This window comes from Streptomyces sp. NPDC028314 (assembly GCF_055565795.1).
Genome location: NZ_JBVHTP010000022.1, coordinates 1 through 56343 on the forward strand (window position 1 = coordinate 1; position 56343 = coordinate 56343).

General features: G+C 72.7%; 54 protein-coding genes. 38 read left to right on the top strand and 16 right to left on the bottom strand.

Features of this window, described 5'->3' with window-relative positions:
* Positions 1 to 220: 220 nt before the first annotated feature.
* Positions 221 to 2353 (top strand): primosomal protein N', encoded by a 2133-nt coding sequence (locus tag ACZ4TG_RS35285; RefSeq protein ID WP_468171491.1) that lies wholly within the window; start codon positions 221 to 223, stop codon positions 2351 to 2353.
* A gap of 150 nt (positions 2354 to 2503) precedes the next feature.
* Here ACZ4TG_RS35285 and ACZ4TG_RS35290 read toward each other — a convergent pair whose 3' ends face one another.
* On the bottom strand, positions 2504 to 3034 hold the full coding sequence (locus tag ACZ4TG_RS35290) for a hypothetical protein (RefSeq protein WP_468171494.1): 531 nt from the start codon (positions 3032 to 3034) through the stop codon (positions 2504 to 2506).
* A gap of 250 nt (positions 3035 to 3284) precedes the next feature.
* Between ACZ4TG_RS35290 and fmt the strand changes: the two genes are divergently transcribed.
* Together fmt and ACZ4TG_RS35300 are read left to right on the top strand one after the other, a co-directional pair.
* Entirely contained in the window at positions 3285 to 4229 is a 945-nt protein-coding gene (gene fmt / locus ACZ4TG_RS35295; protein ID WP_468171497.1) for a methionyl-tRNA formyltransferase, read from the top strand.
* A gap of 61 nt (positions 4230 to 4290) precedes the next feature.
* Complete coding sequence (locus ACZ4TG_RS35300; RefSeq protein ID WP_468171500.1) at positions 4291 to 5799, top strand: RsmB/NOP family class I SAM-dependent RNA methyltransferase; 1509 nt, start codon at positions 4291 to 4293, stop codon at positions 5797 to 5799.
* A gap of 42 nt (positions 5800 to 5841) precedes the next feature.
* On the opposite strand, the gene ACZ4TG_RS35305 is transcribed toward ACZ4TG_RS35300, so the two are convergent.
* Positions 5842 to 7071 carry an MFS transporter gene (locus tag ACZ4TG_RS35305; RefSeq protein WP_468171842.1) on the bottom strand — a complete coding sequence of 410 codons (1230 nt, stop codon included), beginning with the start codon at positions 7069 to 7071 and terminating at the stop codon, positions 5842 to 5844.
* Positions 7072 to 7266: 195 nt separating this feature from the next.
* Between ACZ4TG_RS35305 and rpe the strand changes: the two genes are divergently transcribed.
* The 5 genes from rpe to ACZ4TG_RS35330 all read left to right on the top strand — a co-directional run bounded on the left by rpe (position 7267) and on the right by ACZ4TG_RS35330 (position 10361).
* Complete coding sequence (rpe, locus tag ACZ4TG_RS35310; RefSeq protein ID WP_468171504.1) at positions 7267 to 7953, top strand: ribulose-phosphate 3-epimerase; 687 nt, start codon at positions 7267 to 7269, stop codon at positions 7951 to 7953.
* Between the two features lie 138 nt (positions 7954 to 8091).
* Entirely contained in the window at positions 8092 to 9105 is a 1014-nt protein-coding gene (locus ACZ4TG_RS35315) for a sugar-binding transcriptional regulator (RefSeq protein WP_411106652.1), read from the top strand.
* Positions 9106 to 9212: 107 nt separating this feature from the next.
* Positions 9213 to 9434 (top strand): CarD family transcriptional regulator, encoded by a 222-nt coding sequence (locus tag ACZ4TG_RS35320; protein ID WP_267797429.1) that lies wholly within the window; start codon positions 9213 to 9215, stop codon positions 9432 to 9434.
* Between the two features lie 49 nt (positions 9435 to 9483).
* Positions 9484 to 9936 (top strand): guanyl-specific ribonuclease, encoded by a 453-nt coding sequence (locus ACZ4TG_RS35325; RefSeq protein ID WP_468171508.1) that lies wholly within the window; start codon positions 9484 to 9486, stop codon positions 9934 to 9936.
* Positions 9933 to 10361, top strand: coding sequence for a barstar family protein (locus ACZ4TG_RS35330; RefSeq protein ID WP_468171511.1), 429 nt, complete (start codon positions 9933 to 9935; stop codon positions 10359 to 10361). Before ACZ4TG_RS35325 ends, ACZ4TG_RS35330 begins: the two co-directional genes overlap by 4 nt.
* A gap of 139 nt (positions 10362 to 10500) precedes the next feature.
* Here the strand turns inward: ACZ4TG_RS35330 and ACZ4TG_RS35335 are convergent, their stop codons facing one another.
* From ACZ4TG_RS35335 to ACZ4TG_RS35355, 5 genes are all read right to left on the bottom strand, one after another.
* Positions 10501 to 10992, bottom strand: coding sequence for a group II truncated hemoglobin (locus tag ACZ4TG_RS35335; RefSeq protein WP_468171514.1), 492 nt, complete (start codon positions 10990 to 10992; stop codon positions 10501 to 10503).
* Positions 10989 to 11318 (bottom strand): antibiotic biosynthesis monooxygenase family protein, encoded by a 330-nt coding sequence (locus ACZ4TG_RS35340; RefSeq protein WP_468171517.1) that lies wholly within the window; start codon positions 11316 to 11318, stop codon positions 10989 to 10991. The genes ACZ4TG_RS35335 and ACZ4TG_RS35340 overlap by 4 nt, the downstream gene beginning before the upstream one ends.
* 77 nt (positions 11319 to 11395) lie before the next feature.
* Positions 11396 to 11911: a hypothetical protein gene (locus ACZ4TG_RS35345; RefSeq protein ID WP_468171520.1), complete on the bottom strand. Its 516-nt coding sequence runs from the start codon at positions 11909 to 11911 to the stop codon at positions 11396 to 11398.
* A 60-nt stretch (positions 11912 to 11971) separates the two neighbouring features.
* Positions 11972 to 13708 (bottom strand): FAD-dependent oxidoreductase, encoded by a 1737-nt coding sequence (locus ACZ4TG_RS35350; protein WP_468171523.1) that lies wholly within the window; start codon positions 13706 to 13708, stop codon positions 11972 to 11974.
* Entirely contained in the window at positions 13705 to 13977 is a 273-nt protein-coding gene (locus ACZ4TG_RS35355; protein ID WP_468171526.1) for a UBP-type zinc finger domain-containing protein, read from the bottom strand. The genes ACZ4TG_RS35350 and ACZ4TG_RS35355 overlap by 4 nt, the downstream gene beginning before the upstream one ends.
* Before the next feature lie 285 nt (positions 13978 to 14262).
* On the opposite strand from ACZ4TG_RS35355, the gene ACZ4TG_RS35360 reads away from it, so the two are divergent.
* From ACZ4TG_RS35360 to ACZ4TG_RS35505, 30 genes are all read left to right on the top strand, one after another.
* On the top strand, positions 14263 to 15087 hold the full coding sequence (locus ACZ4TG_RS35360; RefSeq protein ID WP_468171529.1) for a type 1 glutamine amidotransferase domain-containing protein: 825 nt from the start codon (positions 14263 to 14265) through the stop codon (positions 15085 to 15087).
* Between the two features lie 9 nt (positions 15088 to 15096).
* Positions 15097 to 16737, top strand: coding sequence for a thiamine pyrophosphate-binding protein (locus ACZ4TG_RS35365; protein ID WP_468171532.1), 1641 nt, complete (start codon positions 15097 to 15099; stop codon positions 16735 to 16737).
* A gap of 94 nt (positions 16738 to 16831) precedes the next feature.
* Entirely contained in the window at positions 16832 to 17263 is a 432-nt protein-coding gene (locus tag ACZ4TG_RS35370) for a nuclear transport factor 2 family protein (RefSeq protein ID WP_468171535.1), read from the top strand.
* A gap of 29 nt (positions 17264 to 17292) precedes the next feature.
* On the top strand, positions 17293 to 17748 hold the full coding sequence (locus tag ACZ4TG_RS35375; RefSeq protein ID WP_468171538.1) for a nuclear transport factor 2 family protein: 456 nt from the start codon (positions 17293 to 17295) through the stop codon (positions 17746 to 17748).
* A gap of 14 nt (positions 17749 to 17762) precedes the next feature.
* A complete protein-coding gene (locus tag ACZ4TG_RS35380) occupies positions 17763 to 18143 on the top strand; it encodes a nuclear transport factor 2 family protein (RefSeq protein ID WP_468171541.1) in 381 nt (126 codons plus the stop codon).
* 11 nt (positions 18144 to 18154) lie between these two features.
* Positions 18155 to 19762: a GMC family oxidoreductase gene (locus ACZ4TG_RS35385; protein ID WP_468171544.1), complete on the top strand. Its 1608-nt coding sequence runs from the start codon at positions 18155 to 18157 to the stop codon at positions 19760 to 19762.
* Positions 19755 to 20369, top strand: a complete 615-nt coding sequence (locus ACZ4TG_RS35390; protein ID WP_468171547.1) for a DJ-1/PfpI family protein — start codon at positions 19755 to 19757, stop codon at positions 20367 to 20369. Before ACZ4TG_RS35385 ends, ACZ4TG_RS35390 begins: the two co-directional genes overlap by 8 nt.
* On the top strand, positions 20369 to 20797 hold the full coding sequence (locus ACZ4TG_RS35395; protein WP_468171550.1) for a VOC family protein: 429 nt from the start codon (positions 20369 to 20371) through the stop codon (positions 20795 to 20797). Before ACZ4TG_RS35390 ends, ACZ4TG_RS35395 begins: the two co-directional genes overlap by 1 nt.
* Position 20798: 1 nt before the next feature.
* Positions 20799 to 22628: an AGE family epimerase/isomerase gene (locus ACZ4TG_RS35400; protein WP_468171553.1), complete on the top strand. Its 1830-nt coding sequence runs from the start codon at positions 20799 to 20801 to the stop codon at positions 22626 to 22628.
* Between the two features lie 37 nt (positions 22629 to 22665).
* The gene (locus ACZ4TG_RS35405) at positions 22666 to 23016 is read left to right on the top strand and encodes an STAS domain-containing protein (protein WP_468171556.1); all 351 of its coding nucleotides are present in this window, start codon (positions 22666 to 22668) and stop codon (positions 23014 to 23016) included.
* The gene (gene glgX / locus ACZ4TG_RS35410; protein WP_468171559.1) at positions 23013 to 25160 is read left to right on the top strand and encodes a glycogen debranching protein GlgX; all 2148 of its coding nucleotides are present in this window, start codon (positions 23013 to 23015) and stop codon (positions 25158 to 25160) included. Before ACZ4TG_RS35405 ends, glgX begins: the two co-directional genes overlap by 4 nt.
* Before the next feature lie 16 nt (positions 25161 to 25176).
* Positions 25177 to 25488: an STAS domain-containing protein gene (locus ACZ4TG_RS35415; RefSeq protein WP_366453570.1), complete on the top strand. Its 312-nt coding sequence runs from the start codon at positions 25177 to 25179 to the stop codon at positions 25486 to 25488.
* Between the two features lie 41 nt (positions 25489 to 25529).
* Entirely contained in the window at positions 25530 to 25958 is a 429-nt protein-coding gene (locus tag ACZ4TG_RS35420; RefSeq protein WP_468171563.1) for an ATP-binding protein, read from the top strand.
* The gene (locus tag ACZ4TG_RS35425) at positions 25940 to 27199 is read left to right on the top strand and encodes a PP2C family protein-serine/threonine phosphatase (RefSeq protein ID WP_468171566.1); all 1260 of its coding nucleotides are present in this window, start codon (positions 25940 to 25942) and stop codon (positions 27197 to 27199) included. The genes ACZ4TG_RS35420 and ACZ4TG_RS35425 overlap by 19 nt, the downstream gene beginning before the upstream one ends.
* Entirely contained in the window at positions 27200 to 27946 is a 747-nt protein-coding gene (locus tag ACZ4TG_RS35430) for a MinD/ParA family ATP-binding protein (protein ID WP_468171569.1), read from the top strand. It begins immediately after the preceding gene.
* 69 nt (positions 27947 to 28015) lie between these two features.
* Entirely contained in the window at positions 28016 to 28756 is a 741-nt protein-coding gene (locus tag ACZ4TG_RS35435; protein WP_468171572.1) for a type 1 glutamine amidotransferase domain-containing protein, read from the top strand.
* 33 nt (positions 28757 to 28789) lie between these two features.
* Entirely contained in the window at positions 28790 to 30274 is a 1485-nt protein-coding gene (locus tag ACZ4TG_RS35440) for an aldehyde dehydrogenase family protein (RefSeq protein WP_468171575.1), read from the top strand.
* A gap of 49 nt (positions 30275 to 30323) precedes the next feature.
* Entirely contained in the window at positions 30324 to 30932 is a 609-nt protein-coding gene (locus tag ACZ4TG_RS35445; protein WP_468171578.1) for an NADPH-dependent F420 reductase, read from the top strand.
* Positions 30923 to 31471: a (2Fe-2S)-binding protein gene (locus ACZ4TG_RS35450; protein WP_468171581.1), complete on the top strand. Its 549-nt coding sequence runs from the start codon at positions 30923 to 30925 to the stop codon at positions 31469 to 31471. The genes ACZ4TG_RS35445 and ACZ4TG_RS35450 overlap by 10 nt, the downstream gene beginning before the upstream one ends.
* 5 nt (positions 31472 to 31476) lie before the next feature.
* Complete coding sequence (locus ACZ4TG_RS35455) at positions 31477 to 33882, top strand: xanthine dehydrogenase family protein molybdopterin-binding subunit (RefSeq protein ID WP_468171584.1); 2406 nt, start codon at positions 31477 to 31479, stop codon at positions 33880 to 33882.
* Positions 33879 to 34700 (top strand): FAD binding domain-containing protein, encoded by an 822-nt coding sequence (locus tag ACZ4TG_RS35460; protein WP_468171587.1) that lies wholly within the window; start codon positions 33879 to 33881, stop codon positions 34698 to 34700. The genes ACZ4TG_RS35455 and ACZ4TG_RS35460 overlap by 4 nt, the downstream gene beginning before the upstream one ends.
* 29 nt (positions 34701 to 34729) lie before the next feature.
* Positions 34730 to 35986 carry an MFS transporter gene (locus ACZ4TG_RS35465; RefSeq protein WP_468171590.1) on the top strand — a complete coding sequence of 419 codons (1257 nt, stop codon included), beginning with the start codon at positions 34730 to 34732 and terminating at the stop codon, positions 35984 to 35986.
* Positions 35983 to 37488 carry an ATP-binding protein gene (locus ACZ4TG_RS35470; protein ID WP_468171592.1) on the top strand — a complete coding sequence of 502 codons (1506 nt, stop codon included), beginning with the start codon at positions 35983 to 35985 and terminating at the stop codon, positions 37486 to 37488. The genes ACZ4TG_RS35465 and ACZ4TG_RS35470 overlap by 4 nt, the downstream gene beginning before the upstream one ends.
* 16 nt (positions 37489 to 37504) lie before the next feature.
* A complete protein-coding gene (locus ACZ4TG_RS35475) occupies positions 37505 to 37846 on the top strand; it encodes a nuclear transport factor 2 family protein (RefSeq protein ID WP_468171595.1) in 342 nt (113 codons plus the stop codon).
* A gap of 84 nt (positions 37847 to 37930) precedes the next feature.
* Positions 37931 to 38578: a TMEM175 family protein gene (locus ACZ4TG_RS35480; RefSeq protein WP_468171598.1), complete on the top strand. Its 648-nt coding sequence runs from the start codon at positions 37931 to 37933 to the stop codon at positions 38576 to 38578.
* 72 nt (positions 38579 to 38650) lie between these two features.
* Positions 38651 to 39943: an IS701 family transposase gene (locus tag ACZ4TG_RS35485; protein ID WP_468171601.1), complete on the top strand. Its 1293-nt coding sequence runs from the start codon at positions 38651 to 38653 to the stop codon at positions 39941 to 39943.
* Positions 39943 to 41127, top strand: coding sequence for an XdhC family protein (locus tag ACZ4TG_RS35490; RefSeq protein ID WP_468171604.1), 1185 nt, complete (start codon positions 39943 to 39945; stop codon positions 41125 to 41127). The genes ACZ4TG_RS35485 and ACZ4TG_RS35490 overlap by 1 nt, the downstream gene beginning before the upstream one ends.
* A gap of 148 nt (positions 41128 to 41275) precedes the next feature.
* Entirely contained in the window at positions 41276 to 42718 is a 1443-nt protein-coding gene (locus ACZ4TG_RS35495) for a GuaB1 family IMP dehydrogenase-related protein (protein ID WP_468171607.1), read from the top strand.
* 203 nt (positions 42719 to 42921) lie between these two features.
* A complete protein-coding gene (hemC, locus tag ACZ4TG_RS35500; protein WP_468171610.1) occupies positions 42922 to 43851 on the top strand; it encodes a hydroxymethylbilane synthase in 930 nt (309 codons plus the stop codon).
* A gap of 232 nt (positions 43852 to 44083) precedes the next feature.
* Positions 44084 to 44581, top strand: coding sequence for a sigma-70 family RNA polymerase sigma factor (locus ACZ4TG_RS35505; protein ID WP_468171845.1), 498 nt, complete (start codon positions 44084 to 44086; stop codon positions 44579 to 44581).
* Here the strand turns inward: ACZ4TG_RS35505 and ACZ4TG_RS35510 are convergent.
* The 9 genes from ACZ4TG_RS35510 to ACZ4TG_RS35550 form a co-directional block, all read right to left on the bottom strand.
* Positions 44560 to 47382 (bottom strand): ATP-binding protein, encoded by a 2823-nt coding sequence (locus ACZ4TG_RS35510; RefSeq protein WP_468171613.1) that lies wholly within the window; start codon positions 47380 to 47382, stop codon positions 44560 to 44562. The two genes, ACZ4TG_RS35505 and ACZ4TG_RS35510, sit on opposite strands and share 22 nt — an antisense overlap.
* A gap of 36 nt (positions 47383 to 47418) precedes the next feature.
* On the bottom strand, positions 47419 to 48654 hold the full coding sequence (locus ACZ4TG_RS35515; protein WP_468171848.1) for a histidine kinase: 1236 nt from the start codon (positions 48652 to 48654) through the stop codon (positions 47419 to 47421).
* Complete coding sequence (locus ACZ4TG_RS35520; protein WP_468171616.1) at positions 48651 to 50393, bottom strand: sodium/solute symporter; 1743 nt, start codon at positions 50391 to 50393, stop codon at positions 48651 to 48653. The genes ACZ4TG_RS35515 and ACZ4TG_RS35520 overlap by 4 nt, the downstream gene beginning before the upstream one ends.
* Before the next feature lie 181 nt (positions 50394 to 50574).
* Positions 50575 to 50850, bottom strand: coding sequence for a hypothetical protein (locus tag ACZ4TG_RS35525; protein ID WP_468171619.1), 276 nt, complete (start codon positions 50848 to 50850; stop codon positions 50575 to 50577).
* 156 nt (positions 50851 to 51006) lie between these two features.
* Entirely contained in the window at positions 51007 to 51858 is an 852-nt protein-coding gene (locus tag ACZ4TG_RS35530) for a LytR/AlgR family response regulator transcription factor (protein ID WP_468171622.1), read from the bottom strand.
* Between the two features lie 131 nt (positions 51859 to 51989).
* Positions 51990 to 52943 carry an SCO0930 family lipoprotein gene (locus ACZ4TG_RS35535; RefSeq protein ID WP_468171851.1) on the bottom strand — a complete coding sequence of 318 codons (954 nt, stop codon included), beginning with the start codon at positions 52941 to 52943 and terminating at the stop codon, positions 51990 to 51992.
* A gap of 116 nt (positions 52944 to 53059) precedes the next feature.
* Entirely contained in the window at positions 53060 to 54082 is a 1023-nt protein-coding gene (locus ACZ4TG_RS35540) for a GDSL-type esterase/lipase family protein (protein ID WP_468171625.1), read from the bottom strand.
* Entirely contained in the window at positions 54079 to 55068 is a 990-nt protein-coding gene (locus tag ACZ4TG_RS35545) for an SDR family NAD(P)-dependent oxidoreductase (protein WP_468171628.1), read from the bottom strand. Before ACZ4TG_RS35545 ends, ACZ4TG_RS35540 begins: the two co-directional genes overlap by 4 nt.
* Positions 55065 to 56189 carry an LLM class flavin-dependent oxidoreductase gene (locus ACZ4TG_RS35550; RefSeq protein WP_468171631.1) on the bottom strand — a complete coding sequence of 375 codons (1125 nt, stop codon included), beginning with the start codon at positions 56187 to 56189 and terminating at the stop codon, positions 55065 to 55067. Before ACZ4TG_RS35550 ends, ACZ4TG_RS35545 begins: the two co-directional genes overlap by 4 nt.
* Positions 56190 to 56343 lie beyond the last annotated feature (154 nt).

The following is a 56343-nucleotide window of genomic DNA, read 5'->3' on the forward strand; positions in this document are numbered from 1 at the left end:
TACGCGCAGACCGCCGCCTACGGCCACTTCGGCCGCGAGCTGCCGGACTTCACCTGGGAGCGCACCGACCGCGTGGACGCCCTGCGCGCCGCAGCGGGTCTCTGAGCGGTACCGCTCGTGACGGAAGGCCCCGGACCCTGCGGTCCGGGGCCTTCCCCGTGCCGTCCTCCCGGGCCTTCGCATGCCGCGGCTGTCGGTGGCGTTTGGTAAGAATGCGGGTGTGAGCAGCGCGAACGAGTCCGAGCAGCGGGGCGGGGACGGGAGTTCCGGCGGCCCGCCGGAACAGCTCGCGCTGATCCGGGAGATGGTCGCCGAGGCGAAGGCCAAGGCGCCCAAGGCCAAGCCCCGGACCTGGCGCGGCGCCGCGCTGGCCGAGGAACTGCCGGTCGCCCGGATCCTCGTCAACAAGGGCGTCCTGCATCTCGACCAGCTCTGGGACTACGCCGTACCCGCCGAGCTCGCCGAGGCCGCGCAGCCCGGCGTCCGGGTCCGGGTCCGCTTCGGGGCCGGCTCCCACCAGGTGCACGGCGGCCGCCGCGAAGGCGGCGGGCTCATCGACGGCTTCATCGTCGAGCGGCGGGCCGAGTCCGACTACAACGGCGCGCTGGCCGCGCTGGCCCACGTGGTCTCGCCCGAGGTGGTGCTGAGCCCCCGCATGCTCGCCCTCGCCCGCGCCGTGGCCGACCGGTACGCCGGCAGCCTGGCCGACGTCCTCCAGCTCGCCCTGCCCCCGCGCAACGCCCGCGCGGAGTCCAAGCCCTCACCGGAGCCGCTGCCGGCGCCCCCCGCCCCCGAACCGGCCGGCTGGGCGCGGTACGGCGCCGGCCCCGCCTTCCTGCGGGCGCTCGCCACCGGCGGTACCCCGCGCGCCGTCTGGACCGCCCTGCCCGGACCGGGCTGGGCCGACGAGCTCGCCCGCGCCATGGCCGCCACCCTCGCCTCCGGGCGCGGCGCCCTGGCCGTGCTGCCCGACGGGCGCACCGCGGGCCGGGTGGACGCCGCGCTCACCGCCCTGCTGGGCGAGGGGCGGCACGCGCTGCTGACCGCCGAGTCCGGCCCCGAGAAGCGCTACCGGCAGTGGCTCGCCGTCAGCCGGGGTTCGGTGCGGGCCGTCGTCGGGACCCGGGCCGCCATGTTCGCGCCCGTACGGGACCTCGGGCTGGTCGCGATCTGGGACGACGGGGACTCCAGCCACAGCGACGACCACGCCCCCTTCCCGCACGTCCGGGAGGTGCTGGAACTGCGCGCGGTCAGCGACGGCTGCGCCTTCCTGGCCGGGAGCACCAGCTGCACCGTGGAGGCCGCCCAGCTCGTCGAGTCGGGCTGGGCCCGGCCGCTGGTTGCCGACCGCGAGACCGTACGGGCCTGCGCGCCCCGGATCCGGACCGTGGGGGACGAGCTGCTGGCCCGGGACGAGGCCGCCCGGGCCGCGCGGCTGCCGAGCCTGGCCTGGGAGACCGTGCGGGAGGGGCTGAAGACCGGGCCCGTACTGGTGCAGGTGCCGCGGCGGGGCTACGTGCCCCGGCTGGCGTGCGAGCGCTGCCGGGCCCCGGCCCGGTGCCGGGTCTGCGCGGGGCCGCTGGAGGCTCCCGACGAGCGGGACCTGCAGTGCGGGTGGTGCGGGCGCGCCGAGCCGTCCTGGCACTGCGAGGAGTGCGGGTCGGTGCGGCTGCGGGCCCGGGTGGTGGGCGCGCGGCGGACCGCCGAGGAGCTGGGGCGGGCCTTCCCGGCCGTGCCCGTGCGCACCTCCGGGCGCGATCACGTACTGGACGAGGTGCCGGACCGGCCCGCGCTGGTGGTGTGCACCCCGGGGGCCGAGCCCGTCGCCGCCGGAGCCGGGTACGCGGCGGCCCTGCTGCTGGACGGCTGGGCGATGCTGACCCGGCCCGACCTGCGGGCGGGCGAGGACGCGCTGCGGCGCTGGATCGCCGCCGCCTCGCTGGTCCGGGGGGACGGGCAGGTCGTCGTGGTGGCCGAGCCGACGCTGCGGCCGGTGCAGGCCCTGGTGCGCTGGGACCCGGTCGGCCACGCCGTGCGGGAACTCTCGGAGCGGGCCCAGCTGGGCTTCCCGCCCGTGTCCCGGATGGCTGCCGTCGCCGGACGGGGCGAGGCGGTGGAGGCCTTCCTGGCCGCCGCCGAGCTGCCCCGGGACGCCGAGATCCTGGGGCCGGTGCCACTGCCGGCGCGGCGCGGGGAGCCCTCGGCGGGGGAGCGGGCGCTGGTCAGGGTCCGGCCCGGCAGCGGGGCGGCCCTGGCGGCCGCGCTGAAGTCGGCGCAGGCAGCCCGGATGGCGCGGGGCGTGCCGGCGTCGGAGTCGGTCCGGGTCCGGATCGACCCGCCGGACATCGGCTGACCGGGCGGGCGCCGCTGCGCGGGACGCCGAAAGCCCCCGGCGGAGCGACCCTTCGGGTACTCCGCCGGGGGCGGATGCCGCGGCGCTGCGGTCGGACCGCGCCGGCCGTCGGGGGTCGGCGTCCCGGCGGCGGGCCGTGGTCGGGCACGTTCAGCCGTTGCGCGGGCCCGGGAAGGCCGGCGAGCGGGGGGCCGCCCCGGCCGGGGCCCCGGCCTGCGACTCCTCGCGTACGGGCTGCGGAGGTACCGAGCGGGCGGCCGGGACGGTGGGGAGCGGGCCCAGGGTCCGGGTGGTCGTCCCCTCGGCCGGTGCCTCGACCGACTCGGCGGCCTGCGCGCGCCGGGCCCCGTAGCGGCGGTGCACGGCCTGCTTGGTGACCCCGAGCGCCGAGCCGACCGCGTCCCACGAGAAACCGAGCGAGCGGTCGAAGTCGACCGCGGCGGTCACCAGCGTCTCGACGCTGTCCCGCAGCTCCTGCGCGAGGCGGACGGTGGGCGCGGGCGCCCGGCCGTAGACGACGAAGCCCGTGGAGGGACCGGAGCGGCGCGGGCGGTACACGTTGCCGAGCTGGGCGGTGAGCGTACGCAGGGCATCCACCTGCCGGCGAACCCGCTCGATGTCCCGCACCAGCAGGTGCAGGCTGGCCCGGGCTTGGGCGTCGTGGGTGGCGTGGTCGGCCATGAAGAAGCCTCTCGAACCGGTGCTGAAGGGCGGATCGGGCCGCAGACACAGGTCACACGCGGCCCGTTTTGGTCAATCTCTCTTGACCAACGCGCCACCGGGCGCCCAGGTCACGCTGTGGGGGCGTGTCGGCATATGCGAGAGGCGCGCGGGTGTGCGTACGCCCCCTCAGGACCGCAGGTGGGCCGCCCTGCGCGCACCCCCATAGACTGGTGCGCTGCTGACAGCCGAGATAGCGAGGTAGGAACCGGTGAAGCTCGTCTTCGCAGGCACCCCCGAGGTAGCCGTGCCCGCCCTGGACGCCCTGATCGCCTCCGGGCGGCACGAGGTCGCGGCCGTCGTCACCCGGCCCGACGCACCGGCCGGCCGCGGCCGCCGGCTCGTCGCGAGCCCCGTCGCCGAACGGGCCGAGGAGGCCGGGATCGAGGTCCTCAAGCCCGTCCGGCCGCGCGACCCCGACTTCCAGGCCCGGCTGCGCGAGATCGCCCCGGACTGCTGCCCGGTCGTCGCGTACGGCGCGCTGCTCCCCAAGAGCGCCCTGGAGATCCCCCGCCACGGCTGGGTCAACCTGCACTTCTCCCTGCTGCCGGCCTGGCGCGGGGCCGCGCCCGTCCAGCAGTCGATCATTGCGGGCGACCAGGTCACCGGCGCGTCCACCTTCCGGATCGAGGAGGGGCTGGACACCGGTCCGGTGTACGGGATCCTGACCGAGGGGATCAAGCCCACCGACACCAGCGGCGACCTGCTGACCCGGCTCGCCTTCGCGGGAGCCGGACTGCTGGCCGCCACCATGGACGGCATCGAGGACGGGACCCTGCGCGCCGTCGAGCAGCCCGCCGACGGGATCTCGCTCGCGCCGAAGATCACCGTCGAGGACGCCCGGATCGACTGGACCGCCCCGGCGATGCGCGTCGACCGCGTGGTGCGCGGCTGCACGCCGGCGCCCGGTGCCTGGACCGTCTTCCGCGGAGAGCGGCTCAAGCTGATCTCCGTCGGCCTGGTCACCGACCGCACGGACCTGGCGCCCGGCGAGCTCGCCCCCGCCAAGAACAACGTCTACGCGGGCACCGGCTCGCACGCCGTGGAGCTGCTCTGGGTGCAGCCCCAGGGCAAGAAGCCGATGAAGGGCGCCGACTGGGCGCGCGGGGTGCGGATCGCGCCCGGCGAGCGCCTGGGCGGGGCCGACGTAGGCTGATCCCACCCGATTCCCGTCACCGCACACCCGTGGCACCTCGTACATCCGGAGCACCTTTCACGTGAGCGAACAGCCTCGTCAGCCTCGTCGTCGACCCGCCGCGGGCGGGGGTGGCAAGCCGTCCGGGAACCAGGACGGCGCCCCGGGCGGCAAGCAGGGCAAGCCCTACCGCCGGCCGAAGAAGGACCCCGTCCGGATGCTGGCCTTCGAGGCGCTGCGCGCGGTGGGCGAGCGCGACGCGTACGCCAACCTCGTGCTGCCGCCGCTGCTGCGCAAGGCCCGCCAGGACGAGAGCTTCCAGGCGCGGGACGCGGCGCTGGCGACCGAGCTGGTGTACGGGACGCTGCGCCGCCAGGGGACGTACGACGCGGTCATCAAGGCCTGCATCGACCGGCCGCTGCGGGAGGTGGACCCGCCGGTCCTCGACGTGCTCTCGCTCGGCGCGCACCAGCTGCTGGGGACCCGGATCCCGACCCACGCGGCGGTCTCCGCCAGCGTCGAGCTGGCCCGGGTGGTGCTCGGCGACGGGCGCGCCAAGTTCGTGAACGCCGTCCTGCGCAAGATCGCCGCGCACGACCTGGACGGCTGGCTGGAGCGGGTCGCCCCGCCGTACGAGGACGACGCCGAGGAACACCTGGCGGTGTACCACTCCCACCCGCGCTGGGTCGTCAGCGCGCTGTGGGACTCCCTGGGCGGCGGCCGCGCGGGCATCGAGGACCTGCTGGAGGCCGACAACGAGCGGCCCGAGGTCACCCTCGTGGCGCGGCCCGGGCGGTCCACCCCGCAGGAGCTGCTGGAGGCGGTCGGCGAGGACTCGGCGCTGCCCGGGCGCTGGTCCCCGTACGCCGTCCGGATGGCCGAGGGCGGCGAGCCGGGGGCGCTGGAGGCGGTGCGCGAGGGGCGCGCCGGAGTGCAGGACGAGGGCAGTCAGCTGGTGGCGATGGCCCTGGCGGCGGCCCCGGTCGAGGGCCGCGACGCGCGCTGGCTGGACGGCTGCGCCGGCCCGGGCGGCAAGGCCGCGCTGCTCGCCGCGCTGGCCGCGCAGCGGGGGGCGTTCCTGCTGGCCTCCGAGAAGCAGCCGCACCGGGCGCGCCTGGTGGAGAAGTCGCTGGCCGGCAATCCCGGCCCGTACCAGGTGATCACGGCGGACGGCACCCGCCCGCCGTGGCAGCCGGGCTCCTTCGACCGGGTCCTGATGGACGTACCGTGCTCCGGGCTGGGCGCGCTGCGCCGCCGCCCCGAGGCGCGCTGGCGCCGCCGTCCGGAGGACCTGGAGGGCTTCGCGCCGCTCCAGCGCGCTCTGCTGCGCGAGGCGCTGTCGGCGGTCCGGGTCGGCGGCGTCGTCGGCTACGCGACCTGCTCCCCGCACCTGGCGGAGACCCGGGTGGTCGTGGACGACGTCCTGAAGGGCCGGGGCGCGGGCGCGTCGCCGGTGTCGGCCGAACTGATCGACGCCAGGCCGTACATGGCGGGCGTACCGGCGCTGGGCGACGGCCCCGACGTCCAGCTGTGGCCGCACCTGCACGGGACGGACGCGATGTACCTGGCCCTGCTCCGCCGCACCGCGTAGCCGTAGCCGTAGCCGTTGGGCCCGGGCCGCCGCCGGGGCTCCTCAGACTCCGCCCCGCCTCCCGCGGACCGGGGAGAGGAGCACCGGGGTGCCGGCCAGGGCCAGGACGGCGGCTCCCGTCCAGAGGGCGGTGTGGAGCGTGGTGAGTTCCGCGAGGAGGCCCGAGAGCGCGGCGCCGAGGGCGACGGCGCCGGTGAGCATGAACCGGAAGGTGGCGTTCATGCGGCCCAGCAGGGGGTCCGGGGTCAGGTGCTGGCGCAGGCTGACGCCGAGGACGTTGTTGGAGCCGATCGTCGTCATGGCCAGCAGCCACCCGGCGCCGGCGGTCCAGAGCCACGGGCCGTGGTCCAGCAGCGGTACGAGGAGCGCCGCCGGGGTCAGGCTCAATGCGAGGGCGCGGCCGTAGCCGAGCCGGGCGGCGAGGGGCCGGGCCAGCCGGGCGCCCAGCAGCAGGCCCAGCCCGCCGGCCGCCCAGAACAGCCCGAGCGCGGCGGCCGACAGGCCCAGTTCCCGGACGAACAGCACCGGCAGCATGGTGTTGAGGATCGAGATGCCCAGGTTGTTCAGGGCGGCGGTCATCGCCAGGGCCCGTAATTCGGGGTGGCCGAGGACGTGCCGCAGGCCCTCCTTGATCTGGGCGCGGAGCGAGGCGCGCACGACGGCGGGCGGCGCCGGGGCGGGCCGGATCCGGATCAGGTGGAGCGCGGAGCCGAGGTAGGCCGCCGCCGACCAGGCGAGGGCGATCGGTGCGGTCAGGGCGGCGACCAGGGCCCCGCCCGCGCCGCGGCCGGCGATGTTCGCGGCGGCCATGAGGGTGACGAGGGCGGCGTTCGCCCGGACCAGGCCCTCGCGGCCGATCAGGCGGGGCAGCACGCTCTGGGCCCCGACGTCGGAGAAGACCGTGGCGCAGCCGCCCAGGAGGACGACGGCGTAGAGCTGGCCCAGGCTGAGCCGGCCGAGCCCCCAGGCGAGCGGGAGCGAGGCGAAGAGGGCGGCGCGGGCGAGGTCGGCGGTGATCAGGACCCGGCGGGTGCGGAGGCGGTCCACCCAGGCGCCGGCCGGCAGGCCTATGAGGAGGAACGCGAGGGTCGAGAGCGCGGCGAGGGTGCCGATCTGGCCCGGGGCGGCGTCGAGGGCGGTGAGGGCGAGGAGGGGGATCGCGACGTGGCCGGTGTTGGTGGCGAGCTGGTTGAGCGTGGCGGCCGTGAACAGGGTGCGGAAGTCCTGGTTGCGCCAGGGCGAGGCGGGTTCGGCGGCCGCGGTGGCCGGGATCGTGGCGGGGGTCGGGGCCGGTTCGGCGGGGGCGTCCGGGGGCGGGGTGGGGGCGGAAGGCACGGTCAGAACGGTGGCCGAACGGATGCCGAAGGACAAGTGATATGTACTCCATGATCATTTAAGCATCGCTAAGCGCACGGGGACTTGCGGGGTAGTGGCCGGAACCGGGTGGGGGCATGGCAACCTTGGGGCATGGCCGTTCAGATCAATCCCAGCATCCTGTCCGCCGACTTCGCCCGGCTCGCCGACGAGGCGAGGGCCGTGGAGGGGGCCGACTGGCTGCATGTCGACGTCATGGACAACCATTTCGTCCCGAACCTCACCCTCGGCGTACCGATCGTGGAATCCCTGAGCCGGGCCACGGACATTCCGCTCGACCTGCACCTCATGATCGAGAACCCCGACCGCTGGGCGCCGCAGTACGTGGAGGCCGGTGCCGGTTCGGTCACCTTCCACGCCGAGGCCGCCGCCGCGCCGGTCCGCCTCGCGCGGGAGATCCGTGCCATGGGGGCGCGGGCGGCCATGGCCCTCAAGCCGGCCACCCCCATCGAGCAGTACGAGGACCTGCTGCCCGAGCTGGACATGGTGCTGATCATGACGGTGGAGCCCGGCTTCGGCGGGCAGGCCTTCCTCGACATCATGCTGCCCAAGATCCGCCGTACCCGGGAGCTGATCGCCAAGCACGGGCTGGACCTCTGGCTCCAGGTCGACGGAGGGGTCTCGGCCTCGACGATCGAGCGCGTCGCGGAGGCCGGCGCGGACGTGTTCGTCGCCGGGAGCGCGGTCTACGGGGCGGTCGACCCGGCCGCCGCGGTGCGGACGCTGCGTGACCAGGCGGGTGCGGCCATCGCGGCGGCGCCCTGGGCTTGCGACCACTGAGACAAGGCTTGGTGAACAGCTCGGTGAACGGAGGCTGTCCAGGCTGATCAACGGCCGTCGGATCTGACAGGATGAACGGCGAGTCGAGAGTGTGAACACGAGAGTGTGAACAGCAGTGAGGAGAACGCGGTGTCTGCAATGTCGGCGGGACGGTCAGCCCTGCGGATGGGACCCGCGGAGCTGGTTCAGGCGGCGGCCATGGCGCGCCGCTTCTACCTGGAGGGGAAGTCCAAGATCCAGATCGCCGAGGAGTTCGGCGTGAGCCGCTTCAAGGTGGCCCGGGTCCTGGAGACGGCGCTGGAGCGCGACCTCGTACGCATCGAGATCCGCGTTCCCGCCGAACTCGACGCCGAGCGGTCCGACGCGCTCCGCGCCCGGTACGGGCTGCGGCACGCGGTCGTGGTCGAATCGCCGGCCGACGCGACCGAGGACGCGCCCGATCCGGAGAACCTCGGCGCCGTCGCCGCCGATCTGCTGGGCGAGCTGGTCAACGAGGGCGACGTGCTGGGCCTCGCGTGGGGCCGGTCGACCATCCACATGGCCGCCTCCCTGCACCGGCTGCCGCCGTGCACCGTGGTCCAGCTCACCGGCGTGTACGACGCCGGAACCGCCGAGCGCGGCTCCGTGGAGGCCGTACGGAGGGCCGCACAGGTCTCCGGCGGCGACGCGCACCCGATCTACGCGCCGATGCTGCTGCCCGATCCCGCCACCGCGGCCGCGCTGCGGAGCCAGACGGGCATCGCGCGGGCCTTCGAGTACTTCGACAAGGTCACGGTCGCGGCCGTGTCGATCGGCTCCTGGGAGCCGGGGATCTCCACCGTCCACGACATGCTCACGGACGAGGAGCGGGCCCACTACGCCTCGCTCGGGGTCGCCGCCGAGATGTCCGCCCACCTGTTCGACTCCGAGGGCCGTCGGGTCGGGCGGGATCTGGGCGAGCGGTGCATCACCGTCGAGGCCGACCGGCTGCGCCGGATCCCCGAGGTCGTGGCGATCGCCGGCGGGCTGCGCAAGGCCTCCGCGATCGGGGCGGTGCTCCGCTCGGGGCTGGTGACCAGCCTCGTCACGGACACGGCGGTGGCCGACTACCTGCTGACCGAGTCGGCCCCCGGGCTGCGGCCGGCGCTGGAGCGGGCCGACCCGGACGACTGACCGGGGCCCGGCCGGGGCCCGGCCGCGGCACGGTGGTGCGGATGGTGCCGGAATTGAGATCCGAACGGCGGACCGTAGGGCGGCCTGTGGGGCGCATACTGGTTTCAATGACAAAGTCAGCAGTACCTCGCCGCCATTTGCCGTCCAGCCCGTTCAAGGCCCCCGTGGAAGCGCCCCTGCGGCACTTCAGCGTCGGCGACCGGGTTACTCACGACGAACACGGCCTCGGTCGTGTCGTCGGAATCGAGGAGGGGATCGCTGTTCTCGTCGACTTCGGGTCGGTCCAGAAACGAATCCTGAGTCCCTACACCAAGATGGCCGCTCTCTGAAGCCACTGGGCGATTCGCGAGCGAATCGGATATTTGGCACGATCGGTGCATGATCTTTCGGAACGTGCCCCGATCGTTGCTGCGTGTGCTGGGGGCTCTGTTCCTCTGTGCCGCGCTGGTCGGTGCGGCGGGCTGCGGCGGGACGAAACCCGCGCCTGCCGCCGCCAGCACCCCGGCCTCCGCCTCCGTCGGGGGTGACGCCGCCGCGCCCGGGTGGGCGAAGGGGATGGCGACCGTACGGGCGGACGCGCTGCCGCAGCAGGCGCGCGACGTGCTGGTGCTGATCGACAGGGGCGGGCCGTACCCCTACCGGCAGGACGGGACCGTCTTCGGGAACTTCGAGAAGGCCCTCCCCCGGCAGAAGCGCGGCTACTACCACGAGTTCACCGTGAAGACATCGGGCGAACGGGACCGCGGCGCGCGGCGGATCGTCGTGGGCGAGGGCGGGGAGTTCTTCTACACGGACGACCACTACGAGACCTTCAAGGCGGTTCTCCGATGACCCTCGAAGCGCAGCCGCTCGGGCCGGCCCTCGCCGCCGCGGAGGAGGCGGGGTGGACGACCCTCCTGCTGGACCTGGACGGCGTACGGAGCAAGGCCGAGCTGATGCGGCGCTGCGGGCACGTGCTGCGGGTGCCGGAGTGGTTCGGCGGCAACTGGGACGCGCTGGCGGACGCGCTGATCGACCTGTCGTGGCTGCCGCGGGCGCCGGGGCGGCTGATCGCGGTGACCTCCTGGCGGGAGTACGCGCAGGCCCGCCCGCGGGACTGGGAGACGCTGCGGGAGATCCTGGAGGAGGCCGTGGAGTTCTGGCGCGGGGCACGGGATCCGGACGGGCCGGACGGGGCGGCGCCGTTGACGGTGCTGCTCGCCGACCGGGCCGAGGGGCCGGGCCGGACAGCGGGTCCGGGACGCCGCCGGAGCTGAGCCGGGACGGCTTCCCGGGGAGTACGGGGAGCGCCGGGAGAGCGCGGGAATGCGCGGAGCCCTGGAGTGCCGGTAGAGCCGGGAATGCCGGAAGCGCCGGGACTGCCGGGGAGGTGGGGGCCCGGGGCCCCCACCCGGGCTACGGGGTCTTCGGGGGCTTGGGAACCCAGGGCGGGGTCTGGCCCCAGGACCAGACCGGGATCTTGGCCGCGTCGACCGGCGGGGGGTTGGGGCCCGAGTAGATCAGGGCCATGCGGGTGCCCCACTCGATGTAGTACACGAACACCGCCCGGAACTCCGGGTCCGTCGGCAGTCCGACCTCGTCGGCGGTGTCCAGGAGCAGGTCCACCCAGCGGCGGCGCTGCTCCTCGGTGATGGCGCGGCCCAGGTGCTTGGTGGCCATGTGCTGGTGGCCGCCGTGGTGGGCGGAGTAGTCCGACGGGCCGCCGAAGACCTCCGACAGCCAGACGGCGACGTGCTGCGGGTGCTCCGAGTCCATGCCGGCGAAGACCGGGGCCAGGATCTCGTCGCGCAGGGCGTGCGCGTAGAAGGCGTCGGTGAGGCGGTTCATCGCCTCCGCGCCGCCCATCCACTCGTAGATCGTGGGGGTGGTGTCGGGCGAGGTGCTCATGACCGGCCGGCGGCCTTCCCCGGGCCGACCACGTCGGTCACCCGGTAGTGCTTCATCTCCTCGATGTTGCTCACGTACGGGCGGATCGCCGTGAAGAACGCCGGGAACTGGTCGCCCTTGCGGAAGCCCTGGAGGTGGTCCTCGACCGAGGTCCAGCGGATGCGGAGGATGTAGCGCTCTTCCTCCTCCTCGCTGTGGGCCAGCTCGTAGTCGATGCACTCGGGCGAGGCGGCCAGCGACTCGGCGGCCCGGCCGTACGCCGCCTCGAACTCCGGCTGGTCGCCCGGGGCGATCCGGTAGCGGATGTATTCGACGGTGGTGGTCATGGTGTGCGTGCCTCTCCCTGGGTTCAGGTGTTCCCGGCTACCCTTCCGGGATCTTGCGTGCCCGGCGACGGTTTCCGCTATTCGGACCCGGACTTCTTGATGTCCGCCTCGGCGTCCGGCTCGATGTCGGGGCCCTGGGAGCGGACCTGGCGGACCTTGTCGAGGGAGTCGCGCAGTTCGCCGAGCCACTCGTCGGTGTTGCGGCCGACGAGCCGCACGCACCAGGCGAGCGCGTCGGCCCGGCTGCGCGCCACGCCCCCCGCGACCAGGGTGTCGAGGACCTGGCGTTCGGACTGGCGCAGCCGGGTCATCACCGGGACCGCGAGGTGGGTGAAGAGGGTGGTCTCGTCGCCGGACCGGACGGCCCAGGCGACCTTGCGGCGGTAGAGCTCCTCCGCCTCGCGGGCGACCTCGATGCGCTGCTCGCGGGTGCGTTCGCGGAACTCCTTGACCGACTCGGTCGCCGGGATGGTCCCGACGACCGTGATCTCCTCGCGGTCGACGGTGACCGACACCAGGGACTCGTAGACGTCCACCGGCAGGCGGTCCGAGAACCAGGTACGGAGCTGTGTCTGCTGCTCGGGTGTAATCATGTAATCAACGTTGCATTCGTTGCAGCCTTGATCGCAAGGTTCCCGGGCCCGTGTTCGCTCTCAGCCCATCGAGCGGTAGCGGTGGATCAGGGAGACCGCCATCGCCCCCTCGCCCACCCCCGAGGCGACCCGCTTGACGGAGTGGGCCCGTACGTCGCCCGCCGCGAAGACCCCGGGGACGCTGGTCTCCAGCGGGTACGGGGCGCGCTCCAGGCTCCATTCCGCCGGGAGTTCGCCGCCGTTGGAGATCAGGTCGGAGCCGGTCAGGACGAACCCGTACTCGTCGCGCTCCACGACCCCGGCCAGCCAGTCGGTGTGCGGGCGGGCGCCGATGAAGGTGAACATGAAGCGGGCCGGGACCTCGGTGTCCTCGCCCGTGTCCGCGTTGTGCAGGGTCAGGCGTTCGAGGTGCTCGTCGCCGTCCAGCGAGACCACCGTCGTGCGCACCCTGACCTCGATGTTGGGGGTGCGCTCGATCTCGTCGATCAGGTAGCGGGACATGCTGTCGTCGAGGGAGGCCGCCCGGACGAGGATCGTCACCCGGGCCGCGTACTTGGCGAAGTGCACCGCCGCCTGGCCGGCCGAGTTCGCGCCGCCCACGATGAACACGTGCTGCGAGATGCAGGCCGAGCTCTCCGTGGTCGCCGCGCCGTAGTAGAGCCCGGCGCCCTCGAAGCGGTCCGCGCCGGGTGCGTCCAGTCGGTTGTACGAGACTCCGGTCGCCAGCAGCACCGTCTCGGCGCTGATCTCCGTCCCGTCCGCCAGCGTGAGGATCTTCGCCGGGTCGTCCCGGGTCAGGGAGACCACCTCGACCGGGTGCAGGATCTCGGCGCCGAACCGGGAGGCCTGGATGGTGGCCCGGCGGGTCAGGTCGCCGCCCGAGAGGCCCGACGGGAAGCCCAGGTAGTTCTCGATCAGGCTGGAGGTGCCCGCCTGGCCGCCCGGGGCGCGGGAGTCCAGCATCAGGGTGGACAGGCCCTCGGAGGCGGAGTACACCCCGGCCGCCAGGCCCGCCGGGCCCGCGCCGACGATGACGCACTCGTAGTGCGGGCGGGAGGCGGTGGTGGCCAGGCCCAGGCGCTGGGCGAGCTGGGTGTCGGTGGGGGCGGAGAGCACCGTCCCGTCCGGGAAGCGGACCAGCGGGAGCGCCGCGTCGGCGTGGGCGGCGGCGATCACGGTGAGCGCCTCGGGGTCCCGCTCGACGTTCAGGAAGCGGAACGGCTGCCCGTTGCGGGTGAAGAAGTCCCGGACGGCGTGGGTGCCGGGGGAGACCAGGTGGCCGGCGACGATGATGCCGTCGTACGCGGGACGGTAGTTGGCCAGCCAGTCCGAGAGCAGGTCGTCCAGGACGGGGAAGAGCCGCTCGTGCGGCGGGTCCCACGGTTTGAGCAGGTAGTAGTCCAGCCGGACCCGGTTGATCGCGGTGATCGCCGCGTCCGTCTCCGCGTACGCCGTCAGCAGCACCCGGCGGGCGTCGGGGAAGCGGCTGACCGCTTCGAGCAGGAACTCCACGCCCGTGACGTCGGGCATCCGCTGGTCGACGAGGAACAGGGCCGGGTCGTGGCCGCGTTCGTCGAGGGAGTCCAGGATCTTCAGGGCGTCGGCGGCCGAGGAGGCGCCCAGTACGCGGTACCGGTCGCCGTAGGCGCTGCGCAGGTCCCGGCGGACGGCGCGCAGGACCTGGGGGTCGTCGTCCACGGCCAGGATGACGGGCTTGCGGTTCTCCGACCGTTCGGCGGCGGCCGCGGCCGTGGCGGCGGTCTTGGTGGCCGGAGCGTTCTCCGGGGCCGCGCTCACGCCGGGTCCAGCATCAGCTGGTCGGCGTAGCACCAGGCCCAGTCCTCACCGGGCTCGTGCGAGGCCGCGATGGGGTGCTCGGTGGTGCGGTAGTGCCGGGTGGCGTGACGGTTCTTCGAGGAGTCGCAGCAGCCGACGTGCCCGCAGCTGAGGCACAACCGCAGGTGCACCCAGCCGTCGCCCATCGCCAGGCACTCCTCGCAGCCCTCGGTGCCGGGCTTCACCGGACGTATCTGGTCGATGTGTGTGCACAACAGGTCCATCGTCATCGTCCCCGTCCCTCTCCTCGCGCGTTCGTGCCGGTCCTGCCGCCGTCGCGCCGGTGAATCACGGCGCGTCCAGACCATAAGACGGGGCTCCGGGAATGGTTCATCGATTCGGCCGAGGTCATGAAGTACCGCGCCTACTTCATGACCTCGGGAGATGACTACATGAGGTGTCCGGGCGACCTGCCCTCCTACCTCACGAAGTCGCATACGGGCGCTTTGACGCAGGCCCCGCGCACAAGCAGTGTGGGGGACGCCAACGACAACAGGCGGCGCCTGGAGGAATCTGTGAGCAGAAAGATTCTGGTCATTGTCTCCGAACACGGTTACTGGGCCGAGGAACTGATAGGCCCCGTATCGAAGTTCGACGAGCGGGGCTATGAAGTCGTATTCGCCACCCCGACCGGAAAGCGTGCCCACGCTCTCCCGCCGAGCCTCGACGCGAACTACATCGACCCTCCGCTGGGCCGCTCGGTGACCACCGAGGAGAACGCCCGGCTGGGCCGGGAGTTCGAGCAGTCGAGCCGGCTCGACTCGCCCCTCGACATCGAGGCGTGGGCGCCCGAGCGCCCGTACACGAGCGACGAGGGCTACCTGCGCAAGCTGGAGCAGTACCACCGCGATCTGGACAAGCTGGAGGAGGAGATCGCGGGCTTCGACGCGATCCTCATCGTCGGCGGCAGCGGCCCGATCGCCGACCTCGCGAACAACGAGCGGGTCCACGCCCTGATCCTGGCCTTCAAGAAGGCCGGCAAGGTCGTGGCGGCCGAGTGCTACGGAGTGGCCTGCCTGGCCTTCGCCCGCGACTGGGGCGACCGCAGGAGCATCATCTGGGGCAAGCACGTGACCGGCCACTGCAAGGAGTACGACTACAAGGACGGCACCGGATTCCTCGGTACCGACTTCAACATGGGGCCGCCGCCGTATCCGCTGGAGTACATCCTGCGCGATGCCACGGGCCCGCGCGGCGCGTACCACGGGAATTTCGGCCACCCGCTGTCGGTGATTGTCGACTACCCGTTCGTGACCGGTCGTTCCACCCCGGATTCCTATTTGACGGGGCAGAAGATCGTTGAAGTGCTGGAGGACGGTCTCACCCGTTACGGGTGGTAGGGGGAATTCATGGAAGCCACTCCCGGACGGGAAAGGCTGATCGAGCAGTTCAAGGCCGACGGTCTGCATGTGATGTTCGGAAATCCGGGGACGGTGGAACAGGGATTCCTCGACGCGGTGGACGCGGCGGCGGACTTCCAGTACGTCCTCGCCCTCCAGGAGACGGTGGCCGCCGGCATCGCCGACGGCTACGCCCGGGCCACCGGGGGTGCGGCCCTGCTCCAGCTGCACTCCGGGGTGGGGCTGGGCAACGGCATCGGGATGCTGTACCAGTCGCTGCGCGGCCACACCCCGCTCGTCGTGGTCGCCGGTGACGCCGGGGTCCGCTACGACGCCATGGACGCGCAGATGGCGTCCGACCTGGTGGCGATGGCCAAGCCGGTGACCAAGTACGCGACCCGGGTCACCGACCGGCACTCCGTGCTCCGCACCATCCGGCGGGCCGTGAAGATCGCGCTCACCCCGCCCCGCGGGCCGGTGTTCGTGGCGCTGCCGATGGACGTGCTGGACGAGCTCAACTCCGAGCCCGTACTGCCCGCCACCGTGCCGCTCACGGACGTGGCGCCCTCGCCGGCCTCGGTGGGGCGGGCGGCCGAACTGCTGGCCTCCGCCGAGCGGCCGGTCCTCCTCGTCGGGGACGGGGTCTCGCTCTCCGGAGCGCAGGCCGAACTGGTCGCCGTCGCCGAGCTGCTGGGCGCCGACGTGTACGAGGTCGACTCCTCCGAGGTGAACATCGCGGCCTCGCACCCGCTGCGCCGCGGCCAGACGGGCCACATGTTCGGCCCGCACAGCAAGGAGCTGATCGGGGACGCGGACGGGGTGCTGATCGTCGGCACCTATGTCTTCCCGGAGGTGTTCCCCGAGCTGGAGAGCCCCTTCCGGGCGGGCGCCAAGGTCGTGCACATCGACCTCAACGCGTACGAGATCGCCAAGAACCATCCGGTGGACCTCGGCCTCGCCGCCGATCCCAAGCAGGCGCTGCGCGCGCTGGCCGGCGTACTGGAACACCGGCTGACCACCCGGCAGCGGGCCGCCGCGGCCGCCCGGCTGGACCGGCGGACCAGGGAACGGGCCCGTGCGGCCCTGGCCGCCGACGACACGGACGACACGCCGATGGCCGTCTTCCTGCGCACGCTGGCCGAGCGGACGGGGGGCGACCTCATCGTCTTCGACGAGGCGCTGACCACCTCGCCGCTGGTCACCAAGTACCTGCCGGCGGAGCGGCCGGGCGACTACCACCTCACCCGGGGCGGTTCGCTGGGCGTGGGCTTCCCGGGCGCGGTCGGGGCCAAGCTGGCCCGTCCGGACCGCCTCGTCGTCGGCTTCGCGGGCGACGGCGGGTCGATGTACACGTACCAGGCGCTGTGGACCGCCGTCCGGCACGGCATCAACGCCAAGTTCGTGGTCTGCAACAACCGCAAGTACCGGCTGCTCGACGACAACATCGCCCAGTACTGGCGGGAGCGGGACATCGCCGAGCACGGCTTCCCGGGCTCCTTCGACCTCTCCCACCCCGAGATCGACTTCGCCGGGCTGGCCCGGGCCCTCGGCGCGGACGGGACGCGGGTGGAGAAGCCCGACGAGGCGGTCGCGGCCGTCGGCCGGATGCTGGCCCACCCCGGTCCGTACCTCGTCGACATCCAGATCTGACCCGCACGGGGCCCGGCCCCGCACCGCACGAGCACGGACGTGGCACCGCACCGCCGCGCAACGACACCAGTACGGACGGACAGGAGGAGACCGCATGCCCGCCGAGCGGCTGACCGAGGACGCGATCCGCAGTTTCACCGAGAACTGGTACGTGGCACTGGACCAGCACCTTCCGCTGGACCGGGTGCTCGCCCTCATCACCGAGGACCTGGAGTTCAAGGTCCCCGAGGACACCTTCCTCGGACACCAGGGCTTCGGCCGCTGGTACGCAGCCGTCACCAACCGGTTCTTCGACGAGGTCCACACCGTCACGAAGGTCGAGCCCGTCATCGAGGGGGACCGGGCGATCGTCCGGGTCCTCGTCAACTGGCAGGCCAAGATCTGGGACCCGCCGGCCGCCCGCAGCCAGTGGCTCGGCTTCGACGCCGACCAGACCTGGGTCGTGGTGGCGGGTCCGGACGGACCGCTGATCAAGCAGTACACCGTCAACGAACTGGCGCCGATGCCCGGTTCCGGCTCCCTCTGACCGCCGGCGATGGCGAAGGAGAAGCGGCGATGACCGAAGTGACGCGCGAGCGGGTCGAGGCGGCGTACCGCGCCCTCGGCTCAGGGGACCGGGCCCGCATCCTGGAGTACTACTCCGAGGACCTGCGCTGGCTGGTACCGGGCAACCATCCGCTGGCCGGCTGGTACGAGAGCCTCGACGCCTTCCTGGAGCTGATGGGGCAGACCCACAAGCTCACGGGCGGCACCTTCCGGATGGACATCCAGGCGGTCCTCGTGGGTGAGGACTGCAGCGCCGACGTGTGCCGCAACGTCGCCCTGCGGGACGGCGCGGACCAGGCGAGCCTGTCCCCGTACGAGCGGATGGACTACCCCGTCTTCCACTTCATGCGGTGGCGGGACGGCCGGATCGTCGAGGGCCGCGACGGGCTCTTCGGGGACTCGGTGTCCGCCTTCAGCCAGTTCTGGGCGCCGTTCGCGCCCGACGGAACCCGCAGGGACCGATAGGGGAGGGGAGCACGATGAGCGTGTTGGACGCACGAACGATCCTGACCAGGTACTACCAGTACGCCAATGCCGGCGACTGGGACAGCTGGTGCGACCTGTTCGCCGACGACCAGGTCATGGACGAGCAGCTCGCGGGCCACATCGAGGGCCTGGAGACCCTGCGCTCGATGATGAAGGGCATGGGCACGATGTACCGGGTCTTCCGGAACGAGCCCGTGCACTTCCTCGTCGACGGGGAGAAGGCCGCGGCGGTCTCCCACCTCACCGCGGTGAGCGCGGACGGCCAGGCCATCGAGGCCGAGGTCATGAACTTCTTCCGGATCGTGGACGGAAAGATCGCCTACATGGCGAACTACCACGACACGGTTCCCTTCCAGGTGCTGGGCCAGGGCTGAGGGGGCGGGTCATGGCCGTAGACGAGTACGACTACGTCGTCGTGGGCTCCGGCACAGCCGGCAGCGTCCTCGCCGGCCGCCTCTCCGAGGACCCGGACGTCTCCGTCCTGGTCCTGGAGGCCGGCGGCTCCCGCATCCCGCCCGAGGTGGACGACCCGTCCTCCTGGTACAAGCTCCTCGGCGGGCCCGTCGACTGGGGGTACACCAGCGTCCCGCAGCCGGGGCTCGACGGCCGCCGTACGTACGAACCGCGCGGCAAGGCCCCCGGCGGCAGCAGCAACCTGTACATCATGATGCACATCCGGGGCCACGCCTCGGACTTCGACAACTGGGCCTACCAGGGCGCGGCCGGCTGGGCGTACGAGGACGTACTGCCCTACTTCGCCCTCCTGGAGGGCCAGGAGGACGCCACCGCCGCCACCACCGGCACCCGCGGCCCGCAGCGCATCACCCACGCCGGCCGCCACGACCCCAACCCGGCCTCCCGCGCCTTCATCGACGCGGCCGTGGAACTCGGCCACGAGGAGATCGCGGACTTCAACACCGACGGCCCCCGGCGCGGGCTCTTCGGCACCGGCTGGCACCACATCGACGTGGCCGACGGGCGCCGCCAGGGAGCCCTGGCCGCGTACCTGGAGCCGGCGCTCGGCCGCCCCAACCTGACCCTGCGCACCAGTGCGCAGAGCACCCGGCTGCTGTTCGACGGGGACACCTGCACGGGCGTCGAGTACGTCCAGCTCGCGCCGCCCGCCGAGTTCCCGGGCCGGACGGTCCGCGACGGGCACAGCCCGGCCGCCGCCGAGCCCGGCACGCACACCGTACGGGCCCGCCGCGAGGTGATCGTGGCCGCGGGGGCGATCGAGTCCCCGAAGCTGCTGCTGCTCTCCGGGGTCGGACATCCCGAGCAGCTGCGCGAGCACGGCATCGCGGTCACCGCGGCGCTGCCCGGGGTCGGCGAGAACTTCCACAACCACGTGCTGACCGGGCTGATGGCCGAGGTCACCCAGGAACTCCCGGCGCCGACGCAGAACCTTTCGGAGAGCGCTCTGTTCCTGTCCTCCCGACCCGGGCTTCCGGCTCCTGACCTGCAGATGGCCTTCGTCCACGTACCGTTCGACGTCATCGTCGGCCAGGACCACCCGAACACGGTCAGCATCCTGCCCGGTGTCGTACGCCCCGTCTCTCGGGGCTGGATCAGGCTGGCGGGCGCCGACCCCCTGGCCCACCCGCTGATCAACCCGAACTACCTGGGCGACCGGTGGGACCTGGAGCGGATGGTGCAGGGCGTCAAGCTCGCCCGGGAGATCTTCGCGACCTCCGCCTTCTCGCCCTGGTACAAGCAGGAGCTCCAGCCCGGCCCCGGCTACGTCGGCGACGACGACCTGCGGAACTTCGTGAAGCAGAAGTCGGAGAGCTACCACCACCAGGCCGGCTCCTGCCGCATGGGCATCGACGACCTCTCCGTCGTCGACCCCGAGCTGCGGGTGCACGGCGTACGCAACCTGCGCGTCGTCGACGCCAGCGTGATGCCCGCCGTCCCGTCGGGCAACTGCCACACCGCCATCGCGATGATCGCCGAGCGCGCGGCGGACTTCCTGAAGGGGGCCTCCCGTGCCTGACGTGGTCCTGCGCGAGGGCGCGCTGTCCGGGACCCGGATCGCGGTCCTGGTCGAGAGCGACTTCTACGAGCCGGAGATCTTCTACTACCAGCACCGGTTCGCGGAGGAGGGTGCCGAGGTCGAGTTCCTGACCCGGCTGTGGGGCAACGACTCCATCACCTTCTCCGGGCACGAGTACCGGGCGCCCTTCACCGCCGACCGGTCCCTGGAGGGGCTGAGCGACGAGGAGCTGCGCCGGTACGCGGCGATCATCGTGCCCTCGGGCATGGTGGCCGACCGGCTGCGCTACACCGAGGACGTGGACCAGCTGGCCCCGGCGACGGAGCTGCTGCGCCGGGCGTTCGAGGAGCCGACGGTCCTGAAGGGGATCATCTGCCACGGCATGTGGCTGGCCTCCTCCATCCCGGGCAAGGTCCGGGGCCGCAAGGTCGTCTGCCACAACAACCTCATCGGTGACGTCCGCAACATGGGCGCCGAGTACGTGGACGAGGACGTGGTGGTGGACGGGGACCTGGTCACCGGCCGCACCGGCGCGCACCACCACCTGTTCGCCCGCCGGATCATCGAGCTGATCGCGGCGGGGCGGGGCACGCGGGGGTCCGGCTGATGATCTGGTCGCACGTGGGCCTGAACTGCACGGACCAGAAGACCACCGAGGAGTTCTACACCCGGTACTTCGGCTTCACCCGGGCCCGGGTGGTCGACCTCGGGGAGGCCCGGATCGTGTTCCTGCGCAAGGGGGACGCGTACCTGGAGCTCTTCGCGGCCGACGCCGAACCGGCTCGGGCGGCGCACGACGACGGGCCGCAGGCGCCCGGCCGGATGCGCCACCTGGCCTTCCAGACCGACAGCGTCGACGCGTTCCTCGCGGAACTGGGCGACGCGGCCGAAGTGACCCTGGGGCCGCTGGACTTCGACGACTTCATCTGCGGGTGGCGGACCGTGTGGGTCCGCGATCCCGACGGGGTGATCGTCGAGGTCAGCCAGGGATTCGAGGACGACCGCACACCTTCAGAGAATAAGGACGGTGCATGACATGGCGGGCTCGTTGGGCTTCTCCTTCTCCGACACGATCGCGGGCTACGTCGTCCGCTTCGACTCCGGCACCCGGCTGCTGCGGCTGAAGACCTCGGACGGCCGCGAGTTCGACGTCTCGCTGGCCGGCGACCCGAGCGCCGAGCTGGTCCGCAACCTGGACGAGCCGTACATCGACGCCTCCGGGCACATCGACGAGATGCTCTCGCCCGGCCGGTTCCTCTTCGTCTACGGCGTCCACTACCCGGAGCAGGCGGGCCGCTACGACGCGAAGCGCCTGGTGTTCCTGGGCCGCGGCGCCGAGGACTACCGCTTCGAGGAGCCCAGCTGGTGGGTCAAGCAGATCGAATCGCTGGCCGACTTCTACAAGCGGGCGCAGTTCGGCGACGGGCCGGTGGACTTCACCGAGTACCGCACCGAGATCCGGCTCGGCGGTGACAAGACCGCCAGCCACGTCCAGGAGACCGACACGATCTCCCGCCTGGTCTACGGCATGGCCTCGGCCTACCTGCTGACCGGCAAGGACGAGTACCTGGAGGTCGCCGAGCGCGGTACCGAGTACCTGCGCAAGCACATGCGGGTCGTGGACAGCGAGGAGGACGTGGTCTTCTGGTACCACGGCATCAGCGTCGACGGGGACAGCGAACGCAAGCTGTTCACCTCGGAGTTCTCCGACGACTACGACGCGATCCCGATGTACGAGCAGATCTACGCGCTGGCCGGCCCCATCCAGACGTACCGCGTGACCGGTGACATCCGGATCAAGAACGACGCGGACGCCACCATCCGGCTGTTCGACAAGTTCTTCCACGACCCGGAGCAGGGCGGCTACTACTCCCACATCGACCCGATCCTCTTCAGCGCCGACCACGAGTCGCTGGGCGAGAACGCGGAGCGCAAGAACTGGAACTCGGTCGGAGACCACGCGCCCGCGTACCTGATCAACCTGTACCTGGCGACCGGCGAGCAGAAGTACGCCGACTTCCTGGAGTACACCTTCGACACCATCGCGGACCGCTTCCCGGACTACAAGAACAGCCCGTTCGTCCAGGAGCGCTTCTACCGCGACTGGTCGGCCGACACCTCGCACAGCTGGCAGCAGAACCGTGCCGTGGTCGGCCACAACCTCAAGATCGCCTGGAACCTGATGCGGATGAACTCGCTGAAGGCCAAGCCCGCGTACGAGGAGCTCGCCCGCAAGATCGGCGAGATCATGCCGGCCGTCGGCAGTGACGTCCAGCGCGGCGGCTGGTACGACGTGGTGGAGCGGGTGAAGGCCGCCGACGCCGACCAGGAGACGTATCGTTTCGCCTGGCACGACCGCAAGGCGTGGTGGCAGCAGGAGCAGGCGATCCTCGCCTACCTCATCCTGAACGGCACCGTCGGCGGCGAGGCGAACCTGCGCGAGGCCCGGCAGGCGCAGGCCTTCTACAACACCTTCTTCCTCGACCACGACGAGGGCGCCGTCTACTTCAACGTCCTCGCGAGCGGTACTCCGTACCTGCTCGGCACCGAGCGGCTCAAGGGCAGCCACTCGATGTCCATGTACCACTCGGCGGAGCTGTGCTACCTCTCCGCCGTCTACAACAACCTGCTCATCAACGGTCGGGAGATGGACTTCCACTTCCAGCCCGACCCCACGAACCTGCCGGACCGCGTGCTGCGCGTCTCGCCCGACCTGCTGCCCGCGGGTTCGGTGGCGGTCGCGTCCGTCGAGATCGACGAGAAGCCGTGGACGGATTTCGACGCGGACGGCCTGACGGTCCGGCTGCCCGACGTCCAGGGACGGGTCAAGGTCAAGGTACGGCTGCGGCCCGTCGCCCAGAAGTAGCGCTCAACGGGGGGCGCCCCAACATGAGGGGAATTCAATGACACTCAGCGTGAAGGAACGCCGGAACAAGGCGGGCACCGTGCTCGTCGCCACCGGCGAGATCAACAGCGAGACCTCGGGCTCGCTGCTCCAGGCACTGCTGCCGCTGGTCCGCGAGGGCCGGCCGCTGCGCATCGACCTCACCGCCGTCACCTACGTCTCCAGCGCGGGCCTGCGCACCCTGCTCGTGGTGTACCGCGAGGCCCAGCACGCCGGCGTCGCGGTCACCCTGTACGGGGTGAGCGAGGAAGTCCGGTTCGTCATGTCGGCCACCGGCTTCCTCGACTTCTTCTCGGCCGGCGAGGCCGCGGCGGCCGAGGCCAAGGTCCAGGCACGGGCCGCGCGATGACCGAGGCCCAGTCCGAGCAGGTGCTGCGCGTCGACGCGTACCCGACCCACGAGGTGGGCGGGTACCGCGTCCGCGCGGGCAAGCCGTTCCCCTTCGGGGCCAACGTGGTCCCCGGCGGGGTCAGTTTCTCCGTCTTCTCCGACCAGGCGACCTCCATGACCCTGGTCATCTTCAAGCGCGGAGAGCCCGAGCCGATGGCCGAGCTGGAATTCCCGGAGGAGTTCCGCACCGGCAGCGTCTTCGCCATGACGGTCTTCGGCCTCGACCACGAGAACATCGAGTACGGGTACCGGGCCGACGGCCCCTACGACCCGGTCACCGGCCACCGCTTCGACGCCCGGCAGATCCTCTCCGACCCCTACGCGCGGCTGATCGCCGGCCGCGACGTGTGGGGCGTGGAGCCGGACCGCAGCCGCGGCTACCAGTACCGCTCGCGGGTCTGCCTCCAGGACTTCGACTGGGCGGACGACACCCCGCTGCGGATCCCCGCCGAGGACCTCGTCGTCTACGAGGCCCACGTGCGCGGCTTCACCCGGCACCCGTCCTCGGGGGTCACCGCCCCCGGCACCTTCGCGGGGCTGCGCGAGAAGATCCCGTACCTCAAGGAGCTCGGGGTCAACTGCATCGAGCTGCTGCCGGTGTTCGAGTTCGACGAGAGCGACAACCCGCGGTCCAACCCGGAGACGGGCGAGAAGCTCTACGACTACTGGGGCTACAACACCGTCTCGTTCTTCGCGCCCAAGGCCGGCTACGCGGCCACCGGACGCTACGGGATGCAGGGCGACGAGTTCCGCACCCTGATCAAGGACCTGCACGCGGCCGGCATCGAGGTCATCCTCGACGTCGTCTTCAACCACACCGCCGAGGGCAACGAGCACGGCCCGACGATCTCCTTCAAGGGGCTCGACAACGCCACGTACTACATGCTCACGCCCGAGGGGTACTACTTCAACTTCAGCGGCACCGGCAACACCGTCAACTGCAACCACCCCGTCGTGCGCAACTACGTGCTCGACTGCCTGCGCCACTGGGTCGCCGACTACCACATCGACGGCTTCCGCTTCGACCTGGCGGCCATCCTCGGCCGGTCCCTGGACGGCACCCCGCTGCCCAACCCGCCGCTGCTGGAACTGCTCGCCTACGACCCGGTCCTGCGGCACACCAAGCTCATCGCCGAGGCCTGGGACGCGGGCGGTCTCTACGAGGTCGGCAACTTCCCGGCGTACGGCCGCTGGGCGGAGTGGAACGGCAAGTACCGCGACACCGTCCGCAGCTTCCTCAAGGGCGACCCCGGGGTCACCGGGGAGCTCGCCACCCGGATCGCCGGCTCGCCCGACCTCTACTCCACCCGCGGGACCTCCGCGTCGGTCAACTTCCTGACCGCGCACGACGGTTTCACCCTGGCCGACCTGGTCTCGTACAACGACAAGCACAACGAGGCCAACGGCGAGGGCAACAACGACGGCGGCAACGACAACGCCAGCTGGAACTGCGGGGCCGAGGGGCCGACCGACGACCCCGAGGTCAACCGGCTGCGCACCCGCCAGATGAAGAACGCCCTCGCCATCCTCTTCACCAGCCAGGGCATCCCGATGCTGCTGTCCGGTGACGAGGTGGCGCGCACCCAGCAGGGCAACAACAACACGTACTGCCAGGACAACGAGCTGTCCTGGTTCGACTGGGACCAGGTCGACGAGAACGCCGAACTGCTCCGGTTCACCCGCGAGATGATCGCCTTCCGCAAGCACCACCGCGAGCTGCGCTCCACCGCCCATCCCACCGGACAGCTCCGGGACTCCCTGGGGCTGCCTGACATCAGCTGGCACGGGGAGCAGGCCTGGCAGCCCGACTGGTCGGCCGAGAGCCGGCTGCTGGCGGTGGCCCGCTGCGGCACCGGGGACGACGACGTGGTGTACGTGGCCATGAACGCGCACTGGGAGTCGCACGACCTGGAACTGCCCGCCCTGCCGGGCGGCCGGACCTGGCACCTGTTCGCCGACACCGGGAACGAGGCACCGCACGACATCCGCACCCCCGGTGCGGAGCAGGAGCTGGACAACGCCGGCAAGTACCTGATCGGCCCCCGCTCGGTCGTGATCCTGGTGGGCCGCACGAACGATCCCGAGACGACCGGGACCCTCTGACCGAAGGAGACCTGACATGCCGCTTTCCGTGTCCCTGAGCATCGAGGGCGACACCACCGTGATCGAACTGACGGGCGAGCTGGACGCCAAGACCGCGCCGGAGTTCCACCAGACCATCGAGAAGGCCGCCGGCCACGGCACGAGCACCGTGGAGATCCGGATGGCCGGCGTCGGCTACATGGCCAGCGCCGGGCTGCGCTCCCTGGTCTTCGCCCAGCAGAAGGTGGCCGACCACGTCACGATCAAGGTGGTCGGCGCCATCGAGCCCGTCTCCCGGACCATCCGGACGGCCGGACTGGACCGGAGCATCCTGCTCTCCGACGACTGACGGACGTGGGTGACATGGTCGAAACGGCGAGGAAGCCCTGCGTGCTGGAGGTGCCCGCGACGATGGGGGCACTGGGCGAGATCGCCGCGTTCGTCCTGCGGCTGGCCGACCGGGCCGGGCTGGACAAACGAGCCACGTACCGGATCCGGCTGGCCGTGGACGAGCTGGCCACGAACATCGTGATGCACGGGTACCGGGGCGGCGACGGACGGATCACCGTCCGCGGCTGTCCCGGGCCCGGCCGGGTGCGGATCGTCATCGAGGACACCGCACCCGCCTTCGACCCCGTCGAGGGACGCCTGCCCCCCGCCACCGGGATCCCCCTGGAACGGCGGCGGGTCGGCGGCCTCGGCATCCACCTGGCACTCACCAGCGTGGACGAGTACGGCTACGCACGCATGGACGGCCGCAACATCAGCACGCTGACTGTAAAGGCTGAGGGGACGGACCCATGCCCTCCACGACCGTGATCATCCTCGACGAGTACCCGCCGCCGCCGGCCGAACTGCGCGACGCACTGCGGCTGATGGACGCGGAACTCGTCTCCCGCACGCTGACGGAACTGCTGTGCGGACGCCTGGAGGCGCTGCCCGTCGCGGACGTGCTGCTCGCTCCCGCCGAAGCCGACGGGGAGTCCGTACGGGCGGCCGTACGCAGGCTGCGCCGCTGGGCCGGAGCCCCCATCGTGGTCGTCTGGACCGTGGCGGAGTTCGCCGCACTGGAGCAGCACGTACGCCTCGGGCACGACTACCTCGTACCGCCCTTCCTGCCCGCTCTGGTCGGGGCCCGGCTGCACAGCTGCTCCGAGCGCGCGGGCCTCGGCCGGACCCTGCGCGAGGCCGACGCCCGCGCGGAACTCATGGGATACGAGAAGGAGTTGGAGATCGGTCGGGAGATCCAGGCGGGCTTCCTGCCCGAATCGCTGCCCGTCCCGGCGGGCTGGGAGATCGACGTGCGGTTCCGGCCCGCCCGGCAGGTGGCGGGGGACTTCTACGACGTCTTCGAGATCTCCCGCGGCCGGCGCCTGGCGGTGGTCGTCGCGGACGTCTGCGACAAGGGCGTCGGCGCGGCCCTGTTCATGGCGCTCATCCGCTCGCTGCTGCGGCACACCGCGGAGAACAGCGGCCTCCAGCACCTGATGGCGGCGGGCCGGACCGGCGGCAGCCGCCGCATCCCGGTCGTGGGCGCCACCCCGCTGCTCAACGCGGTCACCGCGACCAACGGCTACCTCACCCGCAACCACCTGCGGCAGGGCTACTTCGCCACCCTGTTCTTCGGCGTGCTCGACCCGGTCACCGGCAGCCTCGTCTACATCAACGGCGGCCACAACCCGCCGCTGCTGCTGTCCGGCTCGGGTGAGGTGCCTCTGCCGCTGGACGTCACCGGACCGGCCGTCGGAGTCCTGCCCGACTGCGTCTACACCCTCGGCTACGCCCAGCTCGACCCCGGCGACACCCTCTTCGTGTTCACCGACGGCGTGCCCGAGGCGCGCTGCCCCGAAGGCGGTTTCCTCGGGGACGAGCGGATGCTGGAACTGCTCGGCGGCCCCCCGTCGAGCGGCAAGGACGTGGTCGACCGGATGGACCGGGCGGTGCGCGAGCACACCGGCACCGCCGAACAGCACGACGACGTCACCATGCTGGCCCTGCACCGGCCACGCGCGGCGCGGGGGCCGCACGCGGGCGGCGCCGGCCGCAAGGTGGTGGCCTAGATGGCCCGGACCATCGTGGCGCACTCGCACCGCGGTGGCACCGGGAAGTCCTCGGCACTGGCCAACCTCGCGCTGCTCATCGCGGCCGGGGGACGCCGGGTGGGGGTGGTCGACACCGACATCCAGTCGCCCACCCTGGACCTGCTGTTCCGGCTCGCACCCGGGGCGGGCTCGCTCGCCGACTACCTGCTCGGCCGCTGCGAGATCGAGGCCGCGGCCCAGCAGACCCGCAGGCCCGGGCTGTACGTCGTACCCGCCCGGACCGGGACCGCGGCGCTGCGGGAGCTGATGTCCACCGGGTACGACGTCGGGCTGCTTCCGGAGGGCTTCGACCGGCTGTCCGAGCACTTCGCGCTGGACGTACTGCTGCTCGACACCCACGCCGGGCTCAACAACGAGTCGGTGACCGCGATGGCCAGCGCGGACGTCGTGATGATCATGGCGCGGGCGGACCGGATCGACCTCTCGGGGGTGGAGGAGACCATCGCCCTCGCCGGACGGCTGGCCTGCCGGCGGGTCCTGGTGCTGAGCATGGCACCCGAGGGCACCGACCGGGGAGCGGCCGGGCTGCGGGCCGAGGAGGTCTACGGCGCGCCACTGGCCGGAATCCTTCCGTACGTGCCGGAAATGGCGGCGCTCTACGGAGAATGCATATTTGCAGAAGCCCATCCCGACCACCCCCTGGTCGGTGAATTCCGCTCGATCCTGACGGCGTTGGACGCACGTGACGAAGTATCACGTGCCTGACGTCGCCCCCTTACGCCCCTAGCAGGGGGCGTGTTGAATCGGCAGCGAATCCAGAACAAGGAGAGAGTCATGAAGATTCTCGTCGTCATGACGGCAAAGGCCACGCTCCATCTGCTGGACGGGGAGCAGCACCCCTCGGGATTCTGGGCCGAGGAATTCGTCGTTCCCTATACGCTCTTCCGCGCGGCCGGCCACGCCGTGGACGTGGCGACGATAGGAGGCCGGGCGCCGACGGTCGACCAGACCAGCGTCGACCCCCAGTTCCTCCGGTGGGTCCGCCCCGAGGGCTCGCCGGACGAGGACGCGGCCAACGCCGCCGAGTACGTCCGGGTCATCGGGGAGACCGAGCAGCTCACGCACCCCCTCGCGCTGGAGTCCCTCGGCGAGAAGGACATCGCCGGGTACGACGGCATCTACGTGAGCGGCGGCCACGGAGCCATCGGCGACCTGCCCAAGTCCGACGAGCTCGCGCAGATCCTGCGCTGGGCCATCGCCCAGGACAAGCCGCTCGCCACCGTCTGCCACGGCCACACCTCGCTCCTCGCGCTGCGCGACGGCGAGGGCCGCTGGCCGTTCGAGGGCTACCGGATGACCGCCTTCTCGCACAGCGAGGAACTGGTCACCAACATGGCCGGCCGGCTCCCGCTGATCCTGGAGGCCGAGCTCACCAGACTCGGCGCCCGCTACGAAAAGGCCGAAGCGATCTGGGACTCGCACGTCGTCGTGGACCGCAAGCTGACCACCGGCCAGAACCCGTACTCCTCCAAGGCCCTCGCCGAGACCTTCTTGGCACAACTGGCGAAGGGCTAGCACGCCCCCCGCATCCGACACCGGAAGGCAGCCATGACCAAGCGCGAGCTGAGCGGCCAGCCCCTGGCCAACCCCGGGAAGCTGTTCATCGGCGGCAAATGGGTTCCGGCCCAGGACGGCCGCACCGAGCCGGACATCAGCCCCGTGGACGGACAGGAGATCGTGCCGGTGGCCCAGGCCACCGCCGCCGACGCGGACGCGGCCGTGGCGGCCGCCCGCACGGCGTACGAGGAGGGTCCGTGGAGCAGACTGTCCGCCCAGGAGCGCGCACTGCGGCTGAACCGGGTCGGTGAGCTCATCGAGCGCGACCTGGAGGAGATCGCGCTGCTGGAGACGGTGGACATGGGGAAACCGTTCGCCTTCTCCAGCACCGTCGACGCCCCCATGGCGGCCCAGCTCATGCACTACTACGCGGGGGCGGTGACCCGGGTGGACGGCTCCTCCCGGGCGCCGGCCGGCGGGCAGCTCGCGTACACCCTGCGCGAACCGCTGGGGGTGGTGTGCGCCATCACCCCCTTCAACTTCCCGCTGCTGCTGTCGATGACGAAGATCGCCCCCGCCCTCGCGGCCGGGAACACGGTGGTCCACAAGCCCTCCCCGGCCACTCCGCTGACCGCGCTGAAGATCGCGGAGCTCTTCCAGGAGGCGGAGATCCCGGACGGGGTGCTGAACGTCATCACCGGTCCCGGCGTGGAACTGGGCGAGACCCTCACCGACCACCCCGACATCGACAAGATCGCCTTCACCGGCTCGACCGTCGTCGGCCAGGCCATCATCCGCAAGTCGGCCGGCACCCTGAAGAAGGTGACGATGGAACTCGGCGGCAAGTCCGCCAACATCGTCTTCGCCGACGCCGACCTCGACGCCGCCGAGGAGCTCGCCTTCTTCGGCATCTACTACAACAAGGGCGAGATCTGCACCGCCGGCTCCCGGCTGCTGCTCCACCGTCCCATCCACGACGAGATGGTCGAGCGCCTGGTCCGCCGGGCCTCCGCCCTCAAGCCCGGCGACCCCCGCGACCCGGCCACGCTGTTCGGGCCGCTCGCCCACCGCGGCCAGTTCGACAAGGTCAGCTCGTACATCGAGGTCGGCGAGAAGGAAGGCGCCGTCCTGCGCACCGGCGGCACCGGCTGGACCCCCGAGGGCGCCTCCAGCCAGGGGCTCTACTTCCTGCCGACGGTCTTCACCGGCGTGGACAACGGGATGCGGATCGCCCAGGAGGAGATCTTCGGACCGGTCCTGTCGATCATCCCCTTCGACACGGAGGAGGACGCCGTGCGCATCGCCAACGACAGCGCGTACGGCCTCGCCGCCGGGGTGCACACCAAGGACCTCAGGCGCGCCCACCGGGTGGCCTCGCAGATCAAGGCCGGCACGGTCTGGGTGAACTGCTACAACCAGTACGACCCCTCCGTGCCCTACGGCGGCTACAAGGCCTCGGGCTACGGCCGCGAGTGCGGGCCCGAATCCCTCGAGAGCTACACCCAGACCAAGTCGGTCTGGATCGGCATGGACTGACCGGCCGGAATACCGGAAGCACCGCGTCACCGTTCACGGAGGAGTGTCAATGCGGACAGGCATCATCGGCACCGGGCGGATCGGCTCGACCCTGGCCAGGATTCTGGTGGCCGCCGGCCACGAGGTCCTACTCGCCAACGCACGCGGACCGCGGTCCCTCGGCCCGCTGCTGGCCGAACTCGGCACGGCGGCCTCGGCGGCGCACCCCGCCGAGGTGGCCGAAAGGGCCGAGGTCCTGGTGCTGATGGTGCCCTTCGACACGGTACGGGGACTGCTGCCCCAGGAGGCCGTACGGGACACCGTGCTGGTGGACGCCACCAATGCCTTCGACGGCCCCGGCGCACCCCGTGACCTGGGCGGCCGCGGCTCCAGCGAACTGGTCGCCGACTGGTATCCCGGCGCCCGGATCGTGAAATCCCTGAACACCATGCACTTCGAAACCCTCGCCGTCGCCGGCACCGCGGGAGGCGAGCGTCTGGCCCATTTCACCGCGGGCGACGACGAAAAGGCCAAGGAAATCGTCGCGGGAATCATCACGGATCTCGGATTCGTACCCGTGGACACCGGACCGCTGCATTCCGGAGGAATTCTCCAGCAGCCAGGCGGACCCCTCTTCAACAAGCCGCTCACGGAAGCGCAGGCGCTCGCATGGATCTGACACTGAATGTGAACGGAAGACCGAGGAAATTCGCGGCCGAGCCGAACGAACTCCTCGTGGAACGGCTGCGCGACGGCCTCGGGCTGACCGGCACCAAGGTCGGCTGCGACACCGGGCAGTGCGGCACCTGCGTGGTCCGGATCGACGGCAGGTCCGCCAAGAGCTGCCTGGTCCTCACCGCGGCCGCGGCCGGCTCCGAGGTCACCACCATCGAGGGCGTCAGCACCCCCGGCGGCGAGCTGACCGGACTCCAGGAGGCCCTGCGCCAGGAGCACGGCACCCAGTGCGGGTTCTGCACCCCCGGCATGGTCATGGCCCTCGGCGAGCTCGTGGAGAACACCGCCGACGGCGAAGCCCCCACCGAGCCCGAGATCCGCGAGTGGCTCACCGGCAACCTGTGCCGCTGCACCGGCTACCACAGCGTCGTCCGGGGGGTGCAGCGCGCCTGCGCCACCGCCCGGGAAGTGGCCCCCGAGGCCGACGCGGTCTCCGACGCGATGGCCGACGCCGTGACCGTGGCGTCCGGACAGGAGGTGTGAGGGAGATGACCGCAGTGACGGGGGAGACCGCTCTCAAGGAGCAGGGCGTACTCGGCAAGCCGCTGGACAGCCGCGAGGATCCGCAGCTGCTGCGCGGCGAGGCGAAGTACGTGGGCGACATCGACCTGCCGGGCACCGCCCACATGGCCATCCTCGGCAGCCCGGTGGCCCACGCGAAGATCCTCTCCATCGAGACCAAGGCGGCCGAGCAGCTGCCCGGCGTACTGAAGGTGGCCACCGCGGCCGACTTCACCGACGTGATGCCGCTGCCCTGCATCTGGATACCCGGCGGGGTCGAGAGCCACTTCCCGCCCCACCCCTACGGACTTCCCGGCGCCCGCCCGGTGCTCACCGGCGACACCGTCCGGCACGTCGGCGACCCGATCGCCGTGGTCGTCGCCGAGACCCCGCGCCAGGCCACCGCCGCGCTGGCCGCCATCGCCGTCGAGTACGAGCCGCTGCCCGTGGTCACCCGGGCCGACGAGGCCCTCAAGGAGGGCGCGCCCCAGCTGCACGAGGCCGTCCCCGGCAACCTGAACGCGTACTGGACCTGCGGCGACAAGGACCGCACCGACGCGGCCATCGCCGAGGCCGAGGTCACCGTGGAGCTCGACCTGGTCAACCAGCGCACCATCAACAGCCCCATCGAGCCCCGGGGCGCGGTCGGCGACTACAACGCCGCCACCGGCGAGTACACCCTCTACGCCTCCACCCAGGGCCCGCACAACCACCGCTTCCTGCTCTCCGCGCTGGTCCTCGGCATCCCGTTCAACAAGCTCCGGGTGATCGCCCCGACCGTCGGCGGCAGCTTCGGCACCAAGGGCTACCTCTACCCCGACATGGCGCTGGTGCTGCTGCTCTCCAAGGCGCTCGGCCGCCCCGTCAAGTGGGTCGACACCCGCACCGGGCTGATGAACTCCACCGTCCAGGGCCGCGACCACCGCCAGCACGTCACCCTGGCCGGCACCCGCGACGGCCGGATCACCGCCGTCCGGGCCACCAGCTACGCCAACCTCGGCGCCTACCCCTCCACCATCGGCCCCGGTGTCGCCACCGCCCTGATGGGCCGCTCCATCAGCGGCATGTACGACATCGACGCGGCCTTCTGCGAGGTCTACGCCGCCTTCACCAACACCGTCTCGCTCGGCGCCCAGCGCGGCAGCGGCCGCGCCGAGGCCGCCTTCCTGATGGAACGCCTCGTCGACCGGTACGCCTCCGAGATCGGCATGGACCCGGCGGCCGTCCGCCGCAAGAACCTGGTGCCGAAGGAGAAGTTCCCGTACGACAACGGCCTCGGCTGGACCTACGACTCCGGGGACTACCAGCTGAACTTCGACCGGGCCATCGAGCTGTCGGGCTACGCCGACATGCCCGCCCGCAAGACGGAGGCCCGCGCCCGCGGCAAGCGGCTCGGCGTCGGCATCGCCTCCTACGTCGCCATCTGCGGCGTCGGCCCCTCCACCCGGATGTCCAAGGAGGGCATGCTCGGCGGCACCTGGGAGAGCGCGAACATCCGCGTCCACCCGACCGGCGAGGTCACCGTCACCGTCGGCTCCGCCTCCACGGGCCAGAGCCACGGCACCGTCTTCGCCCAGGTCGCCGCCGACGAGCTCGGCATCGACCCGGACACCGTGCAGGTCTACGAGGGCGACACGCTCAAGGCCCCGTACGGCCAGGGAACCTACGGCTCGCGCTCCTACAGCATGGCCGCGCCCGCCATCGCGCTCACCGCGCGGAAGATCAAGAGCAAGCTGGTCAAGGCCGGCGCGGTCTTCCTCGGCGTCCCGGAGGAGAAGGTCGTCTACGAGGGGGGCAAGGTCTACGAAGAGGGCAACGAGGAGAACACCAAGACCTTCGCCGAACTGGCGATGGCCATGTGGTACGGCTGGGGCCTGCCCCCGGAGATCGAGCCCGCCCTCGACGAGACCACGCACTTCGACCCGCCGGACTTCAACTACCCCTTCGGAACGCACGTCGCGGTCGTCGAGATCGACGAACTCACCGGCGAGACCGAGGTGGTGGCCTACACCGCCGTCGACGACGCCGGGAACATCGGCAACCCGAAGGTGGTCCTCGGCCAGATCGAGGGCAGCATCGTGCACGGCCTCGGCCAGGCCCTGATGGAGGCCGCCGTGTACGACGAGAACGGACTGCTCGTCAGCTCCGACCTGGGCCACTACGCCCTGCCGCGCGCCGTCGACGCCCCGTTCTTCGCCCTGGACAAGACCACCACCCCCTCCCCGCACAACCCGCTCGGCGCCAAGGGGGCCGGCGAGATCGCCACCGTCCCGCCCGCGGCCGCCGTGGTCAACGCCGTCGTCGACGCCCTGTCCGACCTGGGCGTCCAGCACATCGACATGCCCGTCACCCCCGAGAAGGTCTGGCGCCGCCTGAGAGGGGAAGCCCAGTGATCCTCACCGAATTCGACTACGTACGGCCCGTCGGGCTCGACGAGGCACTGACCCTGCTCGGCGGCGCCCCGGGCGCCCGGGTGCTGGCCGGCGGCCAGACCCTGCTGCCCGACCTGCGCACCGGCGCGGACCGGGCCCGGCTGCTGGTCGACGTACGGCACCTGGAGGAACTCCGGGGCGTCGGGCGCACCGCCGACGGGCTGCGGATCGGGGCCCTGACCACGCTCGCCGAACTGGCCGCGCACCCGCTGGTGCTGGCCGAGGCCCCGGAGATCGCCGCCGCGGCCCGCGCCAACGGCGACCCCCAGGTCCGCAACCTCGGCACCGCCGGAGGCAACCTCGCCGCCACGGGCCGCGCCACCGACCTGCCGGTCGCGGCCATCGCCGCCGGGGCGGTGGCCGAACTGGCCGGCCCCGGCGGGCGGTCCACCGTACCGGCCGAGGAGCTCGCCGCCTCCGGGGTGCCCGGCGGGGCGGTGATCACCGCCCTGCTGGTGCCTCCGGGAGGGCCGGCCGCCGCCTTCGAGAAGACCGCCGACCGGGCCACCCGCTACCCGCTGTGCGCCACGGCCGTACGGATCACCCCGGACGGGCCGCGGATCGCGGTCACCGGTGCCACCGCCCGCGCCCTGCGCCTGCGCGGGGTCGAGGACCGGCTGCGCACGGCCCCGTACACCACGGACACCGTGCTCGCCGCCTTCCGCGCCGAACCCCGGGAGCTGTTCATCCCGGGGCGCGGCACCTCGGCCGAGTACCTCGGCCACCTCGCGGGGGTGCTGACCGCCCGCGCGCTGGCGAGGGCCCAGGCCCTCGCCTGATCACCGCCCACCACGGGGGAGTTGACGCAGTGGCCGAACCGACCAAGACGACCACGGGGGACATCGTGCACCCGACCGGCCCGCCGGCCAGTGCGCCCAGATCATCCGGCTTCTGGGTGGTGGGCGCGGTGCTCGTCCTGCTGATGCTCTCCTCGTCCGTCCCCTCCGCCCTCTACGTGCTCTACCAGCAGAAGTGGGACCTGTCCTCCGGCACCGTCACGGTGGTCTTCGCGCTCTACGCCGTGACCGTGCTCGCCGGTCTGCTGCTCTTCGGGTCGCTGTCCGACACCCTCGGGCGGCGGCCCGTGCTCGGCGCCGGCCTGGTCCTCGCGATCGTCTCCATGGGCCTGTTCGCCGCCGCCCAGGGGCTCGGGCTGCTGCTCGCCGCCCGCGCCGTACAGGGGCTGGCGGTGGGCCTGGCCACCGGGGCGATGGGCGCGGCCCTGCTGGAACTCTCCCCGCGCTCGCGGCCCGCGCTCGGCGCGCAGGTCAACAGCGCGGGTCCGACCGTGGGCATCGGGCTCGGCGGGCTCGGGGCGGGACTGCTCGTCCAGTACGCGCCCGCCCCGACCGTGCTGAGCTACCTGCTGCTGGTCGCGGCCTTCGCGGCCACCCTGGTGGGGGTTTTCCGCATGCGAGAGAGCGCTCCCGGCGCCGGGGGACGGTTCAGGGTGGTCCCGCACCGGATCCGGGTGCCGGCCGCCGCACGCGGCCGGTTCGCCGTCCTCGTACTGACCATCGTCGCCGTCTGGTCGGTCGGCGGGTTCTACCTCTCGCTCGGCCCGCACCTCGCGCTCTCCCTGCTCAAGAGCACCAACTACCTGGTCGGCGGGGCCACCGTGGCGCTCCTCGCGGGCGCCGCCACGGTCGCGCAGCTGCTGCTCGGCCGCACCGAGGCGCTGCGCACCGCCGTACTCGGACTGCTCGGGCTGCTCGCGGGACTCGCCCTGGTACTGCTCGCGCTGGGCCTCGGCTCGGCCCCCGTGTTCCTCGTCGCCACGGCCGTCCTCGGCAGTGGCTGGGGCGCCGCCTTCCTCGGCTCCTTCCGGGCGCTGAGCGCACTCGCCGACCCGGCGCACCGCGGCGAACTCACCGCGGCCGTCTACGTCTTCGCGTACCTCGCCATGAGCGTCCCGGCGGTGCTCGCCGGAATGCTGACCAACATCCACGGACTGCACCGCACCTCGGTCGGCTTCATGGCCGCCGTCGCCGGGGTGTGCGCGCTGGCCCTGATCGCGACCCTGCGGCTGTCCGCCCGCGTCAGGGCCGAGGGGAGCACGCCATGAACGCCGGCACGCCGGACGCCGCGGAACTGCGGCCGGCCCTGCACGGGCTGGAGATCTTCGAAGGACTCACCGAGGAACAGCTGGACTGGCTGGTCTCGGTGTCCGAACCCCGGGTCCTCGGCGACGGGGAGGTGCTCTTCCGGGACGGAGACCAGGCCACCTGCTTCCACGTCCTGCTCGCCGGCGGGCTCGTCGTCACCAAGGTGGTGGACGGCCGGGAGGAGGTGCTCACCCGGCACTCCACCGAGGAGGAGAGCGCGGCCGCCGAGGAGCACGACGGCAAGCCGTCCGCCGCACACCGCTTCACCGGGGAGCTGCCGCTGCTCACGGACGGCTCGTACGTGGCCACCGCGGCCGCGAGCGGGCCGGCGACCACCGTCGTGGGCTACCCGAAAGCGGTGTTCTTCGAGATGCTGACCCGCTGCCACGGGGTGGCGGCGGTACTCATCCCCGTGCTGGCCTGGCGGATCAAGTCCTCCGAGGTGCAGGCCCGCAAGAGGGCCACCGTGGAGGCGCTCGGCACCCTCGCGGCGGGGCTCGCGCACGAGCTGAACAACCCGGCCGCCGCCGTGGCCCGGGCCGCGCAGGAGCTGGCGCCCGCCCTGGAGCGGCTGACCCTGACCGCCCACACCTGGGGCGCGGCCGCCTCGGGCGGGGAGCGCGCCGTCCTGGACCGGCTGGCCGAGGAGCTCGACAAGCTGCCGCCGCCCGGGACCAGCGACCCGCTGGCCCAGGCGGACGCCGAGGAGGAGATCGCCGACTGGGCCGAGGAGGCCGGCGCCGAACGGTCCGGGCTGCTCGGCTCGGGGGTCTCGGACCTGGGACTGGAGCTGGGCTGGCTGCTGGAGCGCCTGGAGGGGGTGGGGGAGTCCGCCCTGCCCGCGGCCCTGGACCACCTCGCGGCGCTGCTGGAGATCCGGTCGCTGGCCGCCGAGCTGCGGGCGGCAGGCCCGCGCATCTCCCAACTGGTCGCCGCCACCCGGGATTACGCCAATCTCGACCGGGCCCCCGAGCAGCGCTTCCCGGTGACCGGCGGACTGGAGAACACGCTGGTCGTGCTGCGGTCCAAGCTCACCGGTATCACCATCGTGCGTGCGTACGACGACGACCTGCCCGAACTGACGGGCTATCCGGGGGAGTTGAACCAGGTGTGGACCAACCTGGTGGACAACGCCGCCGAGGCCATGGAGGGCGCCGGCACGCTCACGCTGCGCGCCCGGGCCGAGGGCGTCTGCATGGTCGTGGAGATCACCGACACCGGCCGGGGCATCCCCGAGGACGTCCTGCCGAGGATCTTCGAACCGTTCTACACCACCAAGGACGTGGGCAAGGGCACCGGTCTGGGGCTGCACCTCAGCTACCGGATCGTGACCCAGCGCCACCACGGGTCCATCACGGCCCGCTCCCGTCCCGGCGAGACCCGGATGGTCGTCCGGCTCCCGCTCGCCGTACCGCCGGCCCCCGTTGCCGGACCCAACTCCACGAGTCCCGCCACCAGTTGAGAGAATGGAGTCGAACATGGCCAAGTACGACATCGCCAAGCTGCACCCGGTCTTCGTCCGCCAGATGGACGCGCTGGCCGCCCTGGACATCGAGGCTGTGATGAAGAACTACACCGACGACGCGGTGCTGCTGCGGTTCGAGGGGGCCTCGGTGGGCATCGAGGCCGTTCGCGAGACGTTCACCGGCTATCTCACCGTGAAGCCCACCCTGGTCGAGCTCCAGGAGTACATCGAGACCGACGACACCATCTTCTACCGGGCGATCATGAACCTCAACGGTGAACCGGAGCACGCGTTCGGGACACTTGTGGTCCGCGATGGCCGAATCTGGCGCCAGACCGCTGGATTCGGCGGCTGAGCCCCGATATCTGGGTAGCGTGTGCGGGGAGGGCGCGGGCAGCGCCCTCTCCGCGTGTTCGACAGGAATGGCAAAGGGGAGGTCATGGAACGCGAAACCGGGCGGGTCGAGGCATTCAGTGACGGCGTATTCGCCATCGTCATCACGATTCTGGTTCTGGAACTAAAGGTTCCGGAAGAAACCGGCTCGGACTTCTGGCACGGCGTCTGGGAACAGTGGCCGCATTACGCCGCCTATGTCGTGAGCTTCCTCATCATCGGCGTCATGTGGGTGAACCACCACACGATCTTCAGTCACCTCAAGAGGGTCGACCGACCCCTGTTGTTCCTGAATCTCCTGGTGCTGATGGTGGTATCGGTGATTCCCTACACCACCACCGTTCTGGCGGAGCATCTGGTGGAGGAGGGGGGCTCGGCGAACGCGGCCGCGATCCTCTACAGTTCGGTCACCGTCGCCTACGCCCTCGCATTCCTGGCCTTCTGGTGGTACGTCACCCGGGTCGGCCACCTCTTCCACGAACAGGTGGACAGGGACGGCGCGCGGGCGACCCGGATGCGCTTCGGCCTGGGTGCGATCGCCTACCCCCTGACCGTACTCCTGTCCTTTTACTCCGCACCGCTCACTCTCGTAGCGCACTTCCTGATCGCGCTCTACTATGCGGCGAACCAGATCCCCATCCCGCTCGTGGTAGAGGAAGAGCGGCTCGAATCTGCCAGCGACCTCAGGAAGTAGCCGCCTTGGCCTACGGCCGTTCTTCGCGGTCAAGTAGGGTATTGGATCTAGCTGGTCGCGGGGGAGGCCCAGATGGCTCGCGTAGTCCTGCCGGAGGATTCCAAGAAGGAAATCTCCGATTTGATCGATGTCCTGATCTCGCTCTTCTTCGAGTCATTACCCCGGCGGGACCAGCGAAACTGGGCCCGCGTTTATCTGAACGGACTGGTGCGGACCTCCGGGAAGAAAACAATCCGTAACATCGCCGGAACAGGTGCCAGTTCCGTCGAACAGAGCCTCCAGCAGTTCATCAGCAAATCCCCCTGGGACTGGACCCCCGTACGCCGGTCCCTCGCCCAGCACCTCGAACGCACCGCCCAGCGCCCGCTGGCCTGGGTGGTGCAGCCGATGGTCATAGAGAAGGCCGGCGACCGCTCCGTGGGCGTCGGCCGGCAGTTCGTCCCACAGCTCGGCCGCACCGCCAACTGCCAGCAGGCCAGCGGGATCTGGCTCGCCTCCAGCGAGGCCAGCTTCCCGGTCGAATGGACCCTCACCCTCCCCGGGCCCTGGACCAGTGAACTGCTGCGCCGCCGGCGGGCCGGCATCCCGGACACGGCGCGCTCGCTCACCCCCGCGCAGGACGCCGTACACGCCGTCCAGCGGATGGCCGCCACCTGGCAACTCCAGCGGCGCCCCGTGGTGATGGAGGTCTCGAACTCCGAACTCCCTTACTGCGTCGAGTCCTTCGCGCTCCAGGACATCCCGTTCGTCTTCAAGGTGGACGGCTCGCTGCCGGTCTCCTTCGGCGGCGCCGGCCGCCACAAGCCCGGCCCGCACACCGCACCCGCCCGCGAGCTCATCGACTCGCTGCGCTCCCAGCGCCGCGTCGTCGAATGGACCCGGCACGGCCGCGCCGAGGGAGCGGTGACCCTGCTGACCTCGGCCGCCATCCTCGCCACCCCCAGCGAGGACCGGCCGCTGCCCGCCCCCCCCACCCCGCTGCTGCTCGTGGGGGCCTGGACCGAGGCCGCCATGCTGCCCTCCGAGTTCTGGATCACCAACATCGGCGACAGGCCGCTCGCCCAGCTCTTCCTGCTGGCCAAACTCACCGACCGGGTCACCCTGGACTTCACCGAGACCTGCGAACCGGTCGGCATCCGCGACTTTGAGGGCCGCTCCTTCCGCGGCTGGCACCACCACGCCACCCTCGCGAGCGTGGCCCACGCCGCACAGCTGCTCGGCTGCGCCGGCGGGCGGGTCCCCGACCCGCAGAGCGCCCTGCCCTACCCGGGCATGGCGCGGCCCCCGGCCACCCGGCCGCCCGCCGTACTGCCACCGCGGCCGCTCGTACCCGGGCAGACCGCGCGCCGCGAGTACATCCGCTGATGCTCGACATCGCCTCGGAGCTACGCGCGTGGTGTGCCGAGCGGCGCGAGTTCGCGCTGGCCACCGTGGTCGCCGTCAGCGGGAGCGCGCCGCGCGGGCCGGGCGCCTCGCTGGCCGTCGACTCCGGGGGCACGGCACTCGGCTCCCTCTCCGGGGGCTGCGTGGAGTCCGCCGTGCACGAGCTGTGCCTCGACGCGATCGCTTCCGGCGAGGGCGGCCTGCACCGCTTCGGATACAGCGACGACGACGCCTTCGCGGTAGGCCTGACCTGCGGCGGAGTCCTGGACGTGCTGGTCACCCCGGTACGCGGACAGGACCCCGTAAGGCCCGTGCTCGGCTCGGTGCTGGACGCCGCCGCGGGAGGGGCGCGGGCCGCCCTCGCCCGGGTGGTGTCCGGCCCGCCCGAGCAGTCCGGCCGGGCACTGGCCGTGCACGCCGACGGCTCCTACGAGGGCTGCCTGGGCGGCAGCCCGGCCCTGGACCAGGCCGCCGCCGGGCGGGTACGGGCCCTGCTGCTCGCCGGGCGCACCGGTACCGCCGAACTCGGCACGGCGGGCGGGCTGTGCGGGCAGCCGCTGACGCTGCTGGTCGAGTCGGCCGCCGAACCGCCCCGCCTGATCGTCTACGGGGCCATCGACTTCGCGGCCGCCCTGGCACGGATCGGGGCCTTCCTGGGCCACCGGGTCACCGTGTGCGACGCCCGGCCCGTCTTCACCACGCCGGCCCGTTTCCCGGACGCCGACGAGGTGATCGTCGACTGGCCGCACCGGCACCTGGCCGCGGAATGGGAGGCGGGGCGCCTGGACGCCCGTACGGCGGTCTGCGTCCTGACCCACGACGCCAAGTTCGACGTACCGCTGCTCACCCTGGCCCTCGGCCTGCCACTGGGGTACGTGGGGGCCATGGGGTCCCGCCGCACCCACACCGAGCGGGCCGCCCGGCTGCGGGACGAGGGAGTCCCCGAAGCCGCGCTGGCCCGGCTGCGCTCACCGATCGGCCTGGACCTCGGCGGGGGCACCCCCGAGGAGACGGCCCTGGCCATCGCCGCCGAGTTCACGGCGGTCCGGCACGGCGGATCGGTGCTCCCGCTCGCCCAGCGCCGGGGCCCGGTCCACCGGCGGACGGGAGCTCCGGCAGTCCTGACCGCGGCGCCGGCGGCCCGGTCGGGGACCAAGGTCCCGTAGGAAAAGACCACAGGGCCCGGTATGTCCTGGACGATCGGCCCGGGCGGCGCGAACGCCAGGTCATGGGAGAATGAAGTACGTGCGTTTTCCTCGGCTGCCCTTGCTGAGGGTGACCGGGTTACCTCCGATCGACTGGGATGTTCAGCACGTGCGTTTCCTCAATGACCTGAAGCCGCCGTACGACCTGACGTACGACGATGTGTTCATGGTGCCGAGCCGCTCCGCGGTCGGTTCCCGCCAGGGCGTCGACCTCTCCTCGCCCGACGGCACCGGCACCACCATTCCGCTCGTCGTGGCGAACATGACCGCCATCGCGGGCCGCCGGATGGCCGAGACCGTCGCCCGCCGCGGCGGCATCGTCGTCATCCCGCAGGACATCCCGATCGAGATCGTCACCGACGTCATCTCCTGGGTGAAGACCCGCCACCTCGTGCTCGACACCCCGATCACCCTGGCGCCCACCCAGACCGTCGCCGACGCGCTGTCCCTGCTGCCCAAGCGGGCCCATGGCGCCGGCGTCGTCGTCGACGCCGACAACCGCCCGGTCGGCGTCGTCACCGACCACGACCTCACCGGCGTGGACCGCTTCACCCAGCTCTCCGAGGTCATGTCGAAGGAGCTGCTGCTCATCGACGCCGACATCGACCCCCGCGAGGCCTTCAACAAGCTCGACGCCGGCCACCGCAAGCTGGCCCCGGCCGTCGACAAGGACGGCAGGCTCGTCGGCCTCCTGACCCGCAAGGGCGCGCTGCGCGCCACCCTGTACACCCCCGCCACCGACGCCGACGGCAAGCTGCGCATCGCCGCCGCCGTCGGCATCAACGGCGACTTCGTCGCCAAGGCCAAGCAGCTGCTGGACGCGGGCGTCGACACGCTGGTCATCGACACGGCCCACGGCCACCAGGAGTCGATGATCAACGCGATCAAGGCCGTCCGCGCGCTGGACCCGCAGGTCCCGATCGTCGCGGGCAACATCGTCGCCGCCGAGGGCGTCAAGGACCTCATCGACGCCGGCGCCGACATCATCAAGGTCGGTGTGGGCCCCGGCGCCATGTGCACCACCCGCATGATGACCGGCGTGGGCCGCCCGCAGTTCTCCGCGGTCCTGGAGTGCGCGGCCGAGGCCAAGAAGTACGGCAAGCACGTCTGGGCCGACGGCGGCGTGCGCCACCCGCGCGACGTGGCGATGGCGCTGGCCGCCGGCGCCTCGAACGTCATGATCGGTTCCTGGTTCGCCGGTACGTACGAGTCCCCGGGCGACCTCCAGCAGTCCGCCGACGGCCGCCTGTACAAGGAGTCCTTCGGCATGGCGTCCGCCCGCGCGGTGCGCAACCGCACCTCGGAGGAGTCGGCCTACGACCGTGCCCGCAAGGCGCTGTTCGAGGAGGGCATCTCCACCTCGCGGATGTTCCTCGACCCGGCCCGCCCGGGCGTCGAGGACCTGATCGACTCGATCATCGCCGGTGTCCGCTCCTCCTGCACCTACGCCGGTGCCGGCTCCCTCGCGGAGTTCGAGGAGAAGGCCGTCGTCGGCATCCAGTCCGCCGCCGGCTACGCCGAGGGCAAGCCGCTGCACGCCAGCTGGAGCTAGTTCCGCTTCTCCGTGGCCCCCGCTCCGTCCCTTCCGGACGGGGCGGGGGCCACGCGTGTGTCCGGTGTCCGGCGTCGCGTCCCCCTGCGACGGGCCGCGACCACCCGGCACGTCCGCATCCGTTGCCGACCCGCTGTCTGCATGACCACGACCCCGCCGCCCGTAGCCTGGTGACAACCCGTCAGGATCCGAGAGGCCCTCCCGTGACCACGTATCTCGTCGGCTCGCGCGCCAGCAACCTGGCCATGACCCAGGTCCGCGAATTCCTCGCCCCGCTGCGCGAGCGGTTCCCCCACGTCTCCTTCACCCACCGGTCGATCCTCGAAGGGGGCGACCGGGACCGCCGCTCGCCCCTGTCGAGCGTGTCCGCGGTGAGCGGCGGCTCGGCCTTCAGCAGCGAGCAGGAAGCGGCCCTGGTCCGCGGGGACGTGGACGTGGTGGTGCACTCCCTGAAGGACCTGCCCACCGCGAACCCGCCCGGCCTGATGCTGCTCCCCCCGCCCGGCCGCGAGGACGTGCGCGACGCGCTCTGCGGCTCGACGCTCGCGGGCCTGCGCCAGGGCGCCCGGGTGGGCACCGGATCCGCCCGGCGCAAGGCCCAGCTCCTCGCCGTACGGCCCGACCTGGACGTGGTGCCGATCCGCGGCAACGTCCCGCCGAGGCTCCGCAAGATCCAGACCGAGGGACTCGACGCGGTCGTCCTCGCCGCCGCCGGACTGCACCGGCTCGGACTCGCCGACGCGGTGGGGGAGTTCCTGCCGGTCGAGGAGTTCCCGCCGTCGCCGGGCCAGGGCGCGCTGGGCATCCAGGTCCGGGAGGAGTCCGCCGGGCTTCGCGAGATCCTCTCCACGGCGGGCGACCTCGACGCCGACGCGCAGGTACGCGCGGAACGCTCCCTGCTCGCCGAGCTGCACGGCGGCTGCAGCGTGCCCGTCGGCGCGTACGCCCGGACCCTGCCCGACGGCACCCTGACCCTCTACGCCCAGGTCACCTCGCTCGACGGCCGCCGACGCGTCGCGGGGACCCTCACCGGGCCCGCGGACTCCCCCGAGAAGATCGGCGCCGCCCTGGCCGGCGAACTCGTGGACCAGGGCGCCGGAGCCATCCTCGACGCGGCCCGCGCCGGCCTCTGACGCCGCTCGACCGTTCGGCGCGCCGTTCGACCGGTGGGCGCCGCTCGCGGGGGGATACGTCAGGCGGCGGATAACTCCGCGCGGCGATTCGGTCACGCTCAGGTCATCCGACCCGGAAGGGGTGACCCCGGTGACCACCACCCACCTCGCGCGCCGCGCCGCCGACGACCAGGCTCTCGCCCGCCGGGCGACCGACGATCACGCCCTCGCCCGCCGGACCGACGACCACGCCCTGGCGCAGCTCCACCGCGAGCACGGCAAGGCCCTGTACGGATTCCTCCTCAGCCTCACCTTCGGCGACCGCCACCGCGCCGAGGACCTCGTGCAGGAGACCCTCTTCCGGGCCTGGAAACACCCCGAGGCCCTGGAGAGCCACGACCACGCCTCCATACGGCCCTGGCTGTACACCGTAGGGCGCCGGCTCGCCATCGACGCCCGCCGGGCACGGCTGGTGCGGCCCTCCGAGGTCGGCCCGGACGCCCTGGAGCAGTCCCCCGCCGCCGACGACCGCACTGAACAGGCCGTCGCCGCCCTCGACCTCCGCGAGGCACTGCGATTACTCAGCCCCGAACACCGCGCCGTCCTCGACCAGATCTACTTCCGCGGGGCGTCCGTCGTCGAGGCCGCCGAGGCGCTGGGCGTGCCGCCGGGGACCGTGAAGTCCCGGACCTACTACGCCCTGCGGGCCCTGCGCGCCCTGCTGCCCGGCTACGGCCGCGCGGCGGCCTGAGCCGCCACCGCCGCCCGGGAGCGGACCTGCAGCTTGGCGAGGATGTGCGAGACGTGCGTCTGCACGGTCCTGGGGGAGAGGAAGAGGGCCTCGGCGATCTCCGGGTTGGTCCGGCCCTGCGCGACCAGCAGCGCGATCCTGTGCTCGGCCGGGGTCAGCGCCTCCCACCCGTTGGACGGCCGCCGCCGCGCCGCCCGGCTGCCCCGGCGCACGCCCAGGCTCCGCAGCCGGGCGTCGGCCCGCGCGATGTCCCACCGGGCGCCCAGGTCCTCGTACGAGGCCACCGCTCGGGTCAGCGCCGCCCGGGCCCCCGCGAGGTCACCGCGCCAGGCCCGGGCCACCGCCAGGTCCTCCAGCGTGTGCCCCAGCACCAGCGGCCACCCGGCCCGCTCCGCCCGCACCACCGTCCGCGCCAGCAGCTCCGGATCCTGCGCGAACAGCCCCCGGCCGCGCAGCAGCGCCAGCGCCGGCCCCGGATACTCCGGCAGGGCCGCCGCCATGCGCGCGCAGGCCGCCACCGCCGCCCGGGCCGTCGCCGTGTCCCCGCTCTCCAGCGCGAGGCGGACCGTCTCCGACAGCACCCACGGCCGGTCGTACACCGCCGCCTCCTCCGCCGTGTCCGCCAGCGCGGGCAGCAGCGCGCGCAGCGCGTCGGCCGGCCGCCCGTCCCGCTCCGCCAGCAACGCCCGGGCCAGCAGCACGTGCGAGCCGTACCGCCGGGCCGCCGGGCTGCCGAAGGCGTCCGCGGGCAGCGCCGCCAGCTCCCGCTCCGCCGCCCCCCGCTCGTCCCGGTGGCCCAGCACCAGCGCCCGCAGCCCGTGCACCACCACCGGCAGCCAGCCGTCCGACACCGGCAGGCCGTCCGCGCGGGCCGCCCCGGCCAGGGCCGCGTCCCAGTCCCCGAGCCGGTAGTGGAACTCCGCCAGCCGGGCCTCGGTCACCACCAGCCGGCCCGTGGAACGGATCCGGACCGCCAGCTCCCGTGCCTCCTCGAGCGCCCGCGCGACGATCTCCGGCTCGTCGAACCGCATGTGGCCCTCCGCCTGGTTGGCGAGCAGCAGCAGCCGCATGTCGTTCGCCGCCGGACTGCGCCGGGCGTACGCGATGCCCTGCGCCACGTGGAGCAGCGACTCCCGGCCCCGGTTGAGGTGGAACAGCGCGAAGGCCACCGCGTGCTGCGCCTCCGCCCCGCACAGCGGGTCGCCCAGCCGCTCGGCCTGCTCCACCACCGGCCCGGCCAGCTCGTACGCCTGCGCCGGACGGCGCAGATCCGCCAGCGCCAGCACCCGGCAGGCCTCCAGGCGCAGCCGGTAGGCCGCCGACCCGAAGGCCTCCGCCAGCGCCTCCTCCGTGACCGCCAGTGAGCGTTCCATGTCCCCCTGGATCATCAGGGCCGACACCAGCTTGAAGGCCAGCGCCGCCCGCCGGTCCGGATCCGTCGCCCGCTCGCGCAGGGTGTCCAGCATGCGCACCGACTCCGGCCGGCGCAGCATCAGCGCCGCGTCCGCCAGGCTCTCCTCCAGGGCGTCCGGCGCCGGCGGCGCGCCCGGCCCCGCCGCGCCCTCGCTCTGGCCCTGCGCGACCGCCCGTTCCAGCAGCTCGGCAGCCGGCCCCGGGGCCACCGAGATCAGCGTCTGCGCCGACTCGGCCAGCCAGCGCACCCCCCACGCGTCCGGCGCACCGGCCCCCAGCAGTTGCTCGGCGGTGCGGGCCGGGTCCAGCCCCGCCCCGGCGAAGGCCCGGGCGGCCTCCTGGTGCAGGGTCCGGCGGACGGAGCCGGGCGTGTCCCGGTACAGGGCCTCGCGGAGCACCGGGTGGCGGAAGCGCAGCTGCTCGCCGGTGTCCTCCAGCAGCCCCGCCAGCAAAGGCTCCTCCAGTTCCCCGAGCAGCTCCCGCACCGGCTTGTCCTGTACGACGGCCAGCTCGCGCACCGTGAAGGACGGACCCAGCAGCGCCGCGTGGCGGAGGGTGGCACAGGCCGCCCGGGACAGGCAGTCCAGCCCCCGGGTCACGGAGGCGGGTGGCGGCGGCAAGTCGCGTGGAGCCAGACCCAGTTCGGCGATGCCGGCCTCGATCCGGATGGCCCGCGACCACTGGCCGACGAGCTCCCGCAGCAGCCGCGGGTTGCCGCCCGCCCGCTCCGCAGCCTCGCGCAGCAGCGGCCCCGCCGGCGCCCCCAGCAGCCCCCGCACCAGGTCCGCGGACTCCGCGGACGTCAGCGGCTCCAGCCGGACCACCAGCCCGCCCGGCCCCGCGCCGAGCCGCTCCACCTCGGGCCGCCGCGGCAGCGCCCGCCGGGTCCCGGCCAGCAGCAGCGGCAGCCTTCCCGCCGCCCGGCCCAGCCGCTCCCACACGAGCAGGCTGGCGGGATCCGCCCAGTGCAGATCGTCCAGCACCAGCAGCAACGGCCCCTCGGCGCACCACCCCAGGACCCCGGCCACCAGCAGGTCCATCGCCGCCAGCAGCGCCCCGCCGGGCCGCCGCGCGTCCTCGGCCTCCCGCAGCAGGGCGATCACCGCGGCCCTGGCCGCGCCGTCCGTACCGTCCGGGTGCACACAGTCCAGGGCCGCCCGCAGCGGCAGCCCCGCCGCCAGCTCCTCGGCGGCCCCGTACCGCACGCGCCAGCCCAGCGCGGCCGCCTCGGCCAGCGCCTCCCGGACGAAGGCCGTCCGGCCCGCGCCGGGTTCGCCCTCCACGATCAGGCGGCCACCGCCGCCCTGGGCCGCTCCGCGCACCCAGTTCCGCAACTCGTCACGCTGCTGCTCTCGCCCGACCCGCACCTCGGCGGTCCCTCCGGTCATGCCGCGCCTCCCGCAGGATGCCACGCCGCGGCCGGGTCAGGGCCGGGGAAGCCGATCTCCGGGGCCCGAAGTATGCACTCCTGCCCGGTACTTGGGAATCCGTACGGTGATCTTCATCCCCGCGCCCAGCCCCGTTTCGATGACGAGCCCGTAGTCGTCCCCGTACACCTGCCGCATGCGCTCGTCCACGTTCGGCAGTCCGATGCCCGAGGAGGACCCGGGCCGCTCCCCGGCCAGGATCCGGCGCAGCAGGGCCGGATCCATCCCCACCCCGTTGTCCTCGATGGTCAGCACCGCCTCCGAGCCCGCGTCCCGTGCGGCGATGGTGATCCGGCACTCCCGCGTGGAGTCCTCCAGGCCGTGCTTGACCGCGTTCTCCACCAGCGGCTGCAGGCACAAGAACGGCAGCGCCACCGGCAGCACCTCCGGCGCCACCTGGAGGGTCACCTTCAGCCGGTCCCCGAACCGGGCCCCGGCCAGCGCCAGATACTGCTCGATGGAACGCAGCTCCTCCGCCAGCGTGGTGAACTCGCCGTGCCGGCGGAAGGAGTAGCGGGTGAAGTCCGCGAACTCCAGCAGCAGATCCCGCGCCCGCTCCGGATCGGTCCTCACGAACGAGGCGATCGCAGCGAGGGAGTTGAAGATGAAGTGCGGGGAGATCTGCGCGCGCAGCGCCTTGATCTCCGCCTCCATCAGCCGTGTCCGGGACCGGTCCAGCTCGGACAGCTCCAGCTGCACGGACACCCAGCGCGCCACCTCGGTCGCGGCCCGCACCAGCACGGCCGACTCCCGCGAGCCGTACGCCACGAGCGCGCCGAGCATCCCGTCCTCACCGGTGAGCGGCGCGAACACCGCCCACTTCAGCGGGCAGTCGGGCCGCTGGCAGCCGGTGCGCAGGCTGATGCTCCGCCCCGACTCCAGCATCACCGCCACCCGGGCCATCGCCCGCCGCTGGTGGTGATCGGCGCCCGGCCCGTCCCAGGCCAGCACCGCCTCCCGGTCGGTGAGGCACAGTGCCTCCGTGCCCAGCAGCGACCGCAGCCGCCTCGCCGCCTTGCGGGCGGCGTCCTCGGTGAGCCCGGCCCGCAGCGGGGGAGCGGCCAGCGAAGCGGTGTGCAGGGTGTGGAAGGTGGCCCGCTCCACCGGGGTGCCCAGGTCCAGCCCGGCGGACCGCTCCCCGCGCCGGGCCTGCCACCGCCCGGCCGCCCAGCCGGTCCCCAGCAGCAGGGCCGCTCCCGCCACCGCCAGCACCGCGAGCACCGCCCCGGTCACCGCCCCGTCCACCGCGCACCCCCCGCCCGGTCGCCGGCCACGTCCTCCGGCAGGTGCAGCCGCGCCAGCGTCGCCGCGGCCCCCGCCGGGATCCGGGACCGGGTGCCCAGCGACACCCCCGCCATCGTCAGGAACCCCAGCGGCACCGACCACACCGCCGGCCAGGCCAGCAGGGTGTGCGTCCAGCCCGGCGCGACCGTCCCGGACCGGGTCGCCAGCACCGCGCTGAGCGCGGCTCCGCCACCCGTGACCAGCCCCGCCACCGCACCCGGCGGGGTCAGCCCGCGCCACCAGATGCCCAGCACCAGCAGCGGGCCGAAGGAGGAGGCCGAGACCGCGAAGGCCAGCCCCACCGCGTCCGCCACGGGCACCGCGGTCGCCGCCACCGCGCCCGCCAGCGGCACCAGCATCGCCACCACCACCGAGAGGCGGAAACTGCGCACCCCGCGCTTCGGCAGCACGTCCTGGTGCAGCACCCCGGCCACCGCCATGGTCAGCCCCGAGGCCGTCGACAGGAACGCCGCGAAGGCGCCCCCGGCCAGCAGCGCCCCCAGCAGCTCACCGAGCAGCCCGCCCAGCATCCGCTCCGGCAGCACCAGCACCGCCGCGTCCGCGTCGCCGGTCAGGGCCAGTCCCGGTGCGTAGATCCGGCCCAGCGCCCCGTACACCGGGGGCAGCAGGTAGAAGACCCCGACCAGCCCCAGCACCACCAGCGTGGTGCGCCGCGCGGTCCGCCCGTCCGGGCTCGTGTAGAAGCGCACCGCGACGTGCGGCAGGCCCATCGTGCCGAGGAAAGTGGCCAGGATCAGCCCGTACGTGGCGTACAGCTGCTGCCCGGGCCGGTCCCCGGACAGTGAGGCCGACCAGCTGGACATCCCCAGCCCGGACTCCGCCCGGGCGTCGGGCACGGCGCTGTCCGGGGCGAACTCCAGCAGGGTGCGGGCCCGTACCGAGTGCTGCCCGGCGCCCAGCGTCAACGCCTCGGCCTCGAACGCGTGCCCGTCCACCTGCCCGGTCACCGTCAGCGTGAGCGGCTCCTCCAGCGAGATCCGCAGGTCCTCGCCCACCGTGACGGCGGTGTGCTCGCGGAAGACCGCCGGGGCGTCGAAGGTGGCGCGCGGGGCCCCGTCCCCGGCCCACGCGGCGATCAGGAAGAAGGCGGGGACGAGCAGAGCGGTGAATTTGAGCCAGTACTGGAAGGCCTGCACGAAGGTGATGCTGCGCATCCCGCCGGCTCCCACGGCCGCCGTCACCACGGTGGCCACCACCAGCCCGCCGACCCAGGCCGGCGCCCCGGTCAGGATGGCCAGGGTCAGCCCCGCCCCCTGCAACTGGGGCAGCAGGTACAGCCAGCCGACGCCCACCACGAACAGCACCGCGATCCGGCGCACGGCCTGCGACTCCAGCCGGGCCTCCGCGAAGTCGGGCAGTGTGTACGCGCCGGAGCGCCGCAGCGGGGCCGCCACCAGGACCAGCAGTACGAGGTAGCCGGCGGTGTAGCCGACCGGGTACCAGAGCATCTCCGGCCCCTGGAGCAGCACCAGCCCCGCGATGCCGAGGAAGGAGGCGGCGGAGAGGTACTCCCCGCTGATGGCGGCCGCGTTGAGCCGGGGGCCCACGGTGCGCGAGGCGACGTAGAAGTCGGAGGTGGTCCGGGATATCCGCAGGCCGAGCGCGCCGACCAGCACCGTGACCAGGACGACGACGGTGACCGCGGTCAGCGCGTACGTCTGGTTCACCGGGCGGTCCTTCGACAGGGGAGGGGATTCCCGGAGTCTATGCACCGCCGCGCACCGGGCAACAGGCGCGTTCCGGCACGTCCCTGACGGGTACGGGCCGCCCGGCGGGCCCGGCGGCCCCGGCGGGCAGCCGCCCGCCGGGTCACACCGCCGGGTCACACCACAGGGTCACACCGCGGGATCACACCGCCGGGTCGCGGTGCTCCGCGCAGTCGCGCAGCGCGATCTCCAGCTCCACGTACGACTGCTCCGCGCGCCGGAAGGCCAGCGTCAGGGCCGCCTCGGCGCGGGGCGGCAGCTGCTGGCGGGCGCCGTCCTGGGCCTCGTACAGCACATCGGCCCAGCGGGCGGCCGCGCTGCGCAGCCGGGCCAGCAGGGCCTCGGCCTCGGCGGGACCGGCGGGCCGGGTCCGGGGCAGTCCGGTCAGCGCGTCCAGCAGCGCCTGGATCTCGGACAACCGTTGCTCCTCCCACGCCGGAAGATCCACGATACGCGCGGGTGGACGGCGCGGAAGCCGCCGCGGCCACCGCTGCGGCCGAAGGGCCCGACGGATCGCCGTACGCCCGTCCCGGAGCGACGAACGGCCGCGACGGGCGGTGAGCGGTCCCGGGTGTCAGCCGGTGGCCTGGCGCATCAGCAGATCGCGGAGCTCGCGCGCGTGGCGGCGGCTGACCTGGAGTTCCGCCGAACCGACCCGGACACTCGTCGTGCCCGCGTCCAGGCGCAGCTCGTCGATGCGGCCCAGCGCCACCAGGTGCCGGCGGTGGATCCGGACGAACCCGCGCGCCGCCCAGCGCTCCTCCAGCGTGGACAGCGGGATCCGCACCAGGTGGCTGCCCTCGTCCGTGTGGAGCCGGGCGTAGTCGCCCTGGGCCTCGACGTACGCGATGTCCGCGATCGCCACGAACCGGGTGACCCCGCCCAGTTCGACGGCGATCTGGTCCGGGCTGCGCTCGGCGACGGTGACCCCGGTGGCCGGCCGGCGCTGTACGGGCACGGTCGCGGCGGCCGGAGCCGGAGCCCGGACCGCCGCGGCGGAGGCCGGGAGTTCCGCCGCCGGGGGCTCCTCCACCCGGCCGAGCTGCGCGCTGGCCCGGCGGACGGCCTCGGCCAGCCGCTCCGGGCGCACGGGCTTGAGTACGTAGTCCACCGCTTTGAGGTCGAAGGCCTGCACGGCGAAACCCTCGTGGGCGGTGACGAACACGATCAGCGGGGGCCGCGCGAACCCGGCCAGCAGCCGGGCGATGTCCAGCCCGGTCAGCCCGGCCATGTGGATGTCGAGGAAGACCACGTCGATGCCGTCGGCGCCGTCCGGCCCGGTCTCCAGCGCCCGGGTGATCCGGCGCAGGGCCTCGGTGGCGTCCGAGGCGCCTTCGGCACTGCGCACCCGCGGGTCGGAACGCAGCAGGTAGAGGAGTTCCTCGAGCAGGGGCTTCTCGTCGTCGACGGCCAGTACGCGCAGCATGGGGCCGAGTCTAGGTTCCGCCTCGCCCACGGGGAACGGGGCGTGGACAAGGGGCGTGGACATGGGGCGCGGCCCCTGCCCGGGGGGAGGGAGGCAGGGGCCGCGCGTTCGTGATGGCTTCCGGGAGGGGCCTACTGGACGGTGATGAGCTTGCCGTCGGGGGCCACGGCGTACCAGGTGCCGCCGACGCCCTGGCCGTTGGTGTCGCCCGCCTTCTTGTCGCCGGTGAAGGTGTAGACGGGCCAGCAGTTCACCGTCTGCTGCTTCTTGCCGTCGGGGCGGTCCAGGACCAGGTAGTTCTTTTCGATGATGCCCTTGGCGTTGGCCTTGTCCACCGGGGGGACGACCGGCCACTTGGCCACGCAGTCGCCCTCGCACTTGGAGACCATGGGCCACGCGGTGTCCGGCTTGAAGCGGTAGACCGTCATGCCGTTGCCGTCGACGATGTGCTCGCCGAGCTTGGGGTCCTTCGCCACGGTCAGCGCGCCCGAGGCCTCGCCCGCACCGGCGGGGGCGGGGGCGGGAGCCGCCTTCGCGGCCTTCTTGCCGTCCGGCGCGGCCGCGAACCAGGTGCCGCCGACGCCCTGCCCCTTGGTGTCGCCCGCCTTGGTGTCCTTGCTGAAGCGGTACACCGGCCAGCCCGCCACCGTCAGCTGCTTGCTGCCGTCGGTCCGGACCACCTCGCCCAGCAGCGACGCGTCCATGCCCGCGGCGGCCGTCGCGTCGCCCGCGGCGACCACGGGCCAGGTCTTCGCGCAGTCCCCGTCGCAGTTCGACTTCGGCGGCTTGGCGGTGTCCTTGTCGAAGCGGTACAGGGTGAAACCGGCGCTGTCGGTGAGCACCGAGCCGAGCTGCTCGTTGGAGGCGATCGCCAGCTGCCCGGCGGGCTTGGCGCCGGCGGCGCTCGCGGGGTCCGCGGCGGAGGCCGCCGGGTCGGCGCCGTAGGAGTCCGCCGCGGGAGCCTGGGAGGCGGCGCCGGCCGGCTGGGTGTTGCCGGCCGCCTTGTCGGTCCCGCCACAGGCCGTCGCCGTAAGGACGACGGCAACTGCCACGGCGGCCAGGGTGGTTCCGCGCTTGATGCCCATCTTGATCTCTCCCACGTGTGGTGTCTGCCGGTCCGTCGCCGGAGCGTCGGCAACTTGTGCAGGACACGTCGTGGGGGGAGCTCTCTGTTCAGCCCGGGCGGTGTGTCGTCTTTCACCTACCCCGCGTCGAACCCGGCCCGGCGCAGGGCCGTGACCACAGCGAGGCCGAGAACCTGGTGCCCCTTGTCGTCGGGGTGCAGTCCGTCGGCCAGGTGCTCCGGTCCCAGCAGGTCACGGCCCGGCAGCAGGGCCAGCCGGCCGTCCCCGGCGGCGATCCGGTCGCGGGTGGCGCGCTCCATGGCGTCGCGCAGGGCGCCCAGGGTGGCGCCGAGCCGGTTCGGGGTGCGCTCGGCGTCCGGTCGCAGCACCGGGGACAGGAGCAGCAGGGGGGTGTGCGGATGCCCCTGCCGGATCAAGTCGAGGAACGCGCGCGTGGTCTCGTAGAGCATCGGCGCGGAAAAGGGCACGCGGGACCAGCAGTTGGTGCCGAAGGCGAGCGTGAGGACATCGGCGGGGAGTCCGGCGAGCTGTTCGGCGGTGGCGAGTTCCCCGCGGGCGGCTCCCGCGTAGCCGATGTTGACGGTGTCCCAGCCCAGCGCCCGCCCGGCGACCGCGGGCCAGCCGTGGGCGGGCCGGGTGGACCACCAGCCCTCGGTGATGGAGTCGCCGTGCACCACCCAGCGCGGTGCCGTCGGGGCGGGGGTCACGGGGCCGCCGATCCCGCGCACGCCGAGGATCGTCGGGGACTGGGCCTCGGGCGGGTGGACGGTGAACGGACCGCGCTGCCGGGGGATCTCGATGCGTACGACGGCTTCCGGGGCGGGCTCGGTGAAGACCTCGGTGAGCATCCCGTGCCGGTTCCACAGGGCGAACCCGTGCGCGAGGTCGCGCAGCGCGTCGGTGGGGCCGGGCACGGTCGCCCGGTAGCGGATCTCCACCGCGTGCGCCGACTCGGTGGTGAACTCCAGCCGCACGCCTATGGGCAGGGTGGCCCGCTCGCCGGTGTCCCAGGGCAGCCGCATGGTGTCCGCCGGGTCGGCGCGCACCGGCCGGCCCTCGTCCAGCCAGGCGACACCCCGCAGGAAGGGTCCGGGGTCCAGCCACCGCTCGTCCGCGTACAGCGGGATCACCACGCTCACTCGGCGCCTCCGATCGTCGGGTAGGGGAACTTCACGCCTACCCCGCCGTCGACCACCAGCGTCTGCCCCGTCACGTACGAGGACAGCGGCGAGGCGAGGAAGTACAGGGCGGCCGCGATGTCCGCGGTCTCGGCGACCCGGCCCAGCGGGGAGTTCTCCGCGTTGCGCCGCCGCCCCTCGGGACCGAGGAGGGAGGCGACCCGCGGCGTCCACACCACACCCGGGGCCACCGCGTTCACGCGTACCCCGCGCGGGCCCAGTTCGATCGCCGCGGAGCGCACCAATGACATCAGCCCGGCCTTCGCGGCCCCGTACGCGGCGTGCAGCGGGGCGGCGGTCAGCCCGGAGACGGAGGCGACGAAGACCAGCGGGCCGCCCCCGGCGGCGGCCACGGCCCCGCCGCCGTACTGGACGGCCAGCCAGGCGTGCCGCGGCACCAGGTCGAAGTGCCAGGCCCAGCCCGCGTCGTCCAGGTCGGGCAGGGCCGCGTACCGGGCCATGCCCACGATGTCGACCACCCCGCCGACCGGACCGCCGAGCAGCCCGGGCGCCTCGGCGAAGAGGGTGCGCACCGCCTCGCGGCGGGTGACGTCGGCGGCGTACGGCAGGCTCCCGGTCTCGGCGGCCACCGCCCGTGCGCGCTCCGCGTCCACGTCCACGCACAGCAGCCGGGCGCCGCCGGCGGCCAGGGCGTGGGCGGTCTGCCGGCCGATGCCGTTGCCCGCGCCGAGCAGCACGAGGCGTCGGCCGTCGAGGCGGTGCAGGGCGGCGTAGTCGGGGACGGGGGAGGTGTCGGGGGGCTCGCGGGTGCCGCCGGTGGTGCCGGTCCGCCTGGTGCCGTCGGTACCGTCGGTGCCGTCGGTACCGTCGGTCCGGCCGTCCGAGGTGCCGTCGGTCCGGCCTTCCGAGGTGCCGTCGGTGCCGTCGGCCCGGCCCGCGGAGGTGGCGTCGGCCGGGGTGGCGTCGGCCGGGGTCGCGCCCGTCATGCCGGGGTCGTCCGGGGCCGGTAGCGGGCCAGCTCCGGGATGACTTCCTTCCCGAGGATCTCGATGGTCCGCAGGATCTCCCGGTGCTCCAGGTACCCCCACTGGACGTAGCAGATCAGCTGGTCCACGCCGAGGTCCGCGTACCGCCGGGCCTTGGCGACGATCGTTTCCGCGTCCCCGATCAGGATCATGTCCCCCTCGTCGAACTCCCGTACCGGCACGTTCCCCCCGAGGATCGGGCCGAGCAGCGGGAAGGCCCGCTCGCGCTCCCGCTCGTCCAGGTGTGGCAGTTCCCAGTCGAGGGTGAACCGCGCGAGGTTGGAGTACCACCAGGCCACGGAGTCCCACACGCGGGGGCCCGGCTGCGCGTGCGGCGGCGTCGCGTGGACCAGGGTGTAGGCGCTGACCCGGTTCGTGGTGACGTCGGTGAGCGGCCGCGGGGTCCGGGCGGCCTCCCGGTACGCGGCCACCTGCCGGGCCATGGCCTCCAGCGGCTGCATGATCGAGAACGAGAGCAGCCCCAGCCCGTGGGCCCCCGCGACCTCCGCCGAGCCGGGGGAGGTCGCCGCCATCCAGGCGGGCGGGTGGGGGTCCTGCACGGGCTTGGGGGTGACCATCCGGCGCGGGAAGCGGAAGCGCTCGGACTCGTACGCGAAGTACTCCTCGCGCCACATTCCGGTCACGATCCCGATCGCCTCGCGCCAGTCGTCCCGGGACCTCTCCCGGTCCACCCCGAAGGCCGCCTGCTCCATGGGCGTGGAGCGGCCGGTGCCCCACTCCACGCGGCCCCCGGACAGCAGGTCCACCGTGGCCACCTTCTCCGCGATGCGCTGCGGCGGGGTGAAGCCGAAGGGGGTCAGCGTCACGCCGAAGCCGAGCCGGATCCGCTCGGTGAGCCCCGCCAGGTGCCCCAGGAGCACCTCGGGGGCCGGGCAGTGCGAGCGGCCTTCGCGGAAGTGGTGCTCCACGGCCCAGACCGTGCGGAAGCCCATCCGGTCGGCGAGCCGGATCTGCTCCACCGCCTCCCGGTAGGCGCGCTGCTCGGCGGCCCGCTGCCCGTGCGGATGGGCGCCGGGCCAGGGCCGCGGCACGTCTATCTCGTAGAGCACGTCCAGATCCATGGCGGCACGCTGCGGCAGATCTGACGAAGTGTCAAGAAACTCGTCCGGAGGGGGTCGCGCAGTGATCGATCGTCCCCGCGCAACAAAGGACCATTGCGGGCAGATCCGCGCAACGATCGTGCGCCAATGTGCAAGGATGGTGCATTACGGGCGG

What these genes read in the sequence shown, in the direction of transcription:
- ACZ4TG_RS35425 (WP_468171566.1), top strand. Translation starts at nt 25,940, where the DNA reads ATGCCCTCCACGACCGTGATCATCCTCGACGAGTACCCGCCGCCGCCG.
- ACZ4TG_RS35290 (WP_468171494.1), bottom strand. Translation starts at nt 3,034, where the DNA reads ATGGCCGACCACGCCACCCACGACGCCCAAGCCCGGGCCAGCCTGCAC.
- ACZ4TG_RS35510 (WP_468171613.1), bottom strand. Translation starts at nt 47,382, where the DNA reads ATGACCGGAGGGACCGCCGAGGTGCGGGTCGGGCGAGAGCAGCAGCGT.
- ACZ4TG_RS35440 (WP_468171575.1), top strand. Translation starts at nt 28,790, where the DNA reads ATGACCAAGCGCGAGCTGAGCGGCCAGCCCCTGGCCAACCCCGGGAAG.
- ACZ4TG_RS35550 (WP_468171631.1), bottom strand. Translation starts at nt 56,189, where the DNA reads ATGGATCTGGACGTGCTCTACGAGATAGACGTGCCGCGGCCCTGGCCC.
- ACZ4TG_RS35385 (WP_468171544.1), top strand. Translation starts at nt 18,155, where the DNA reads ATGGCCGTAGACGAGTACGACTACGTCGTCGTGGGCTCCGGCACAGCC.
- ACZ4TG_RS35315 (WP_411106652.1), top strand. Translation starts at nt 8,092, where the DNA reads ATGTCGGCGGGACGGTCAGCCCTGCGGATGGGACCCGCGGAGCTGGTT.
- ACZ4TG_RS35400 (WP_468171553.1), top strand. Translation starts at nt 20,799, where the DNA reads ATGGCGGGCTCGTTGGGCTTCTCCTTCTCCGACACGATCGCGGGCTAC.
- ACZ4TG_RS35415 (WP_366453570.1), top strand. Translation starts at nt 25,177, where the DNA reads ATGCCGCTTTCCGTGTCCCTGAGCATCGAGGGCGACACCACCGTGATC.
- ACZ4TG_RS35480 (WP_468171598.1), top strand. Translation starts at nt 37,931, where the DNA reads ATGGAACGCGAAACCGGGCGGGTCGAGGCATTCAGTGACGGCGTATTC.
- ACZ4TG_RS35365 (WP_468171532.1), top strand. Translation starts at nt 15,097, where the DNA reads ATGGAAGCCACTCCCGGACGGGAAAGGCTGATCGAGCAGTTCAAGGCC.
- ACZ4TG_RS35545 (WP_468171628.1), bottom strand. Translation starts at nt 55,068, where the DNA reads ATGACGGGCGCGACCCCGGCCGACGCCACCCCGGCCGACGCCACCTCC.
- ACZ4TG_RS35475 (WP_468171595.1), top strand. Translation starts at nt 37,505, where the DNA reads ATGGCCAAGTACGACATCGCCAAGCTGCACCCGGTCTTCGTCCGCCAG.
- glgX (WP_468171559.1), top strand. Translation starts at nt 23,013, where the DNA reads ATGACCGAGGCCCAGTCCGAGCAGGTGCTGCGCGTCGACGCGTACCCG.
- ACZ4TG_RS35330 (WP_468171511.1), top strand. Translation starts at nt 9,933, where the DNA reads ATGACCCTCGAAGCGCAGCCGCTCGGGCCGGCCCTCGCCGCCGCGGAG.
- ACZ4TG_RS35375 (WP_468171538.1), top strand. Translation starts at nt 17,293, where the DNA reads ATGACCGAAGTGACGCGCGAGCGGGTCGAGGCGGCGTACCGCGCCCTC.
- ACZ4TG_RS35530 (WP_468171622.1), bottom strand. Translation starts at nt 51,858, where the DNA reads ATGCTGCGCGTACTGGCCGTCGACGACGAGAAGCCCCTGCTCGAGGAA.
- ACZ4TG_RS35450 (WP_468171581.1), top strand. Translation starts at nt 30,923, where the DNA reads ATGGATCTGACACTGAATGTGAACGGAAGACCGAGGAAATTCGCGGCC.
- ACZ4TG_RS35535 (WP_468171851.1), bottom strand. Translation starts at nt 52,943, where the DNA reads ATGGGCATCAAGCGCGGAACCACCCTGGCCGCCGTGGCAGTTGCCGTC.
- rpe (WP_468171504.1), top strand. Translation starts at nt 7,267, where the DNA reads ATGGCCGTTCAGATCAATCCCAGCATCCTGTCCGCCGACTTCGCCCGG.
- ACZ4TG_RS35485 (WP_468171601.1), top strand. Translation starts at nt 38,651, where the DNA reads ATGGCTCGCGTAGTCCTGCCGGAGGATTCCAAGAAGGAAATCTCCGAT.
- ACZ4TG_RS35490 (WP_468171604.1), top strand. Translation starts at nt 39,943, where the DNA reads ATGCTCGACATCGCCTCGGAGCTACGCGCGTGGTGTGCCGAGCGGCGC.
- ACZ4TG_RS35435 (WP_468171572.1), top strand. Translation starts at nt 28,016, where the DNA reads ATGAAGATTCTCGTCGTCATGACGGCAAAGGCCACGCTCCATCTGCTG.
- ACZ4TG_RS35445 (WP_468171578.1), top strand. Translation starts at nt 30,324, where the DNA reads ATGCGGACAGGCATCATCGGCACCGGGCGGATCGGCTCGACCCTGGCC.
- ACZ4TG_RS35355 (WP_468171526.1), bottom strand. Translation starts at nt 13,977, where the DNA reads ATGACGATGGACCTGTTGTGCACACACATCGACCAGATACGTCCGGTG.
- ACZ4TG_RS35470 (WP_468171592.1), top strand. Translation starts at nt 35,983, where the DNA reads ATGAACGCCGGCACGCCGGACGCCGCGGAACTGCGGCCGGCCCTGCAC.
- ACZ4TG_RS35340 (WP_468171517.1), bottom strand. Translation starts at nt 11,318, where the DNA reads ATGACCACCACCGTCGAATACATCCGCTACCGGATCGCCCCGGGCGAC.
- ACZ4TG_RS35335 (WP_468171514.1), bottom strand. Translation starts at nt 10,992, where the DNA reads ATGAGCACCTCGCCCGACACCACCCCCACGATCTACGAGTGGATGGGC.
- ACZ4TG_RS35405 (WP_468171556.1), top strand. Translation starts at nt 22,666, where the DNA reads ATGACACTCAGCGTGAAGGAACGCCGGAACAAGGCGGGCACCGTGCTC.
- ACZ4TG_RS35320 (WP_267797429.1), top strand. Translation starts at nt 9,213, where the DNA reads ATGACAAAGTCAGCAGTACCTCGCCGCCATTTGCCGTCCAGCCCGTTC.
- ACZ4TG_RS35455 (WP_468171584.1), top strand. Translation starts at nt 31,477, where the DNA reads ATGACCGCAGTGACGGGGGAGACCGCTCTCAAGGAGCAGGGCGTACTC.
- ACZ4TG_RS35370 (WP_468171535.1), top strand. Translation starts at nt 16,832, where the DNA reads ATGCCCGCCGAGCGGCTGACCGAGGACGCGATCCGCAGTTTCACCGAG.
- ACZ4TG_RS35395 (WP_468171550.1), top strand. Translation starts at nt 20,369, where the DNA reads ATGATCTGGTCGCACGTGGGCCTGAACTGCACGGACCAGAAGACCACC.
- ACZ4TG_RS35380 (WP_468171541.1), top strand. Translation starts at nt 17,763, where the DNA reads ATGAGCGTGTTGGACGCACGAACGATCCTGACCAGGTACTACCAGTAC.
- ACZ4TG_RS35345 (WP_468171520.1), bottom strand. Translation starts at nt 11,911, where the DNA reads ATGATTACACCCGAGCAGCAGACACAGCTCCGTACCTGGTTCTCGGAC.
- ACZ4TG_RS35430 (WP_468171569.1), top strand. Translation starts at nt 27,200, where the DNA reads ATGGCCCGGACCATCGTGGCGCACTCGCACCGCGGTGGCACCGGGAAG.
- ACZ4TG_RS35325 (WP_468171508.1), top strand. Translation starts at nt 9,484, where the DNA reads ATGATCTTTCGGAACGTGCCCCGATCGTTGCTGCGTGTGCTGGGGGCT.